This window comes from Microcystis sp. 49638_E5, from assembly GCF_021300285.1.
GTDB lineage: Bacteria > Cyanobacteriota > Cyanobacteriia > Cyanobacteriales > Microcystaceae > Microcystis > Microcystis aeruginosa_C.
On the sequence record NZ_JAJTDH010000014.1, the window covers coordinates 1 to 57671 of the forward strand.

General features: G+C 43.7%; 46 protein-coding genes and 6 pseudogenes (1 of these 52 running past the window's edge). 20 read left to right on the forward strand and 32 right to left on the reverse strand.

Going from position 1 to position 57671, the window contains the following annotated elements; all coding sequences use genetic code 11:
* Positions 1 to 384, reverse strand: a pseudogene (locus LW728_RS06355) (hypothetical protein); the annotation flags it as partial.
* 285 nt (positions 385 to 669) lie between these two features.
* Between LW728_RS06355 and LW728_RS06360 the strand changes: the two are divergent.
* Complete coding sequence (locus LW728_RS06360) at positions 670 to 2328, forward strand: ArnT family glycosyltransferase (protein ID WP_287670310.1); 1659 nt, start codon at positions 670 to 672, stop codon at positions 2326 to 2328.
* Positions 2325 to 3290: a glycosyltransferase family 2 protein gene (locus tag LW728_RS06365; RefSeq protein WP_002801758.1), complete on the forward strand. Its 966-nt coding sequence runs from the start codon at positions 2325 to 2327 to the stop codon at positions 3288 to 3290. The genes LW728_RS06360 and LW728_RS06365 overlap by 4 nt, the downstream gene beginning before the upstream one ends.
* Positions 3291 to 3334: 44 nt before the next feature.
* On the opposite strand, the gene LW728_RS06370 is transcribed toward LW728_RS06365, so the two are convergent.
* The 6 genes and pseudogenes from LW728_RS06370 to ribD all read right to left on the reverse strand — a co-directional run bounded on the left by LW728_RS06370 (position 3335) and on the right by ribD (position 10532).
* Entirely contained in the window at positions 3335 to 3700 is a 366-nt protein-coding gene (locus LW728_RS06370; RefSeq protein ID WP_002801757.1) for a DUF1815 family protein, read from the reverse strand.
* Positions 3701 to 4013: 313 nt separating this feature from the next.
* Positions 4014 to 4292: pseudogene (locus LW728_RS06375) on the reverse strand (zinc ribbon domain-containing protein); the annotation flags it as partial.
* Between the two features lie 466 nt (positions 4293 to 4758).
* On the reverse strand, positions 4759 to 5160 hold the full coding sequence (locus LW728_RS06380; RefSeq protein WP_002801753.1) for a 4a-hydroxytetrahydrobiopterin dehydratase: 402 nt from the start codon (positions 5158 to 5160) through the stop codon (positions 4759 to 4761).
* A 180-nt stretch (positions 5161 to 5340) separates the two neighbouring features.
* Positions 5341 to 6843: a DEAD/DEAH box helicase gene (locus LW728_RS06385; RefSeq protein ID WP_287667150.1), complete on the reverse strand. Its 1503-nt coding sequence runs from the start codon at positions 6841 to 6843 to the stop codon at positions 5341 to 5343.
* 379 nt (positions 6844 to 7222) lie between these two features.
* Complete coding sequence (gene htpG / locus LW728_RS06390) at positions 7223 to 9196, reverse strand: molecular chaperone HtpG (RefSeq protein ID WP_287667277.1); 1974 nt, start codon at positions 9194 to 9196, stop codon at positions 7223 to 7225.
* A gap of 238 nt (positions 9197 to 9434) precedes the next feature.
* Positions 9435 to 10532 carry a bifunctional diaminohydroxyphosphoribosylaminopyrimidine deaminase/5-amino-6-(5-phosphoribosylamino)uracil reductase RibD gene (ribD, locus tag LW728_RS06395; protein ID WP_287765783.1) on the reverse strand — a complete coding sequence of 366 codons (1098 nt, stop codon included), beginning with the start codon at positions 10530 to 10532 and terminating at the stop codon, positions 9435 to 9437.
* 489 nt (positions 10533 to 11021) lie between these two features.
* Here ribD and LW728_RS06400 point away from each other — a divergent pair, with 489 nt between their 5' ends.
* From LW728_RS06400 to LW728_RS06410, 3 genes are all read left to right on the forward strand, one after another.
* On the forward strand, positions 11022 to 12458 hold the full coding sequence (locus LW728_RS06400) for an ammonium transporter (RefSeq protein WP_287765786.1): 1437 nt from the start codon (positions 11022 to 11024) through the stop codon (positions 12456 to 12458).
* Positions 12459 to 12633: 175 nt separating this feature from the next.
* On the forward strand, positions 12634 to 14058 hold the full coding sequence (locus tag LW728_RS06405; RefSeq protein ID WP_287765788.1) for an ammonium transporter: 1425 nt from the start codon (positions 12634 to 12636) through the stop codon (positions 14056 to 14058).
* Between the two features lie 60 nt (positions 14059 to 14118).
* Positions 14119 to 14244 (forward strand): hypothetical protein, encoded by a 126-nt coding sequence (locus tag LW728_RS06410; RefSeq protein WP_287667160.1) that lies wholly within the window; start codon positions 14119 to 14121, stop codon positions 14242 to 14244.
* Positions 14245 to 14462: 218 nt separating this feature from the next.
* On the opposite strand, the pseudogene LW728_RS06415 reads toward LW728_RS06410, so the two are convergent.
* A pseudogene (locus tag LW728_RS06415) lies at positions 14463 to 15617 on the reverse strand (ISL3 family transposase).
* Between the two features lie 17 nt (positions 15618 to 15634).
* On the opposite strand from LW728_RS06415, the pseudogene LW728_RS06420 reads away from it, so the two are divergent.
* Positions 15635 to 15936 (forward strand): annotated as a pseudogene (locus tag LW728_RS06420) (hypothetical protein); the annotation flags it as partial.
* Between the two features lie 146 nt (positions 15937 to 16082).
* Here the strand turns inward: LW728_RS06420 and LW728_RS06425 are convergent.
* A complete protein-coding gene (locus LW728_RS06425) occupies positions 16083 to 17117 on the reverse strand; it encodes a hypothetical protein (RefSeq protein WP_002801733.1) in 1035 nt (344 codons plus the stop codon).
* A 467-nt stretch (positions 17118 to 17584) separates the two neighbouring features.
* Here LW728_RS06425 and LW728_RS06430 point away from each other — a divergent pair, with 467 nt between their 5' ends.
* Positions 17585 to 18451, forward strand: a complete 867-nt coding sequence (locus tag LW728_RS06430; protein WP_002801730.1) for a 6-pyruvoyl trahydropterin synthase family protein — start codon at positions 17585 to 17587, stop codon at positions 18449 to 18451.
* 61 nt (positions 18452 to 18512) lie between these two features.
* Here the strand turns inward: LW728_RS06430 and LW728_RS06435 are convergent, their stop codons facing one another.
* From LW728_RS06435 to cobW, 7 genes are all read right to left on the reverse strand, one after another.
* On the reverse strand, positions 18513 to 19322 hold the full coding sequence (locus tag LW728_RS06435; RefSeq protein ID WP_287765790.1) for an SDR family NAD(P)-dependent oxidoreductase: 810 nt from the start codon (positions 19320 to 19322) through the stop codon (positions 18513 to 18515).
* Between the two features lie 382 nt (positions 19323 to 19704).
* On the reverse strand, positions 19705 to 20880 hold the full coding sequence (locus tag LW728_RS06440; protein WP_002801724.1) for a hybrid sensor histidine kinase/response regulator: 1176 nt from the start codon (positions 20878 to 20880) through the stop codon (positions 19705 to 19707).
* Positions 20881 to 21174: 294 nt separating this feature from the next.
* Positions 21175 to 21621 carry a response regulator gene (locus tag LW728_RS06445; protein ID WP_002801723.1) on the reverse strand — a complete coding sequence of 149 codons (447 nt, stop codon included), beginning with the start codon at positions 21619 to 21621 and terminating at the stop codon, positions 21175 to 21177.
* Positions 21560 to 23866: a sensor histidine kinase gene (locus LW728_RS06450; protein ID WP_002801722.1), complete on the reverse strand. Its 2307-nt coding sequence runs from the start codon at positions 23864 to 23866 to the stop codon at positions 21560 to 21562. The genes LW728_RS06445 and LW728_RS06450 overlap by 62 nt, the downstream gene beginning before the upstream one ends.
* A gap of 345 nt (positions 23867 to 24211) precedes the next feature.
* Positions 24212 to 24985 carry a hypothetical protein gene (locus LW728_RS06455; RefSeq protein WP_002801717.1) on the reverse strand — a complete coding sequence of 258 codons (774 nt, stop codon included), beginning with the start codon at positions 24983 to 24985 and terminating at the stop codon, positions 24212 to 24214.
* 307 nt (positions 24986 to 25292) lie between these two features.
* Positions 25293 to 27344 (reverse strand): M3 family metallopeptidase, encoded by a 2052-nt coding sequence (locus LW728_RS06460; protein ID WP_287765793.1) that lies wholly within the window; start codon positions 27342 to 27344, stop codon positions 25293 to 25295.
* 1013 nt (positions 27345 to 28357) lie between these two features.
* A complete protein-coding gene (cobW, locus tag LW728_RS06465) occupies positions 28358 to 29392 on the reverse strand; it encodes a cobalamin biosynthesis protein CobW (protein ID WP_287765796.1) in 1035 nt (344 codons plus the stop codon).
* Positions 29393 to 29595: 203 nt separating this feature from the next.
* Between cobW and LW728_RS06470 the strand changes: the two genes are divergently transcribed.
* Positions 29596 to 29784, forward strand: coding sequence for a hypothetical protein (locus LW728_RS06470; RefSeq protein ID WP_002801713.1), 189 nt, complete (start codon positions 29596 to 29598; stop codon positions 29782 to 29784).
* 40 nt (positions 29785 to 29824) lie between these two features.
* On the opposite strand, the gene LW728_RS06475 is transcribed toward LW728_RS06470, so the two are convergent.
* Positions 29825 to 31729, reverse strand: a complete 1905-nt coding sequence (locus LW728_RS06475; protein ID WP_287765799.1) for a polysaccharide biosynthesis protein — start codon at positions 31727 to 31729, stop codon at positions 29825 to 29827.
* 103 nt (positions 31730 to 31832) lie between these two features.
* On the opposite strand from LW728_RS06475, the gene LW728_RS06480 reads away from it, so the two are divergent.
* The 3 genes from LW728_RS06480 (at position 31833) to LW728_RS06490 (ending at position 35546) form a co-directional block, all read left to right on the forward strand.
* On the forward strand, positions 31833 to 32054 hold the full coding sequence (locus LW728_RS06480; protein ID WP_287765801.1) for a hypothetical protein: 222 nt from the start codon (positions 31833 to 31835) through the stop codon (positions 32052 to 32054).
* 58 nt (positions 32055 to 32112) lie between these two features.
* Positions 32113 to 33624 carry a carotenoid isomerase gene (gene crtH / locus LW728_RS06485; protein ID WP_287765804.1) on the forward strand — a complete coding sequence of 504 codons (1512 nt, stop codon included), beginning with the start codon at positions 32113 to 32115 and terminating at the stop codon, positions 33622 to 33624.
* Positions 33625 to 33866: 242 nt separating this feature from the next.
* Complete coding sequence (locus tag LW728_RS06490) at positions 33867 to 35546, forward strand: ABC1 kinase family protein (protein ID WP_287765806.1); 1680 nt, start codon at positions 33867 to 33869, stop codon at positions 35544 to 35546.
* Positions 35547 to 35725: 179 nt separating this feature from the next.
* Here the strand turns inward: LW728_RS06490 and LW728_RS06495 are convergent, their stop codons facing one another.
* Positions 35726 to 36784, reverse strand: coding sequence for a tocopherol cyclase family protein (locus LW728_RS06495; RefSeq protein WP_287765809.1), 1059 nt, complete (start codon positions 36782 to 36784; stop codon positions 35726 to 35728).
* A 2-nt stretch (positions 36785 to 36786) separates the two neighbouring features.
* On the opposite strand from LW728_RS06495, the gene LW728_RS06500 reads away from it, so the two are divergent.
* Positions 36787 to 38037 (forward strand): FGGY-family carbohydrate kinase, encoded by a 1251-nt coding sequence (locus tag LW728_RS06500; protein ID WP_287765812.1) that lies wholly within the window; start codon positions 36787 to 36789, stop codon positions 38035 to 38037.
* Positions 38038 to 38183: 146 nt separating this feature from the next.
* Here the strand turns inward: LW728_RS06500 and LW728_RS06505 are convergent, their stop codons facing one another.
* Together LW728_RS06505 and glmU are read right to left on the reverse strand one after the other, a co-directional pair.
* A complete protein-coding gene (locus tag LW728_RS06505) occupies positions 38184 to 38765 on the reverse strand; it encodes a thioredoxin family protein (RefSeq protein ID WP_287765814.1) in 582 nt (193 codons plus the stop codon).
* Between the two features lie 160 nt (positions 38766 to 38925).
* Positions 38926 to 40278, reverse strand: a complete 1353-nt coding sequence (gene glmU, locus LW728_RS06510) for a bifunctional UDP-N-acetylglucosamine diphosphorylase/glucosamine-1-phosphate N-acetyltransferase GlmU (RefSeq protein ID WP_287667285.1) — start codon at positions 40276 to 40278, stop codon at positions 38926 to 38928.
* A gap of 191 nt (positions 40279 to 40469) precedes the next feature.
* Here glmU and LW728_RS06515 point away from each other — a divergent pair, with 191 nt between their 5' ends.
* From LW728_RS06515 to LW728_RS06530, 4 genes are all read left to right on the forward strand, one after another.
* Positions 40470 to 40637 (forward strand): hypothetical protein, encoded by a 168-nt coding sequence (locus tag LW728_RS06515; RefSeq protein WP_002801704.1) that lies wholly within the window; start codon positions 40470 to 40472, stop codon positions 40635 to 40637.
* A 92-nt stretch (positions 40638 to 40729) separates the two neighbouring features.
* Complete coding sequence (locus LW728_RS06520) at positions 40730 to 41473, forward strand: DUF561 domain-containing protein (protein ID WP_287700890.1); 744 nt, start codon at positions 40730 to 40732, stop codon at positions 41471 to 41473.
* Between the two features lie 277 nt (positions 41474 to 41750).
* Positions 41751 to 43010, forward strand: coding sequence for a dihydrolipoamide acetyltransferase family protein (locus tag LW728_RS06525; protein WP_002801702.1), 1260 nt, complete (start codon positions 41751 to 41753; stop codon positions 43008 to 43010).
* A gap of 264 nt (positions 43011 to 43274) precedes the next feature.
* Complete coding sequence (locus tag LW728_RS06530) at positions 43275 to 44222, forward strand: PRC-barrel domain-containing protein (protein ID WP_287765816.1); 948 nt, start codon at positions 43275 to 43277, stop codon at positions 44220 to 44222.
* A 148-nt stretch (positions 44223 to 44370) separates the two neighbouring features.
* Here LW728_RS06530 and LW728_RS06535 read toward each other — a convergent pair whose 3' ends face one another.
* The 6 genes and pseudogenes from LW728_RS06535 to acs all read right to left on the reverse strand — a co-directional run bounded on the left by LW728_RS06535 (position 44371) and on the right by acs (position 48611).
* Positions 44371 to 44598 (reverse strand): type II toxin-antitoxin system HicA family toxin, encoded by a 228-nt coding sequence (locus LW728_RS06535; RefSeq protein ID WP_150975481.1) that lies wholly within the window; start codon positions 44596 to 44598, stop codon positions 44371 to 44373.
* A complete protein-coding gene (locus LW728_RS06540; RefSeq protein WP_002734849.1) occupies positions 44591 to 44800 on the reverse strand; it encodes a type II toxin-antitoxin system HicB family antitoxin in 210 nt (69 codons plus the stop codon). The genes LW728_RS06535 and LW728_RS06540 overlap by 8 nt, the downstream gene beginning before the upstream one ends.
* Before the next feature lie 683 nt (positions 44801 to 45483).
* Positions 45484 to 45879: a hypothetical protein gene (locus LW728_RS06545; RefSeq protein WP_287667196.1), complete on the reverse strand. Its 396-nt coding sequence runs from the start codon at positions 45877 to 45879 to the stop codon at positions 45484 to 45486.
* Positions 45880 to 46229: 350 nt separating this feature from the next.
* Positions 46230 to 46352 (reverse strand): annotated as a pseudogene (locus LW728_RS23360) (DUF29 family protein); the annotation flags it as partial.
* A pseudogene (locus LW728_RS06555) lies at positions 46351 to 46509 on the reverse strand (ISAzo13-like element transposase-related protein); the annotation flags it as partial. The pseudogenes LW728_RS23360 and LW728_RS06555, both read right to left, overlap by 2 nt.
* Positions 46510 to 46640: 131 nt before the next feature.
* Positions 46641 to 48611 carry an acetate--CoA ligase gene (acs, locus tag LW728_RS06560; protein WP_002801695.1) on the reverse strand — a complete coding sequence of 657 codons (1971 nt, stop codon included), beginning with the start codon at positions 48609 to 48611 and terminating at the stop codon, positions 46641 to 46643.
* 251 nt (positions 48612 to 48862) lie between these two features.
* On the opposite strand from acs, the gene psaC reads away from it, so the two are divergent.
* Positions 48863 to 49108 (forward strand): photosystem I iron-sulfur center protein PsaC, encoded by a 246-nt coding sequence (psaC, locus tag LW728_RS06565; RefSeq protein WP_002734319.1) that lies wholly within the window; start codon positions 48863 to 48865, stop codon positions 49106 to 49108.
* A 324-nt stretch (positions 49109 to 49432) separates the two neighbouring features.
* Here the strand turns inward: psaC and LW728_RS06570 are convergent, their stop codons facing one another.
* On the reverse strand, positions 49433 to 50143 hold the full coding sequence (locus LW728_RS06570) for a Uma2 family endonuclease (RefSeq protein WP_287765830.1): 711 nt from the start codon (positions 50141 to 50143) through the stop codon (positions 49433 to 49435).
* A gap of 75 nt (positions 50144 to 50218) precedes the next feature.
* Between LW728_RS06570 and LW728_RS06575 the strand changes: the two genes are divergently transcribed.
* Positions 50219 to 50947 carry an ABC transporter ATP-binding protein gene (locus LW728_RS06575; RefSeq protein WP_287765832.1) on the forward strand — a complete coding sequence of 243 codons (729 nt, stop codon included), beginning with the start codon at positions 50219 to 50221 and terminating at the stop codon, positions 50945 to 50947.
* Positions 50948 to 50949: 2 nt separating this feature from the next.
* Here LW728_RS06575 and LW728_RS06580 read toward each other — a convergent pair whose 3' ends face one another.
* Positions 50950 to 51720, reverse strand: a complete 771-nt coding sequence (locus LW728_RS06580) for a class II glutamine amidotransferase (protein ID WP_287765834.1) — start codon at positions 51718 to 51720, stop codon at positions 50950 to 50952.
* A 492-nt stretch (positions 51721 to 52212) separates the two neighbouring features.
* On the opposite strand from LW728_RS06580, the gene thrC reads away from it, so the two are divergent.
* Complete coding sequence (gene thrC / locus LW728_RS06585; RefSeq protein WP_008203543.1) at positions 52213 to 53322, forward strand: threonine synthase; 1110 nt, start codon at positions 52213 to 52215, stop codon at positions 53320 to 53322.
* Between the two features lie 30 nt (positions 53323 to 53352).
* Here thrC and hisB read toward each other — a convergent pair whose 3' ends face one another.
* The 3 genes from hisB to LW728_RS06600 form a co-directional block, all read right to left on the reverse strand.
* On the reverse strand, positions 53353 to 53982 hold the full coding sequence (hisB, locus tag LW728_RS06590; RefSeq protein WP_104397039.1) for an imidazoleglycerol-phosphate dehydratase HisB: 630 nt from the start codon (positions 53980 to 53982) through the stop codon (positions 53353 to 53355).
* 245 nt (positions 53983 to 54227) lie between these two features.
* The gene (locus LW728_RS06595; protein WP_287765837.1) at positions 54228 to 55724 is read right to left on the reverse strand and encodes an energy transducer TonB; all 1497 of its coding nucleotides are present in this window, start codon (positions 55722 to 55724) and stop codon (positions 54228 to 54230) included.
* 165 nt (positions 55725 to 55889) lie between these two features.
* On the reverse strand, positions 55890 to 56573 hold the full coding sequence (locus LW728_RS06600) for a hypothetical protein (RefSeq protein ID WP_287765840.1): 684 nt from the start codon (positions 56571 to 56573) through the stop codon (positions 55890 to 55892).
* A 476-nt stretch (positions 56574 to 57049) separates the two neighbouring features.
* On the opposite strand from LW728_RS06600, the gene LW728_RS06605 reads away from it, so the two are divergent.
* A complete protein-coding gene (locus LW728_RS06605) occupies positions 57050 to 57262 on the forward strand; it encodes a CAB/ELIP/HLIP family chlorophyll-binding protein (protein ID WP_002801686.1) in 213 nt (70 codons plus the stop codon).
* Positions 57263 to 57320: 58 nt separating this feature from the next.
* On the opposite strand, the gene dapF is transcribed toward LW728_RS06605, so the two are convergent.
* Positions 57321 to 57671: the 3' end of a diaminopimelate epimerase gene (gene dapF / locus LW728_RS06610; RefSeq protein ID WP_287765842.1), read on the reverse strand. Its footprint extends 495 nt past the window's final position; the window shows 351 of its 846 coding nt (coding positions 496–846); the start codon falls outside the window, past its right edge — the gene reads right to left on this strand; it ends in the stop codon at positions 57321 to 57323.

Here is a 57671-nt window from a genome sequence, read left to right on the forward strand (position 1 = left end):
TGCTGCCGCTATGCTTAAAGTTATCTTGTATCTTTCGCAAACCTTATCGAAGGAGTGATAAGTGATTAAATGAACCAACCACTGATTTAAACCGTGAAATCCTCCCAAGAAAAAACCAACCACCACAGGAGGTAGTTTTAAGTAATAAATAGCAACGAAAAAAGGAACATCCATCAAAGGATTAAAGAAAGTTTGTATCTGTGCGGGTAGGACATCATACTTAAAACGTCCCGTTAATAACATATAGGGATTATAAAAATGATAATTGCGTAAATCCCAACTAACATCTTGACCTAAGATAACTGATAAAATCCCTAATCCGATAAAATAAACTACTGCCCAGAAGAGGGGATGAGTGAGGGTGAACCGTTTTAATAATGCCATAATTTAATCAATAATTTTGGTGACTTCGACGAGAAAACTAAACCCAATAGGACTGTTTACTTTCAGCAAAAGCCAATCAGTTATTAGTTTTTACTGTGCCATTAGACTAATTACTAGCTCTGGGATGAGTCGGCCTTTTAGCTGATAGCTTTTTACTTGATATACCATGTTTGGCTAACAAATACAAACGGAAACTTTTGACTCCAAAAAACGTCTTTGGGCAAGTTGACCAAATTTTGATATACTAAGGTGATAAAATTGCCCACCATACTGACTCGATCGCCCATGAAGTCCAGAAAAGGGTTAATCTCGGTCAAGCAAGCTTATCTAAAAATTCTATCGGTCATCCTAGTTCTGGCGATAATCGGTTTATCGGTTGTCGGAAACTATGGTATCACTTGGGACGAACCGATCGAAGTGGATATGGTCAATCATAATCTCGAATATATCCGAGAAAACAAGCCCATATCAGAAATGTCGCGTCATTACGGCTTTTATTTTAACTACATATCCCAACTTATCTATGAAACCAAAGAAAATTTTTTCCCTGCTACCCCCAATCTTCCCCCCAATCCCACCGATAAGGAGGAATGGCTATCGAGGATCTGGCAAATAACCCGGGTTAAGCACGTCGTCACCTTTCTTTTTTCCCTGATTACCTATCTATCGGTGGTGGGAATCGTCGCTATCCTAGCAGGAATCGAATCTGCTTGGTTAGGTGCGCTAATTTTAGCCCTATTTCCCGCTTTTTGGGGTCATAGCTTCTTTAATCCCAAAGATATTCCCTTTGCAGCCATGTTCACCCTCGGAACCTTCGCTGGTTCCCTATTGCTAGATAAATATTTTCGATCCGAAAATCAGGCTATTAAACTAGGATTTAACCGTTTAACCGTTTATTCTTGTCTCTACGGGGTTCTCGCTGGTTTAATCACCGGAATTCGCATCGGTGGCTTTTTTATCCTCTTTTATCTCATCTTCGCCCATCTGGTGGCCCGATGGGATATCAAAACCCTCCCCAAAACTCTCTGGCGTTTTCTGCCCCTATACGCAGTTATTATAATTTTTTGGGCAATAACAACCTATATAGTCCATCCTGCCGCTTGGAGAACCCCGATTACTTGGTTTATCGAAGCGATAACCCTCATGTCAAAGTATAACATCTGGGATAATACGGTTCTCTTTGACGGTCAAAATATCCCCGGTCGTTCCCTACCGTGGTACTATCTACCCCGGCTATTTTCCCTCACCACCCCCGTCCTCCTGCAAATCGCCGCCCTGGTCGGTGTAATTGGGATTTTGACAAAAATGACCAAATTAACGCCAACCCAGCGTGCTTGCGCCCTAATCACCGTACTCCAAGCGTTTTTACTGCCTACCGTTGCTATCCTGCGTCAATCTACTCTCTACGACGGCATCCGTCACTTTTTATTTGTCATTCCCGCCCTAGCAGCGATCGCAACTACGGCCATTATTTGGACATACCATAAACTCAAACAAAAGTCAATAAAAATCTTTCTCACTACCCTGCTAATCCTCAACTTTAGCCTCATTGTCCACGACATGATTAGCCTACATCCCTACGAATACACCTACTATAACCGCGCCTACGGAGGCTTAAAAGCGGCCCAAGGTCAACAGGAAACCGATTACTGGGGATTAAGTCTCAAAGAGGGGATGGAATGGCTTAATCAAAATGCCGCCGCTAACTCTACCATTGTCGTTGCCGGTCCGATGTTTGCGGCGGAAATGGTAGAGAATCACCAACGAAACCTGACAATGATCTATCGAGATGACTTTGCTTGGGGAAAGGCCGCCGACCCCGATTATTATCTAGCTATATCCCGATACGATTATTTCCAAGCTTTCCCCCATTGTCCCATTGTTCATGCCGTCCAACGTCAAGAAACACCCCTAACTATCATTAAACATTGTCGTCAGCCATGATCGAAATGACCGCTATTCCGCCGATTTCCCTGAAAAACTACCGTATCGCCGCCATCATTCCCTGTCACAATGAAGAACTAACGATCGCTAAAGTTGTCTCCCAATTTCAAACTTTTTTGCCAGAAGCGGCAATATATGTTTATAACAACCGCTCTACCGATGATACCGTGACCGAAGCACTGAAAGCGGGGGCGATCGTGCGTCAGGAAATCCAACCGGGAAAAGGCAATGTTGTCCGGCGGATGTTTGCCGATATCGAGGCCGATATCTATATTCTTATTGATGGTGATGATACCTACGAAATTGCGGCAGTACGTCGCTTAATTGAACGAATGTTGGGGGAACAATTGGATATGGTGGTCGGTGCGCGTCGGGAAGCGGTAAAATCCTCCCAGGCTTATCGCCGGGGTCATCGCGCTGGTAATCTGTTTTTAACAGGATTCGTTAAATTTCTGTTTGGAGCGCGTTTAATCGATATGCTCTCCGGTTATCGTGTCTTTTCCCGTCGTTTCGTCAAATCTTTTCCCGCTTTATCCAATGGTTTCGAGATTGAAACCGAGTTAACTATCCACGCTTTAGAATTAAAAATTCCCTTCGCTGAAGAACCAACCCTCTACGGGGAACGTCCCGAAGGTTCCCAAAGTAAGTTAAAAACCTTTCAAGATGGCTGGCGGGTATTGGGAACCGCTATCCTACTTTTTAAAGAAATTCGTCCTTTTCTCTTTTTTAGCCTTGTCTCGCTCATTTTGGCGGTTATTTCCCTCCTCTTAGCGATCCCCGTCCTGTTTGAATACCTCGAAACTGGCTTAGTACCACGTTTTCCCACCGCCATTTTATCGGCCTCGATCATGCTTTTAGCCTTTTTAAGTTTGACCTGTGGCATGATCCTCGATTCCGTCTCCCGGGGACGAAAAGAGATGAAACGAATGGCTTATCTAGCTAACAGTTGGCCAAAAGGTTAGGGAAAAAAGTTCACTAAACATACAGGTCTAGGTCATATATCGGGTTAAACCGTCTCTAACCGTTGCAGCACGGAGGAGGGTTTTTTGTCAATAAATTCCGCTGGCGAAATTTGATATTTAATCAGATTGGCTAATTCCTGTAGTTGGCTGATGGCTTCCGCGCCTTCGAGTTTCATTAACTCTCGATCATCGCGCATTTCTGTCCAAGTGATGCCGTAATCGGACACGAGAAACCGAATTAGATGGGTTTCCCCCAATCCCACCATAAAGGATGCGCTGTTCATTTGACCGCCACAGGTGTAGCAAGATGCTAGATAACCTTGATTTTCTAGTGCGATCGCTAAGGCCTGTAAATCCATGACTAAGTCTTTGACCAGTTGGCGATGCTGTTCTGCAAGTCGTTTAAACACAATTTTCCTCCTGATAACACTCCTCAATTATAAAACCTTAATACTTTTTTAAGATTCTTTTTTGAGAGAATAAGATATGTGAACCAGGTTTTTTTACGGATGTTAAGCAACAAAATGTAAAGAACCCGAGGCCTAGGGTAGCGTGAATTCCTGAGTTCGCCAAGTATATATAACTACAAAGCCACCAGTTTATCCATCTTTCCACCTCCTATATCCCAACTATTCCCATCATGCCTATTTTTAAAGTTTATGATCCAGTTTCGACAAAAAAGTTCGCAAATCTAGATTGACAATTACTTGACACTCCCGTTGCCTAAAGGCGTGGGGATTCTTCGTTCACGGGGAGATGCCTTGCAAAAGCATTGCCTTTACTTGGTCTTACTCTCCCTCCAGAAGCAGTAGCGGTATGCCCTACCGCCAAAATTCGTAAACCTTCATCTCGAATATTCTTAGCAGCATTGATGTCTCTATCGTGGGTTTCTCCACACTTAGGACATTGCCAACTACGAGTCTCTAAACTCAAGCTATCAACAGGATTTAAGCAGTTACTACAGGCCTTGGAACTGGGAAAAAATCTGTCAACTTCTATATAGGGGCTGCTGAAAAAGTTTGTTGGTGGGGGCAGGGTGTGGGGTGTGGGGTGTGGGGTGTAGGGTTTTACCGATTTTGAGGTAGTCAGTTACCTAATTTTCAGGGAAAAAGTACCTGAAGGCACTTTTTGAGGTCAAAAAAGTCTAAAAGCCTTATCCAACAAGGTTTTTAGATTTATTCAGCAAGCCCTAGTTAGATGCTAGACAGGTTTTGATGTCAGATTCATCTTTACTGCCATTTAACCCCGCTTTTCCCATTTTGATGACCGTTCTCCACAGGAAGGGGTTATGCTGTCACTCCATCATCTGGAGGGAAGGACTTTCACCTTCACGGTTATTGAGTTATCAAGGTTCTCAACCTTGTCCTACCCACGTCTGTTAGACTTTTGGTAGGAACGAGTCGCACGATAGATTCTGTACTTGAATGCTTTTAGCGTTTTGCTTACCAAACTACATCTACTATGTAAGCTATTTAGCTAGAAATGTCAAGCCGTCCTCCGCTACGCTAAAGGACGGGGTTTTAGACCCAAATTTTCGATAAATATCATCGGTACGGGCAGCCATGATAAAGTCATTTTGATGTAATCCGCCCACGTCATGGGTCCACCAAGAAACGGTAACTTTGCCCCATTCTGTCAATAAAGCGGGGTGATGGCCTTCTTTTTCCGCCGCTTCTCCCACGGCATTAGTAAAGGCGATTGCCCCTTGAAAATTGGCAAATTTATAGAGTTTTTGCAGACGGGGAATACCCTCGTATTCTAAGAGATTCCAATCGGGAATTTTAGCCTGTAAAGCGGTAATTTCCTCGGCAGTGATAGGAGAAGAACCCGATTGATAAGGTTGACATTTTTGTTGGGCAAGTTCGGTCATAGGGGTATTAATCTAGATTTTTTAAGTAAGTAGTTATAATTAAATTGAAGATAGATTTTGCCTCTGATCCCCCCTGCCCCCCTTGATAAGGGGGGTGCCGATAGGCGGGGGGATCCCCCCTGCCCCCCTTGACCTACCTACTTACCTTTATTATAGAGGAAAATCCCCCAGAGAAATTTTCTATTCTTCCTCTGACTCTGGAGAACTTACCCAAGGGGTAGAAGATTCGGCAGCTTTCGGGAAAGAAAAAGATTTTTTCGGAGGAGAAGGCAATAATTCCAATTGTCGATTACCGGTTTTATAGCTAGTTTTATTTTTCTGCTCTCCCCGTCGTCGTTGGGAGGTTTTTTCCTCCGTGGTATTTTCGGCTATCACTTCATACAAAATCGCCCGTTTATCCTCTTGTTGGCCTTTTCTTAAAACCCGTCCCAAACGCTGAATATATTCCCTAGTGGAACCGGTTCCCGATAAAATAATCGCGATGCCTGCTTCCGGCACATCAACCCCTTCATTAAGAACATGGGAAGTCACCAGAATTTTGTATTCTCCCTGACGAAAACGGGTCAGGATTTCATGGCGTTCTTTCACGGGAGTTTGATGGGTTATGGCAGGTATTAAAAAGCTCTCGGAAATGCGGTAAACTGTGGCATTATCGTTGGTAAAAATTAAAATTGGTTCCGGATAGTGTTCACAGATTAACTCGGCTAAAATCCGCAATTTTCCCTGGGTTCCGGAGGATATTTCCTTCGACTCCCGGTGCGCTAACATCGCCCGGCGCCCTTCGCTACTTCTGGCACTAATCATGACAAAATTTTGCCAACCATCTAAACCAGACAAACTGAGATTATTTCTTCTTAAAAAATCATTACGAATCTTAATTGCTTCTTGATATTTTTCCTGTTCTTTGGCGGATAGTTTCACTTTAATTTGAATTATTTCATGATCAGCTAGGGCTTTTCCTGACAAGTCTTGGGGACTTTTTTGATAAACAATTGTACCGATAAGATAATCTAAATCCTGATGACTACCATCACCGCGATCCGGTGTTGCTGTTAAGCCTAAACGATAGGGTGCGATCGAATCTTCCGCTATTTTCCGAAAGAAATCCGATGGTAAATGATGACATTCATCAAAAATCAAAAAAGCGTAACGATTGCCAAGAGTTTCTGAATAAATTGCCGCACTTTGATAGGTGGCGATTAAAATAGCACTATTATCCTTAGAACCTCCCCCTAATAATCCCACCTCGGCATCGGGAAAAGCCGCCAACATCTGGGCATACCACTGGTGCATTAAATCAATAGTCGGCACGATAATTAAGGTACTGCGGGGAGTCGATTGTAGAGCTAATTGGGCAAGATAGGTTTTACCAGCAGCGGTGGGAAGGACGATAACACCCCTTCTCTGGGATTTTTTCCAAGCGATTAACGCTTCCGTTTGGTGGGGGTAGGGTTCCCGTTCAAAACTGGCAATTAATTCTAAATTGTTAAAAGCTTTTGCTTCATCTTGGAAGTTAATACCCTCCTCCTGTAGAGTTTCCACGAGAGGACGATAATGAATGGCCAAAATGCGAAATCTTTCGATACGATCATCCCAAGTGGCAAAATCTAGCCATTTTTTCCCTTTTGGTGGTGGATGGAGAATTAAGGTTCCTCGCTCATATTTGAGGGTGGGTAAGCGCATTTTTCAGTTATCAGTTATCAGTTATCAGTTATCAGTAAACAGTAAACAGAACCTAGGTTGGGCTTCGTCCGTGAGCTTTTGCCGAACGGTTGAAGCATGAAACCCAACGCCCGCTCATGTTACGCTACCCCTAACCCATCCTACAAATAATTGTGCCTCCCTACTTATCAGTAAACAGTAAACAGTAAACAGTATAAGTGAACTGAAAACTTACATCTGATAACTGATAACTGATAACTGATAACTGATAACTGATAACTTATTCAAGGCTGACGGCGGCAAGATAGCTTATCGTTAGATCATATTGATCGGGTTAAAAAAATAGAGTGTGAATTAACACACTCTCAGCATATCGAAACAGCAAAAGTTTGGCAATAGATTAAATCTTTTCGGTTAGCTTAGTCAGAACGCGATTGGAACGTTCCACAAAAGCTTGCATTCCCTCGGCATCAAATCCTTTTTGAGCGATTAAAGCTAAATCATAAACGTGCTGACAGAGCATTTTCGCTAATTGCGCCGATGGAGATTCGCCGCTACCGGTAACAATACTTCCCTGACTAATCTGGACAATCTGTTGAATTAAGGGATGATTAGTATTAATCATCAGAATATGTTCTTCGGGGAAAGCCATGGCTTTTTGTTGCATCATTGCCGTCATTTCCTGTAAGCGTCGCATCGCTTCTGGAAGTAAGACAATTGCCGGGGGAGTACCTTGGGGATCATCGGATTTCAAGGCTTCAGTTTTGATATTGATGCGGGAATTATCGAGGGCTTTGGCGAAGATTTCTTTGATCAATTCAGCCCGGGTTTTATTACTACCGGGATCGATAATTTCACTAGCTTGATCCTGTTCGAGCAGCGTCGAGTCTAATTCAGAATCAACCCGGGTGAATTTCACATCGGAGTATTCTCTTTCTAGGAAAGGAATAAAGTAATTAGTATCGATGAAAGAATCAAAGAAGAGGATCTCTAACCCTTGATTTTTGTAGAGTTCAACGTAGGTGGATTGGCTACGAGGATCGGTACAGTAAAAAACTCGATTTTCGTGGCGTTCTTTATGGCGTTCTAGGTAGGCTTTGAGAGTAGTATAACCTTCCTGTTCGATCGCTTCTAGGGGAGTTTTCGCCGTTGCTTCTTGCCATGCGTCACCTTCGGCGGTTTGCACTTCCACTTGTACTGTGGTTTCTGGGGGTTTGTAGGTAGTGCGATAGATTAAAATATCTTCTACCTGCTGTTTAAATTTATCCTCTTTCAAGGAACCAAATTTAATAAAGGTTCCCACATCTTCCCAACAACGAATATATTCTTTTGCGTCTTCGTTGTAGAGAGATTTGAGGCGATCAGCAATTTTTTTGGCAATAAAATCGGCAATACGGCGAACGGTACGATCTTTGGTTAAAGCACTTCGAGACACATTTAAAGGAATATCTGGACTATCGATAACTCCTCGCAAGGGCATCAGGAAATCGGGAATAATTTCCTCGCAATGATCGCTGACAAAAACCTGATTACAGAATAACTTTAACTGTCCTTTTGAGACATCTACATCTGGTCTGAGTTTGGGAAAATAAAGAATGCCATTGAGCAAGAAAGGATAATCGGTATTCAGATGTACCCAGAGTAAAGGTTCTTCTTGGAAAGGATAGAGATAACGATAGAATTCTAGGTAGTCTTCTTTCGTCAGATTTTGAGGAGATTCTTTCCATAAAGCCCGTTGTTGATTAATCACTTCCCCATCAATTTTAATGGGAACGGGCATAAAATCCGAGTAGGTTTTGACTAACTGGCGAATGCGGGCAGCTTCTAAATATTCCCCTTCCTCATCCATTAAAGTTAGGGTGATAGTGGTGCCGATTTGGCTGCGGGAAGAAGCGGTTAGTTCAAACTCCGGAGAACCATCACAGCACCAATGGACTGGGGTGGCACCTTCTTGATAGGAAAGAGTATCAATTTCTACTTTTTTAGCCACCATAAAGGCCGAATAAAAACCCAGGCCAAAATGACCGATTAAATCGTTGGCTGATTTTTGGTATTTATTGATAAATTCTTCCGCACTGGAAAAGGCAACTTGGTTAATATATTTCTTGATTTCTTCCCCCGTCATCCCGATGCCATTATCGGTAATTGATAGGGTACGATTTTCTTTATCGATGGCGAGATTAATTTCTGGTTCGGGGACTTCTCCTCTCGCTTCTCCTGCTAAGGAAGCCATTTTTAATTTCGAGATGGCATCAACACTATTAGATATCAATTCCCGCAGAAAAATTTCATGGTCAGTGTAGAGGGATTTTTTGATAATAGGGAAGATATTCTCGGTATGAATCGTGATATTACCTTTTTCGAGTACCGTCATACGTTCAATCACTAAGGGTTTGACTATTCTAACTTTTTTATTTTGCTCGATAATGGCACCATTGATCACAGAGCGATTGCCCAACTTCCTCTAGGGTGATAACCGTACCGATAAAGGGATTTAACGGCAGCGGGGCGATTTCTAGAACTCGCTCGCAAAAATCGCGGTTATTGATGACTTTTTGACTTTTACAAGCGGTTGGTTGAGATTTGCCGATTGAGGGGGAATTGCAGTAGCTCTACTTTTTACTTGGCAGATATCCCTCAATCAAAATATCGGGATTGAGATAATTAACCGTGACATTTTCTAGCTGTAAAGCTTGACTCATTAACTGGAATCCTAAATCACCCACGGCAGTAGGTGCCTGGATTCCCCCGATGATTTTGGGCGCGATAAAAGCGATAATTTTTTGTACCATGCCCTCAGCGATTGCGGCTGCACTTAAACCGCCGCCGCACTCCCACAAAACCTGACAAAATCCCCTCTGATAAAGATTTTCCATCACTAAAGTGGGTGTCACCTCGGTGAGTTCGATCACTTCCACGCCTTTTGTTAATAATTGTTGCTTAAGCTTGACATTAGAATCAATTTGTGTATAGACAAGCGTGGGAAATTGACTGGTATCCCAAAGATGGGCCGAGGGAGGCAAATCGAGCGATCGAGTCATGACCACGCGCAGGGGATTATGATCAGAGAGGCCGTGAGTGGTGAGGTGGGGATTATCTTGACGGACAGTGCTACCGCCGACGATAATCGCATCACAAGCCGATCGCAATTGATGGACGATTTGGCGAGAAGCGGGGCTAGTAATCCAAGTGCTATGACCGCTAGTAGCGGCAATTTTGCCATCGAGAGTCATGGCATATTTGAGAATACCGAAGGGTTTTTTAGCGGTGATGCGATGGATAAAACCCTGATTGAGTTGACGACATTCGGACTCCTCCACCCCCACCAGCGTCTCGATCCCTGCCGATTCTAGTCTTTGAATGCCTTTCCCCGCCACTAGGGGATTAGGATCGATCATCCCTACCACCACTTTTTTAATGCCTGCTCGCACAATTGCCTCGCTACAGGGGGGAGTACGTCCATAGTGGTTACAGGGTTCAAGATTGACGTATAAAGTGGCACCACGCGCTTTTTCTGCTGCCTGTCTCAGGGCGAAAACTTCCGCATGGGGTTGTCCGGCCCCCGGGTGAAAACCTTCGCCGATAATTGTCCCCTCTTGAACGATCACAGAACCCACCAAAGGATTAGGAGAAGTCCGCCCCAAGGCTTGCCTAGCAAGGGTTAGACATCTTTGCATCATTGTGCGATCGAATTCCGTTGCCTGGGCCATGGTTTATTTCTCCATAATGAGGGGAGACTTTATCGGTGATCAGTGGGAATTATAAATTATGAATTATGAATTATGAATTGGGTGATGGGGAGATGGGGAGATGGGGAGCGGGAACTATAAATTATGAATTATGAATTGGGAGATGGCTGAGAGGGGAGCGCCGGAGAGGGGAGATAGGGAGCGGGGGAAAAAAGCTGACGGCTGATGGCTGATAGCTAAAAAGCTGATAACTGAATTATTGATCACTTCTCTACTACTATTATTTTAAAGTGAAACGTATCAGAGGATACAGAAATCTCAAATAAAAAAAAACAAAGATCAAAAAACATTGACTACTCACACATCAAGATAAATCCCTAGGTGTTTGGTCTTCTGAAATGATTGACCTCTGTTCCTAGGATTTAGCGGTTGAACGGACATAATTGCTCGGTGATTATTTTCAAAAGTAATGAATCGACCTACTAACTCAACAAAGTAAACGAATTAACGATGAAACGAATTGCTCGAAAATCTGGGGAACTTGTCGGTTTATTACCGAAAATTAACCCTGTCTGGTTAGCCTGTGTTCCTTTGTCCGCGATTATTTTCGTGGTTTGGAACACGGCCGTACAAGCCCAAGATGCGAAACCCCTAACCCCCGAAGATGTGCAAAACGCCCTCAATACAATCTGGGTTTTAATTGCCGCCATCCTCGTGATCTTTATGAACGCGGGTTTTGCGATGCTAGAAACGGGATTCTGTCGCCAGAAAAACGCCGTTAACGTTCTGGCCAAAAACCTGATCGTTTTCGCCCTCTCCACCATATCATTTTGGGCGATCGGTTTCTCCCTGATGTTTGGGTCTGTCAGTAACGAATTTTTCGGTACAGGAGGCTGGTTCCTTAGCAGTAGCGATCCCGCCACCTACGTTATGCCTGCCTCTTTGCCCACCTCAGTGTTCTTCCTGTTCCAAGTCGCTTTCGCGGGAACGGCGGCAACCATTGTATCTGGGGCAGTGGCAGAACGGATTAAATTCGTCGATTTCCTTGTTTTTAGCTTAATTATCGTCGGTATCATGTACCCGATCACCGGTCACTGGGTTTGGGGTGGCGGTTGGTTAGCTGACCTTGGTTTTAAAGACTTCGCCGGTTCGACGGTGGTTCACTCGGTCGGTGGCTGGTCTGCCTTAACCGGGGCGGCAATTCTCGGCCCGAGAATGGGTAAATACATCAACGGTCGCACCAGTGCCTTACCCGGCCATAACATGAGCATCGCGACCCTGGGTTGTTTAATTCTCTGGATTGGCTGGTTCGGTTTTAACCCCGGTTCTACTTTAGCGGTTAATGAAACTGTACCCTATATCGCTGTCACCACTAACCTCGCCGGGGCCGCCGGTGGCATTGCCGCTACCTTTACCGCTTGGGCGAAAGATGGTAAACCCGACCTTTCGATGATTATTAACGGTATTCTTGCCGGTTTAGTAGCCGTTACTGCCGGTTGTGATGGTGTTTCCTATTGGTCGGCGGCAATCATCGGTTTAATTGCCGGTGTAGTCGTGGTTTACTCGGTGTCTTTCTTCGATAACCTGAAAATTGATGACCCCGTGGGTGCCACTTCTGTTCACCTCGTCTGTGGTGTGTTTGGAACTTTAGCCGTCGGTATCTTCAACAAAGATGCCGGTTTAATCACCGGTCAATTCCAACTGTTTATTAACCAAATTATCGGGATTGTGGCAGTAGGGGCATTTACCCTGATTGTTAGTGGTATTGTTTGGACAATCCTCAAGGCTACCCTCGGTATTCGTGTTACTCCCGAAGAAGAAATGGAAGGTTTGGATGTGGGTGAACACGGAATGGAAGCCTATAGCGGTTTCGTCAAGGAGTCCGATATCGTTACCGGCGGCCATTATGCTTCCAGTGTTGACATGGAAACGCCTAGCACTCGTTAGGGTAAACCTTGTAAAGATAGATTAACCTATCCCCGACAAAGTTAAAGAGAAAAGGAAGAAGGCCTCGCCCCGATGCGATCGGTGGCTACAATTACCTTCTAAACCTTTTCTCTTTCGTTTTTTTGTCTATTTCCGGACAGAGAAAATTAATCTTGCTACTAGGCACCAACCGTCAATGAAAAAGATCGTAGGAATAACCATACTTTTGCTGGGACTGGGATTCAATTGCGGAGTTGCCCCAGTTTTTGCGGAAACCATCGCCGCCGCTCCCCCCAATCCGATTAGTGCTGGAGATACCGCTTGGATGCTGATCTCGTCGGCTTTAGTTTTATTAATGACCCCCGGACTGGCTTTTTTTTATGGGGGTTTAGTACGTTCGCGTAACGTCCTCAACACCATGATGATGAGTTTGGTAGCCATGGGCGTAATTGGTGTAACTTGGGTGCTTTGGGGTTATAGTCTCGCTTTTGATGTCACCCCGGGTAAAAGTGGTTTTGGCGAGGGAATTGAAGCTTTTATCGGTGGTCTGGATTGGATTTTTCTCAACGGAGTCACCGCCGCCGCACCTGACAATATCGGTTATGCACCCACCGTTCCCCATCAAGTGTTTATGGTCTATCAGATGATGTTCGCCATCATCACCCCGGCTTTAATTTCGGGGGCGATCGTAGAACGGGTCAACTTTAAAGCCTATTTTTGGTTTTTACTGCTTTGGTCCACCTTGATCTATTCTCCCCTAGCTCACTGGGTTTGGGGTAAGGGTTGGTTGGCTGCCACCGGGGCGCTGGATTTCGCCGGTGGAACCGTTGTTCACATTAGTTCTGGGATTTCCGCACTGGTGGCCGCCTGGATGATCGGTCCGCGGCGTAGTTTTGGTGTCCAAGCCTATGCACCCCATAATGTGCCGTTTGTTCTTCTGGGTATCGGTTTACTCTGGTTCGGTTGGTTTGGTTTTAATGGTGGTAGCGCGCTTTCCTCTAGTTCCCTAGCCACGACAGCTTTTGTTAATACCACGATCGCCGCTTCGGCCGGGGGTTTGACATGGATGTTTATAGAATGGATTTTACGCGGTAAACCGACAGCGATCGGTATTGCTAGTGGATTTTTAGGGGGATTAGTCGGTATAACTCCGGCTGCCGGTTATGTGCTGCCGATCGGTGCGATTCTCATCGGTTCGATCACTGCCCTTACCTGTTTTTTTGCGGTTAGTCTGCGGGCAAAATTGCGCTTTGATGATTCTTTGGATACCTATCCCGTCCATGGTGTCGGCGGGACAATAGGGGCGCTGCTTACGGGGCTTTTTGCCACAAAAGCGGTTAATTCAGCCGGAAATGATGGTTTATTTTTTGGGAATCCGGGGTTGCTGTGGACGCAATTTGTTGGCGTTGCTGCTACTTATATCTTTGCTGCCGTCGGTACTTTTGTCATCCTGAAAGTTCTCGGTTTATTTATGGATCTGCGAGTTAAACCGAATACGGAAGCAGAAGGGTTAGATGTTCCTCAACACGGAGAGGAAGCCTACGGACAGGAATTCGAGTTTGGTAGCAGCCTTTCCTACCAAGAAAATTCTCCGACCACAAATCCTCGAGAAAATTATTAGCGATTCAATCGGCTATCAGTCTGGCTAACAGAGGCGAAATTTCGTCTCTGTGAAACTGGGTTGAACAATTCCGTTTTTGGTCGTCTTGTCTCTGTCACCGGGGGTTGTGATCCTGTCCGTCACTGGCAAAGAATGCTCGCTCTTTACTATCCAGAGATTCTCGAAGACCCAAAAACTCTCCGCTAAGGCTTAATGATACCAAATCCGTTGAGTATAGGCTACTTATGAGGAGAAGTAAAAGGCAAGAGGCAAAATGGAAAAGGGTGAATAAATAATCAGTTTTTAATAACCAGATTTAGTATGATTCATTCTGCGAATCTAATTCTTTTTTTTGCTACCCTTAATCGCTGATGAGGTAAGCTAGGGAGCAGGGGGATCTTCTGGTTTTCTTGTGTTAATTTTTGTTATGAATTAAAGCAAGCAAACAGCTTAAGTCGAAGATGTTCAAAATTGGTAAATCCATAACTTATTCTTTTAATAAGCTTTATTTTGGTATTCATTCCCTCAATTAATCCGTTGGTTGTATGATTTTCAAAGTAATTACAGATACCCGACAAATGCTTCTGGATCATACTGGCACTACTTTGATATAATATTCCGCCTATTCTTATCCATTTTTCCAATTTTCTCTCAGCACCTTTGAACGTTCTACAACCTTGATAAATTTGTCTAATTTCTTCTTTCATTTCGTCCGCTATTCCCAAGCATGGATGTTCTTTCAAGATAACTTCTAGTTGTTGTTTTTGCTCGTCCTTTAAGTCCTCTTTATTCTTCCATAATAAATGAGGTAATCCTTTTTCATGCACCCCCATTAACTTTCTCAATTTATTAAGCTCGTCATTGATGATATCCATTACATGAAAACGGCATAGATGATTTTAGCATTGGGAAATAATTCCTTGATCACTGCTGTAAATCCTGACCACATATCGACGCTCACTTCTTTCACCTTCTCTCGAACCGCCTGGAGGCTGTGCTTTTAAGGCTTCCATTAATTCTTCTTGCTTATGTCCTTTAATCACATCTAGTAAAATTTTATTGTTCAGTTCTACGATCGTTGTTATGAAATCTTTATGTCCTTTTAAGTTACTAAATTCATCTAAGCTTATTCGTTCTGGTGCTTCCCACTCTTCCTTTTCTAGTTCTTTAGCAAAGTGATTAAATATTAATTCAACTTCTTCCCATGCCAACCCTTCTTCTCGACTCATTTCTTCGATACTAGAATTTTTTACTCTCTCATAAATCATCGATTCATAGCGGATTGTATGATGCTGTCTTAATCTCATCAAACTCAATCTTTCGCTAATATACTTTTGGCAATTTTGACAATGAAACTGGCGGCGTGGTACTTCTAAATATACCCGACTGCCTAATATTGATAAATCTCTGACTAGATTATACTCTGTCTGATTGATTCTGTCCAAGGTTTCATGGAAATTCGGACATTCAATTGTTTCATTTAAAAGAGCGAGCTTTAGGAAAATTGTCTGCTCAATTTTTTGATAATTGACCCCTGTTACATTTGGTAAATCGAGGGGTTGATCAAAATTTATCCAGATAACCCACCTCCTGTTCTGTGTTACTATTATACCATGCTCACACAGAACCTAGAAGAGCCGAAAACGTCACAGAAACTCCCCTTTTATCACCCAAAGGAACCTTCCCTGCCAAAGTTGTCAAAGTTATTGACGACTATAAATTAGTAATGAATAGAGGTGAAATTAGTGGAATTCGAAAAGGTCAAAGAATGATGGTTTATCCTATCGATGACGAAGAAATATTAGATGCGCATACTGGCGAATCTTTGGGTTATCTTGATTTAGTACAGGAAGGGTAATTTTCGTTCAAGATAAAATATCTATAATTGAAACCGATCAGAAAAAAACCTATAGAAAAAGTGTCAAGTCAATCTCAGTAACTACTCAACTACTCGCCATCTAAGAGAGATAAGTGAATACTACCCCAAAAACTGGGTAAAAAGAGGACTTCAAAGATTACTGTCCCCAATCACCGAGAACCATTGGCTATTGAGCAGTGATGATTTTCAGGGTTTTCATTTGCAGTTGATTCAATTTCAACAGGAGACGACGACGCAAAAAGAACTGTTCTTGTTGCCAGAGAGAAAGGGAACACCATTGATTATAGGCGGGAACACATTCATTCAAGATAAACTGATGCCAACATTGAAGAAGATGGCTAACAGTCACGGTTTTCGACCTTTCTTGATAATGAGATTTTATTTGCCGCCTTAAAAAATTGTTGTCCCGCAATTGTTTGAGATAATAAATAACATCATTCTCATTATTAGCAGTAAAGAAATCTAGCTCACTTTTGTACTCTGCTTGAAAAGCGGATTCATTTCCCAAAATAGCAGGAACACCTGCTAACCAGGCATTATACAGCTTAGTGGCGGGTTTCCAAGGATAAGTTTCCTTAGAGTCGAAACGACGAACAGCGACGATTGCATCTACTTGACGATAATCATGCCAAAACTGATCATTAGTTTGAATGCACCAGTTTAAACCTAAATTATCTACCTGCCGTTGCCATTCGGGTTTGCGTAAGGGGGGAGCTAAATTGGAGGTAAGGCCAAAATAAACTACATTTTCAAACTGATCGCCCCGTTGGGGATCGCGAGGAAATAAGCCTGGTTGAGTCCAATGGGGTAAAAAGTATCGCTTACCTGGTAAAAGATAGCGATCTTCGGCTATTGATTGTATATAAAGTTGAGAAGCAGTTAATTCCTGTCGATTCTGGACAATATGAATTTGAGCGTAGGGTTGAGGATTTTGATCCCCTTTAACACAAGCCAGTAATAACTTGGGATAGGGTTGAAAATCATAAGCTAACGATTCTCGATGACCAATTACAATGCCTTCTTTAGGGATAGTATCTACTAATTCACAGGGAAAGTTCGATTCGCGTAATCGCAAATAAGTTTGTAAAATCCAAGCCAATGAACCTCGACCCGTTCGTAATTGATCGGCGTGATCGGGCAAAGGGTCGGGTCGATGGGAAGCGGGAAGATGAAAATAAATAGGAGGTATTTGCTCGACCATAAATTATAGGACTTACCCATTGACAAAGTGCCGATTCAGAGCTGAAGTGCAAGGAAGTCTGAAGTATGTTTGTAGAATACTTGATCGGGAGTTTGATAGTCAAGGGATTTTCGGCCTTGCTGATTTGAGACTTGAATCTTCTTTTGTGGGATTTTTAAAACCTAGACCCAAACTAACTTTTGGATACGATGCACGGTTGGCATTAAGTAGGTGGGTGGAATTAAATATAAAATGAACGTAGGTTGGGTTGAAGCATGAAACCCAACGCCCGCATGGGTTACGCTACCGCTAACCCATCCTACAAATAATTGTGCCCAATTTTCTGACTAGAAGCTCACAGCGATCGCACCCTGCTGGAATTGAGGGATAACTTTCCCCGGTCCGCAAGCCAGAGGAGACAAAACTGGTTTATGCTAGAAGGGGTTACTCTTAACGTAACTTTACAAAGTCATTGATCGCCCACATTTATGGATTGCATCATCAATCGTCGAGCGCGGTTTTCAGCCAGCCATCGCTATTATTTGCCAGAATGGGACGAAGCCGAAAATCAAAGACTTTTTGGTCTTGGTAGCCGTTTTCCCGGTCATGGTCACAATTACGAATTATACGTCTCCCTATACAAAGAACTCAATCTTTATGGCATGGTGGAGAATCTCTCCACCGTTAAACAGGTAATTAAACGAGAGATAACCAGTCAATTAGACTACTCCTATCTCAATCAAGTCTGGCCGGAATTTCAGCAAACCCTACCCACCACAGAAAATATCGCTAGAGTTATCTGGCAAAGATTAGCACCCTATTTACCATTGGTCAAAATTCAACTATTTGAACACCCCGAATTGTGGGCAGAATATCAAGGAAAAGATATGGAAGCAACTTTAACCGTCAAAACCCATTTTAGTGCCGCTCATCGTTTGGCTTTACCGCAATTAACCCTCGAACAAAACTCGGAAATCTACGGCAAATGCGCCAGGGTAAACGGTCATGGCCATAATTATCACCTAGAAGTATCCGTGGCGGGAGAAATCGATCCCCGCACCGGTATGATCGTTGATCTAGGGGATTTACAAAAAGCGATCGATGAATTGGTAGTAGAACCCTTCGATCATGCTTTTTTAAATAAGGATATTCCCTACTTTGCCGAAGTGGTTCCCACTGCCGAAAATATTGCCTTACACATCGCTCAACTATTGGAGGAACGGATCCGCCAATTAGGAGCCGAATTAGATAAAGTTAAACTAATTGAAAGTCCCAATAATTCTGCGGAAATCCACTGTCGTGGTTCGGTTCAAGCTCCCCGACAACTTCTAGAAAAAACCCTGACAGCCGTTTAATTGCCTGTTGGTGAAGGTGATTAGGGTGAGCCATGCTCACCCTGATAGATTTAATCAAACCCTAGTTAAACACTTCTCGCCATCCTCGCTTTCCTTTGCCTTGGCGCAAGGGAGAGGCTAAATCGACAATTTTCTCGAGCAGTTTCGGGGCAAATTTTTGGCACCAAAGAGCTAGATGACTTTGCCAACCGACGACAATTTCCGTTTTTTCCCTATTTAACCCGGTAATTAGGGTTTGGGCGACTTCTTCGGCGCTCATCGGCTTTAACCATCGAAATAACTGCAATTCTCGCACCATATCCGTATCGGTTAAAGAGGGTAAGAGGGTGACAACTTTGATGTTGTGTTCCCGTAATTCCGACCTGAGAGCTTGACTAAAACCCAAAATGGCAAATTTGGTGGCCGAGTAGGTAGAGAAGCTAGGAGCGGCAATTTTACCCATCATGCTGGAAACATTGACGATGGTTCCCTGTCCCCGAATTGCCATCCGGCGGGCAATTAAGCGAGTAACTGTGTACATGGCCATCAGATTTAAAGATATTTCTGCTTGCACTTGCGAAAATTGCGAGCGTAGAAAGGGGGTTTGATGGGCAATACCGGCACAGTTAACAAGGATATCAATGCCACGGCATTCTTGCCAAACTCGGATAATTGAAGGACTAACAAGGTCATTTTCGGTTAAATCTAGGGCTAAAGGTGTGGCAATGACTCCTAGGGACTCAATTTCTTTGGCTAGTTTTTCTAATCGCTCTTGATCTCTGGCAACAATCACAATTCTGCTTAAACCTTGTCGGGCTAATTCTAAGGCGATCGCACGTCCGATACCCCGGGATGCCCCCGTGACTAGGGCTGTTTTTCCCTGTAATTTCATGATCAAACTCCTGTTTTAAGCAACAGTACGGGAATTTATTGGTTTTGCTTCTGAAATCTTTGATTTGTGCATCTATGCCCTACATAAGTAGCGAAGCAATCGGGGGATAGATGGATAGGTTAGGGTGCATGGGATTTTTCCTCCTTCAAAGCGCACTCTTGAACCCACGGTAACAGTTGTCTTTACAAACAGCAATCTTTTTTAACACTTTTCCGCAAAATCACTCGATCGGATGAACGCTCAGGGTGATCCTCAATCCTATGGAAGGGGAGCAGGGAGAGGGGAGAGGTAGGGTTGATTCATGAATCAACCCTACTATGAATCAACCCTAGGGCAGAGGGGCAGCAGAAAAAAAAATTGTGGTGCCACCCTATCGTTCATCTCAATTTAGGTGTTCAATGTCGGTAATAATCGGTAGAATCACCGTGATCTTTGTGCCTTTTCCTTCCTCACTTTCCAAGTGAATTTGTCCTTTGTGCGCTTCCACACAGCGTCCGACAATGGCTAATCCTAATCCCGTTCCTTGAATATTATCGACATTGCTACCGCGATAAAAAGGTTTAAATAAATGTTCTTGATCTTGGCTGGGAATACCAATCCCTCGATCGATAATTTTAAAGACTACCTGCTCGGATTCGACAATAATCTTAAATTCTACCTGGTTCCCTTGGGGTGAATATTTGAGAGCATTTCCCAGTAAATTTGTCAAGATATGTTTAATTAAATTTATATCCCAAAGTCCTCTTTCTAAGCTGCCCTCAACTTGGAAAATAATTGCTAATTGCGGCTCCGGCTTAACAATAAAAGATTCTACTAATTTTTGACAATAATCAAGCAAATCAACTGGATCAAATTGACAGTATAATCTCCCGGAATCGGCCCGGCCAATTAATAACACTTCTGTGAGCAATTGATCCATGTCTTTAATGGCCGATCGAATCATGCGAAAATAGCTAACTTGCTGATCTTTTGTCAACCGATCGCGACTTTCTTCTAATAATCCAGCCGAGAGTAAAATTTTATTTAAAGGATTGCGAAAATCGTGGGATAACATGGAAACAAATTCAGTTTTTAACTGATTTAATTCCTGAGCTTTTTCCAGTTGATTAGTGCGTTCAATCACGCTCATTTTTAAAGCTTCGTTCGATTCTCGTAAAGCTTCCTCCATCTGTTTTCGCTCGATCGCATAACATAGAGATCGAGTTAAAATTTCTAAACTTACTTCTCTTTTAATTAAATAATCCTGCGCTCCCTGACGTAGTGCTGCTAAAGCCAAATTATCATCATTAGTATTAGTTAAAACCACGATCGGCAATTTCGGAGCCGTAATTAAAAGGGGAGCTAAGGATTCCAAACCCTGACTATCTGGTAAAGTTAGATCTAATAAAATTACATCAAAATTTGTTTGTTGTAACAGAGAAATCGCTTCGGATAATCTTGACACATTAACCAGATGAAATTCTTTTTTTTCATTACCCTTAAGAATTTCCTTTAATAATCGAGCTTCGGCTAAATTATCCTCGATTAAAAGAACTTTTATATCCTGCGAGAGTCCCATTTTTTAATCAAGAGTTAAAGAGATTTGGGAGGTTAGGAAGTGGGGTGTGGGGTGTGGGGAGGGGGGTGTAGGGTGTAGGGTGTGGGGAGGGGGAATTATGAATTATGAATTATGAATTATGAAGTGGGGTGTGGGGTGTGGGGAGAATAAATAGAAATAATCTCCTGACTCCTGACTCCTGAATCCTATCTCCTGATCACTGATCCCTGACTCCTATCTCCTATCTCCTATCTCCTATCTCCTGACTCCTGACTCCTGATAACTGATAACTGATAACTGATAACTGATCATGATTCACTCACTGGGTAAAGTAGCGGTTTCTAACCAAAAAGCCTCGATATTTTTGACAATTTTGAACAAATCGTTGAGATTGCGTGACTTGGTTATATAACAATTAACGTGCAGTTCATAGCTATAAAAAATATCCTCCTCGTTGCGAGAAGTGGTTAAAACCACCACAGGAATTCTTTTTAAACTGGGATCGTTTTTTATTTCCGCTAATACCTCCCGTCCGTCTTTTCTTGGTAAATTCAGATCGAGAAGAATCAGATTAGGACGGGGAGAATCGAGATACTCCCCTTCTCGACGCAGATAATCCATGGCGTTGACACCATCCCTAACGATAACTAATTCGTGCGGGACGGTGCTAGTTTTTAATGCCTCTTGGATGAGGCGAATATCAGCTTTGCTGTCCTCCACTAATAAGATAATTTTGTGTGGCACGTCCTCGCCAGCGCTCACGCTCGTTACCTCCTAGGGGAATTGTAAAATAGAAAACCGCTCCTTTGCCTAATTGGGATTCTACCCAAATTCGTCCGCGATGACACTCGATAATTTTCTTACAAATCGCCAAACCCATACCTGTGCCGGGGTACTCGTCGCGGGTGTGCAGTCGTTGGAAAATCACGAAAATGCGTTCGGAAAATCGGGGATCGATACCAATTCCATTATCGGTGACAGAGAACAGCCATTCCTCCTCTTGACGTTGCGCGGAAATATGAATAGTGGGAGTCGCTTTTCCTCGGAATTTAATGGCATTACCGATGAGATTTTGGAACAATTGCATTAACTGGGTTTTATCTGCCATGACAATTGGCAAAGGATCAAAAGTGATCATAGCTTGACTTTCCTGAATTCTCCCTTTCAGGTTAGCGAGAGCTTTTTCCAGTGCCAGATTAGCATCGATGGTATTAAACTCTGCCGCCTGCATATCCACTTTCGAGTAAGCCAGCACATCATCTATTAATGTTTGCATCAAGCTGACACCTTCGACGGCAAAAGTAATAAATTCTTTAGCATCTTCGTCCAGTTCTTCGGTGTAGCGCATTTCTAGCAACTGCACATAGTTGGCGACTTGATTGAGGGGTTCCTGTAAATCGTGGGAAGCGACGTAGGCGAATTTTTTTAATTCGGCGTTCGATAGTTCCAAATCCCGCGCTAAACGTGCCAATTCATCGGCTTGTTTTAAGATGATATTGACGATCGCTTTTCGTAATTCTAGTGCGGCGTTAATTTCTACTGCTTTCCAGGGTAAAGATTTGAGGCGAACGGTTTCTTTCCAGAGGGAGAAAGATTTACGCGGACAGAGACGAATATCACCATCTATGGCAGTCGTTTCGATCGCTTTACCCGGATCACCACCCCAGTTCACGGTTTGAATTACTTCTGGACGAAACCAGAGGAGATAATTACGTTTAGAAATGGGAATTGCTAGTAAACCACTGGCAATATCTTTAAACTTACCCGCATCGGTATAAATTCGCGGTAAGGAATTAGTATAGTAAACATCTTCATGGACGTTTTTTTCTAGCCAAGTAATCAGATAATTTAGTTCTTCTTCGCTGGGTGTTACTCCAATTAAGGTATAATTGCCGCCTAAACAAATAGCGGCTCCTGTGGCTTTAGTTAGATCGAGCAGATTCGGTTTATGGGCAATTAATCCATCAATAAAGTTATTAGCTTCCGCCATATAATCGATTAATTGCGATTGCACAAAGCTTAATTTTACTCGATAGTCATAATCCTCGGTTTCTTCCCGTGCCGATATTTCCGAGAAAATTACTCTTCCTAAGAACTCACAAGCTTTACGGAGTTCGTAGGGTACATATTTAGGGGTGCGATGATGACAGGCAATAATGCCCCAGAGACGTTTATTTTCAATCAGAGAAATAGTTAGAGATGCTCCCACTCCCATGTTATGCAGATATTCTAAATGACAGGGAGAAGCACTTCTAAGACTGGACAGGGTTAAATTTAAGGGTTGTTGAGTTTCGGGGTGAAGAACAGGCACTAGATCGACGGGTTCAGAGGTAGCATCGGGAATCTGTCGAATCCAATTAGCGCTTAATAAATTTCGTGCCGGGAGAGGGATATCGGAAGCGGGATAACGTAAACCTAGATAGGGTTCTAGTTGCTCTATTTTGTCTTCTGCTATCACATCACCGTTATCTTCTTCGTCGAATTTGTATAACATAACTCGATCGAATCCTGTCATTTTTCGCACTTCTTTAACGATGATATTACAGAAATCTTTCAGGCTACGGGTGGCTTCAAGTTTATCGATCGAAGTTTTGGCTAGGTGATAGAATCTCAGGAAAGGAATGTTTTCATAGGAAATAGCTGGTTCTAACTCTAAAATCAGCATTTGTTCGGCGTTACGGTGGAAAATAGCATCAAAGACGGCAAAATCATCCCCTTTAACCCGCGCCCAAATTTTGGAGGGATTGATAGCATCAAAATCGTTATTTTTTATGGCTGATTTCAGAGGATCGATCTGAAAGGGATCGAAGATTTCCTCTAGGGTTTTACCGATAATTTCCCCCGGAGAAATACCCAATAAACTGCGGCTATTACTGCTAGTTTGGCTGACTTTTAGCTCCGGTTCGCTGAGAACTAAAAGCACCCCGTGCGGTTGAATTCGGTTATAGAGATGGATCGGTTCCCGTTCGATCGAAGTTGGGTTAATTGTCTCGGTTAGAACTTCCATGTGTATTGCCCCCAGAGGATTTTTGCCAAGTTGAAAACTCTTTGTTTATTAAAACTATTTCTTCTCACTTTCAGGGGGCGATCAAGAATAAATTTACTTATCTTAATACCAGGCCATCAAAAGTAATAAAACTTTAATTAATCAGTTATCTACTGATCGAGCAGTTCTGTTCATTTCCCTTTATTATAATCGGTTTTTCTCTGAGAATCTAGGGTAATTTGTTAAGAATTAAGATTTAATGTTACAAGGGACAGATAATTCTTAATAAAAATATACAGTAGGTTGTGTTAGCGAAGTGTAACACACCAAAATCTAAGATTTAAATATGATAGCAACCCTTTTTTGTTAATTACCTGGAGGCAAAGTATTATTATTGGTGATCATTTCTGCCAGCTTATAAACATTGACAGGGAGACTAATTAACGGATTAATCTTTTGTGCTTTTTCTGGAACTATTTTTGTTAAAAATTTCCATAACTTTTGGGATATATTGTTCTTGGTTTCCTTATCTTCACCTTCGACTTCATTAATTCCCACCTCGGTGAGGGTAGCCAAAATTTCCTTGCGAAGACCATTATAGCCAACGATGTAAAATTTGTTAAGAGCTTCTAGGACTTCATTTAATTTAATCAGCAGAAATTGTTTAAACTCTTGCGTAATTTTGCTATCTTCAATCATTTGAATTAAACCGAAGATTTCTTCCCTTAACCTGTTCAAATCCTCTTTGCTTAAATATATTTCCTCAAAATCTTCTACACAAGAAGGAAGCCAATGTAGAGCGTACCAGTCAGGAGAGTTTAATGGCTGTAAGAAAGAATTTGACCAAGACATTTCAAGTCTTGAAAATACACTAATTAATTCATCCTTAATTTGTTCCATAAGTTCTTTATAGGAAGACTGTTTTCTTGAAGGAAAATATTGTAGTTGATCTTCTATGTGATAAATAAGCTGTACTAATTGAATCAACCCTTTCTGAACAGAATCAGTGTCATTTTTCACTTCCATTGCTCTTGCTAAAACTGCTTGAACTGATTCGTTAGTTTCGTCTGGAGAACATCTTTGTAGGATAATTAATAAACGTTCGGCTGGATTATGAATCGGTAGAGTAGATGATTCCATAAATTTTATCAAAGGCTAGATTGGTGATGTATAGAACAATAGTATTGTAACTTATCATTTCTATTTTTACAGCAAGTTTGAGAGCCTATTTATGAAAGTAGGGTGCGTTAGGAAATCCCTTGTTTTTAGGGAAAAAATCAAGAGCTAAATATTACCGTAACGCACCACAAAGAAAGGTTTCAGCAGTTAAGTAGGGTGCGTTAGGCAATCCCTTGTTTTCAGGGAAAAAATCAAGAGCTAAATATCGCCGTAACGCACCACAAAGAAAAGTTTTTGGTGCGTTACGCTACGCTAACACACCCTACTTTTATAAGCCGCTATGACGGAGGAGAGGCTCGGTACTAGGTTCACGACCGCGGAAAGCTTTAAAAACATTCATAGGATGAGAACTTCCCCCGATAGCTAAGACAGTATCGCGAAAACGGCGGCCGATCGCTTTCACTGCTTCTTCGTTATCTAATCCCACTTCCTCGAAAGCGGCAAAAGCATCGGCGCTGAGAACTTCCGCCCATTTATAACTATAGTAACCCGCCGCATAACCGCCAGCGAAAATATGTCCAAAAGAACACAAGAAAGCATCTTCTGGTAGAGGAGGAATTATCGTCGTCGTTGCCGCTAAACGCTGTCTGACTTGTTTAGGAGTTTCGCCGCCATTGGGTTGATAACGATGGTGTAATTCCAAATCTACTAAAGACAAATGTAGCTGACGCAGCATAGCCGAACCGCTCATATAATTCTTAGCTAGGAGCAGTTTTTGATAGTAATGTTCGGGGAGAGTTTCACCCGTTTCGTAGTGTTTGGCCATACTCATTAAAGTAGGGCGATCATAACACCAATTTTCCATAAATTGACTGGGCAATTCCACCGCATCCCACTCAACGTTATTAATACCCGCCGCGCCGGAATAGTCCACAGTGGTTAACATATGCTGTAAACCGTGGCCAAATTCGTGAAATAGGGTATTTACCTCCTCAAAGGTCATTAAACTGGGGTTTCCGTCCACTGGAGGCGTTTGATTGCAGATTAAATAAGCCACAGGTAAACGCACCTCGGTGCCGGTTTTGGCCCGACCGATACAGACATCCATCCAAGCGCCGCCGCGTTTTTCGGCGGGACGACTGTAGGCATCGAGGTAGAAATAGGCAATTTTTTCGCCCTTTTCGTCATTAATCTGGAAATAACGCACATCGGGATGCCAGATAGGGGACTGACCGTCGGCAGCGATAATTTCTACCCCAAAAATCCGTTTAGCGAGGCTAAATATGCCTTCTAAAACCCGTGGTAGGGGGAAATAGGGGCGTAATTCCTCGGCACTAAAGTTAAACTTGGCCTGACGCTGTTTTTCTGACCAATAGGCTATATCCCAATGCTTGAGATCGTCGGTTCCCGCAAAAGTTTTTAAGGCCTCTAAATCCTGTTTTGCCGCTTCATAGCTGACTTGGCGCAAATTGTCAAGCAATTTCTCGATTTCATCCACAGAATTGGCCATTTTCCTGGCAAGACTGACCTCGGCGTAGGTACTATAACCTAAAAGATGGGCCTGTTCCTGACGAAGTTGCAAAATGCGATCAATTAAGGGATTATTATCCAATTCTCCCAGATCAGCCCGACTAACGTAGGCTTTATAGAGTTTTTCGCGCAATTCCCGATTATCGCTGTACTTCATAAAGGGGAAATAACTGGGAAAATCGAGGGTAATCACCCAGGGGCCGGTTTCGCTGCTGGCGTTAGTTTCTCCTTGGCCCCGGGCGGTTTGGGCGGCTAAACTAAGGAGACTAGGGGGTAAACCGGCGATATCTTCTGGGGTTGTTAGTTTCAGTTGAAAAGCTTTGGTGGCATCGAGGATGTTATTAGAAAATTTCGTGGTGATTTCCGCTAATTCCAGTTGAATCGCGTTAAATCTGTCTTTTTTCTCCCCTACTAATCCCACCCCGGCCAATTGAGCATCCCGCAGGGAAGCTTCGACAATGCGCTGTTGTGTCTCGTCTAATTGCCCCCAGCTTTCTCCTTGGCGCAGGGACAAAAATGCCTCATAAATGGGTTTACTTTGGCTTAAACGGCTAATAAACTCGACTACCTGCGGTTGTACAGTTTCGTAGGCTTGACGCAATTCTGGGCTATTTTTTACCCCCATCAGATGACCGATAATCCCCCAACTCCAGCTTAAACGTTCTTCGATCCGGGTGAGGGGTTCGACTAATTTTTCCCAAGTGGGGGCAATCTGTGCTTCTAGATCGGTTAATTCTCCAGCCAGTTCCTGCAAAAGTTGCGTCATGCCAGGGACAATCAGGCCGGGTTGGATTTGGTCAAAAGCCGGTAATCCTTGACCGGCAAGCAGCGGGTTACTGGTGTTCGTCATAATTGTTGGTCTGCAAGGGTGGGTAATCTGTATCTTTTACTACCCTAACCCAAATCCCCGACCATCTATCCGGGCGATCGATTGCCGGAGCTTTTTCAGTGGGGTGTAGGGTGTAGGGTGTGGGGTGTGGGGTGTAGGGTGTGGGGTGTGGGGAAAGAAACCTCTTTCATCTGTGGGGGTGAAAATTTTTTCATTGGGACTGCCTCTGTTGATCAAAGATAAGCAAACATTATCTATTGACTGCAAAAGATTGAGAATATTTAAATTAACATTCCGCAATATTTACAAATTCTTAAGAATTAATTGAGAAAGATTTTTATTTAATAACGATGTTACAAGGGTTACAGCGATTTGATAGAATTTCATAGTGGGTTATTCTGTGCTTTTTTGGGCAGCAATAGTTGAAACCCTTGCCACACCTAGAAGGTCTTCCTAATTAGGACGGTCAAATCAGTCAATTTCACCCATAACGATGATCTTTTTTTTGTGTAGTTTTATTGCAAAAAAAAAGTTTTTTTGACAAAAAGCACAAAGTATGATAGAGCCCAACGTATTTCTGGCTGCGAGTAATTATTGTAGAGGGAGAGAAGGGAGAAGGGAGAATAAATAGGGTCTGCTGAAAAAGTTTTTCCTGGGGGTAGGAGTCAGTACCCAGTCGTTTCAGGCTTTGTTGCCCTTGTTTTTTGTACCAAGCGATGTACTACAAGAAGGATAATGCAAGGTTTTTGAAAGTCCCAATCCTATTTTCTTGCACTAACATCGGACTTTAACAGGTCAAAAGCCTTATTTTAAAAGGGTTTTACCATTATTCAGCAAGCCCTAAATAGGGTTTGCGGCAAAAAGTTTGTTGGTGGGGTCAGGCAGGGGGCAGGGTTCGGCCGTGAGACTGATCTCACGCCGAAGTCTCACGGCCGAAGCCCACACCCCATCACCCCACTTCCCTATCTACCCCACTTCATAATTCATAATTCATAATTCCCACACCCTACACCCCACCCCCAGGAAAAACTTCTTCAGCAAACCCTAGTTAAGGCCTGCTCGATTTTCTGACTATCGAGGGAGCGGCCGATAAAGACCAAGCGAGTTTGCCGCATTTCTGTGGATTGCCAGGGTCGGTCGAAGAAAGAATCAAAGCGATCGCCGACTCCCTGTAACACCATACGCATCGGTTTATGGGCCACGTTAACAAATCCCTTGACCCGATAGATTTCTTCTCGGGACACCAATTCTTTAATCCGTTGGGTCAAAATTTGGGCATCTACGGGAGAATCGAGGCAAAACTGCACAGAATTGATATCCTCATCGTGATCGTGTTCTTCCTCGTGATCATGATGACTAGGACGACTAGCTAAATCATCCTCGACGGCGGCATTAAATCCCAATAGCACATCGGGGCTAATTTGTCCATCGGCACAAGTAACTATTTTTACCGTTGATCGCAGTTGCGTTTTCAGCCAATTAATAATTTTTTCTAATTCAATTTCGCTGATGAGATCGGTTTTAGTTAAGAGTACCAGGTCAGCGCAGGCTAACTGATCCTCAAATAACTCCTCAATGGGCGTTTCGTGTTCTAAATTGGGGTCTGCTTGCCTTTGTGCCGTTAAAGCGTCTAAATCCGCCACCAGACGACCCCTAGCGATAGCAAAACCATCCACCACCGTGATTACTCCGTCCACCGTGGCACCGTTGCGGATTTCCGGCCAGCGAAAAGCTTGAACCAGAGGTTTAGGTAAAGCTAATCCGGAAGTTTCGATCAGCATACAATCCAACTGTTGCCGTCGCTCCAGCAATTTCTGCATGGTGGGGAGAAATTCTTCCTGTACTGTACAGCACAGACAACCGTTGGTCAGTTCCACAATATTATCGTTGGGGTTGTCATCGCAGGTCTGACAACTTTTCAACAAATCACCATCAATTCCCACTTCTCCGAATTCATTGACCATAACGGCCACCCGTCGGCCTTGATTATTTTGCAGTAGATGACGGATGAGGGTAGTTTTTCCCGCACCCAGAAAACCCGTGATCACAGTAACTGGAATTTTGTGCATAGATAGGGCGATCGATCATGTTTCTAGATCAATGTATCAGAATCTCGGTCTAGGGTTGAGGGTTTCATCGCTAATTCTTTAGGATTGCCCCACCAATTGCCGGACTGTCACAAACTAGCTGAAATTTTCCTAGTTAGTCGTTATTCTGGTAAAAGTTTCAGCCGGCTAGAATAATCGCTGAAAAACTTTTGTGGGAGTGGATCATGTTACAACGTCTTTTTTTAGCCTTTACCCTCGCTTTTCCCCTTTATTTAAGCATTGCTATTCAACAAACTTCTCCTCTAGCTGATAGAGTAAATCGCCCTTCTTCTCGCGGGATCAATAAAATTGAGCAGACGGTAAAAACTATCCAAAAGCAATTAAAACAAAAGCATTCGGTTCAATTAGATTAATAAATTTTGGCAACAAGAGGAGAAGTAAAACTCCTCTTTTTTACTTTTTACTTGACAAACTACTGGCTATTTGCTGCGGGGGACGGTATTCGGGAACTAAATCTTGTAGGGACCTAACTAAGCCCTGACGGTCATTAACTTGAATAGAATTAAGCAATTGCTCTAATTTGATTTGTAATTTTTCCCAAGCAAGAAAGTGTTCATTAGCGCAAAAAATCTTTGGGTGAGCGGTGGGACGAGCTTTACCGGTATCGATTAATAATTCTTCGTAGAGTTTTTCCCCCGGTCTTAATCCCGTGATTTCAATATCGATATCTTGCCCTAATTCCAAGCCACTTAAACGAATCATCTGTAGGGCCAAATCGTAAATTCTTACCGGTTCACCCATATCTAACAGGAATACCTCACCCCCCTTAGCCATGGCTCCCGCTTGTATAACCAAACGCACCGCCTCTGGAATAGACATAAAATAGCGAATAATATCGCGATGGGTGAGGGTAATATTCTTACGTTGGGCGATTTGTTCCCGGAAACGCGGCACCACGGAACCGCTACTATCGAGAACATTGCCAAAGCGGACGATAGCGCAACAGGTGGAACTGTCGGGTAAAGCGGCCAAAGCTTGCACGACTAACTCAGCACAGCGTTTGCTGGCCCCCATAATGTTAGTCGGTCTGACGGCCTTATCGGTGGAAATAAGAACTAAATTACTAACTGAATTCTCGATCGCGATCTGAGCGACATTTAAAGTCCCCCAAACATTAGTGTAAACCCCCTGACTAGCATTGGCTTCCACAAGGGGAACGTGCTTATAGGCGGCAGTGTGATAAATTGTCTCAATCTGGTGTTGTTGGATGACCCGGTCTAGATGATTGCGGTCGAGAACATTGCCTAGATAGGCATACTTGCGTAAATCCCTATAATTTTCACTTAAATCGAGATCGATTTTGTAGAGGGAAAACTCGTTTAATTCGTAGATTACCAAGCATTTTGGCTTGAGGAAGGCGATTTGTCGGCATAATTCCGAACCGATGGAACCGCCACCCCCGGTGACTAACACCGCTTTACCAGTGACATTTTTTCCCAAAAGTTCGGGATGGGGTAGAATTTCTTCCCGTCCTAATAATTCCGAGACATCGACACTGCGAATCTGATTGATGGTCGCTTCTCCCGATAAAATTTTTGAGAGGGGAGGGACAGTTTTAATGACGATGGGTAAAGTTTCTAGACTTTCGATGATTTGCCGCTTTCTGGCCTTGTCTAGGTTCGGAATAGCGAGAACAACCCAGTCAAAGGCTGTTTTTTGGTGCAGTAGTGCCAATTGAGAGGGGGGATAAACCCTAAAGCCTTGGATCACTCGGTGCTGCAAATCGGGATTATCATCAACAAAGGCCAATAAACGATAGTGGGGGTCATTTTGTAGGGAACGTGCTAATTGACAACCCACAATCCCCGCACCATAGATAACAATTGTCGGTTCCCTATCCACACTACTGACGTAAATATTCAGACGGTGAAAGACAGAACGAATCAACAATCTGATCCCAATAACCAATACTAGGGTTAACAATGCGTCGATAATCAGGACTGAACGCGGCAAAAAGGCATCCCCTTGAAAGTAGGCAATACTGATTAAAACCCCTGAACTATAGAGGACTGCTTGCAGCACGGAGGAAAGAAACTCTAAGCCTGTATAACGTACTACGGGACTGTAAATGCCTTTGAGAGAGAAAACTAGAGTTTTAACGGCAATTAATCCCAATATTTGCCCTAAAAAAGGTCTAATTTGCTCATATTCGAGGCTAAGATTAAACCTGAGAGAGAAGGCTAGATAGATGGTCAGACAAAAAATCAGGCAATCGGTGACAATTAAAAGAGATCGCTTCGATGACCTAGATAGGGAATTAGCTAATTTAAGGATTTTGTTGGCCAGTTTTCTATACATTATCCAATTGATTAATTAATCTTACGGTAAATTTACTTAGCTCCTCTCGACTTTGTGCGATAATCAGTGCTTATTATTCGGACGAGTCTTGCTAGGCAGGGCTTTGAAGAATATATTTCTGGAAAATTCCCCCTATTCTTCTCCCTTCCACACAGAAACAAGAAGAGCCAATATTTTTTATAACAGTAGCGCTACCTGTCTTTCCGGAGATGATATCACCCAAACCCAATTATGTCAAGTGGCGGGATTTGTCAAGACTTTTTTTCCTTTTACCAACTTTTCATCTCTCCCCAAAAATTTTCTGCTCCCGCAAACTAGCCGATAAATCACCGCTAGTCAAGGTTACAATCAAGAATTGACACAAAAATTTATCAACTAAAGTTATGAGTAATCAGTACGATGCGATCGTGATTGGGTCGGGAATCGGGGGATTGGTGACAGCGACGCAATTAGCGGCAAAAGGGGCAAAAGTCTTAGTTTTAGAGAGTTATCTGATTCCGGGGGGCAGCGCGGGTTATTTTGAACGAGAGGGTTATCGTTTTGATGTGGGTGCTTCGATGATTTTTGGTTTTGGCAAAAAGGGGACGACTAACCTCTTAACCAAGGCTTTGGCAGCGGTGGATATGAGTATCGAAACCATTGCCGATCCCGTCCAGATCCATTATCATCTCCCGGACGGATTAGACCTAAAAGTTCATCGCGACTACGAACAATTTTTACAGGAATTAATTAGCCATTTTCCCGCAGAAAAAACCGGTATCCGGCGCTTTTACGATGAATGCTGGCAGGTGTTTAATTGCCTCAATAGTATGGATTTACTATCGTTGGAAGAACCCCGCTATCTGACTAGGGTTTTTTTCCAGCATCCTTTATCCTGTTTGGGATTGGTCAAGTATTTAGCCCAAAATGCGGGAGATCTGGCCAGAAAATATATTAAAGACCCGAAATTATTGAAATTTATCGATATGGAATGTTATTGTTGGTCGGTAGTACCCGCCGATCGCACTCCGATGATTAATGCGGGAATGGTCTTTAGCGATCGCCATTACGGCGGAATTAACTATCCCCGAGGGGGAGTGGGACAGATTGCCCTGAAATTAGTCGAAGGATTGGAAAAAGCCGGTGGTGAAATCCAGTATCAAGCGAGAGTGAATAAGATTATTTTAGATGCAGGACGGGCGATCGGGGTAAGATTGACCAATGGTAAGGAATATTACGCGAAAAAGATTGTTTCTAATGCCACCCGTTGGGATACCTTCGAGAAACTACTCCCCCCGGAATCTCTCCCAGGTAGCGAAAAAAAATGGCAAAAACGCTATCAAAAATCCCCCAGTTTCCTGAGTTTGCATCTGGGAGTTAAGGCCGATGTATTACCATCAGGAAGCGAATGTCACCATATTTTACTAGAAGATTGGGAAAATATGGAAGCAGAACAGGGAACTATCTTTGTTTCTATTCCTACCTTACTCGATCCCTCCCTCGCACCCCCGGACCATCATATCATTCATACTTTCACCCCTAGCTGGATTGATCAATGGCAAAAACTGCCCCCCCAAGAATATCAACAGAAAAAAGAGGCCGCTGCTAATCGTCTCATCGAGCGCCTGAAAAAACTCTTTCCTAAACTAGATACAGGATTAGATTATATCGAAATTGGCACGGCCCGCACCCATCGCCGCTTTTTGAATAGAATCGATGGCAGTTACGGCCCAATACCGCGAAGAAAACTGTTAGGCTTGTTAGGAATGCCCTTTAATCGCACAGCTATTCCTAATCTCTATTGTGTAGGAGATAGTACCTTCCCCGGTCAAGGATTAAACGCGGTGGCCTTTTCTGGTTTTGCTTGCAGTCATCGTCTAGCGGTAGATCTCGGTTTACCTAGTCGCAAAGATTAAAAGCTGAAAATCAGGCTTTTTACCGGCGAATTCGGAAACGGTTCGAGAATACTTGACAGCGTTTCTCAGATGGATGAAGCGCATTTTCGCGACTGGAATTTTTACTTCGGCAAGGTTTAATCTATACTTCACCTTGATGAGAAACGCTGTAGATCGGTTTTGCTGAAGACTGAAGACTGATAACTAATAACTGATAACTGATAACTGATAACTGAAGACTGAAGACTGATAACTAATAACTGATGCTTACTCCTTTTGATTCCCCCAAATCTTTACATTGGCAGCAAAGCTTACGATCGCCAATTATTCGTCAATTGGAGATATTTAGCTTTACAATGCAGTTTTTGACTTTTTTGCTCTGGGATCGTTTAACGGGGGCTAATAGGGGCAAAAAACGGCAAAGGAGAGCGAAATGGTTAGTTGATCGCCTCATTAATTTGGGACCAACTTTTATTAAAATTGGACAATCTTTATCGACGCGAGCAGATTTAATTCCGCTCGAATATATCGAACAATTAACCCAATTACAGGATCGAGTTCCCGAATTTAATAGTCAAGAAGCGATCCGAGTTATTGAAACAGAATTAGGACAACCCCTAGATAATTTATTTGCAAGTTTTAGCGTTTCTCCCCTCGCTTGTGCCAGTTTAGGACAAGTGCATAGAGCGCGGTTATTAAGTGGGGAAGAGGTCGTTATTAAGGTACAAAGACCAAATCTAGAAGGACTATTTAATCTCGATTTTGAAGTGTTGCATCGTCTCACCCGTTGGTTAAATATTTTCTCCGTGGTGAAAAAATATAATTTAGAAGCTATTTACCAAGAATTCTTTGAACTACTCTTTCAAGAAATCGATTATATTCATGAGGGCAAAAATGCTGATCGCTTTCGGGAAAATTTTAAGAATTATCCCCAAGTAAAAGTTCCTTTAGTTTACTGGCAATATACCACCCGCAAGGTATTAACTTTGGAGTATGTACCGGGGATTAAAGTCGATGATCGAGAGACTTTAATAGCTAATGGTATTAACGTCGATGGTATTATTCAACTGGGAATCTGTTCCTATCTCAAACAACTATTACAGGATGGTTTTTTCCAATCGGATCCCCATCCGGGTAATATGGCAGTTAGTCAGGAAGGGGAGTTAATTTTCTACGATTTCGGCACGATGTTCGAGTTAAAGTCCGTCGCTAAAGATCAAATGATTGAAACCTTTTTTGCTATCTTAAGAAAGGATACGGAAACAGTCTTAAAAACTCTCGTGTATATGGGGTTAATTGAACCCGTTAGAGATCTGCAACCTGTGCGAAATATCTTGCAGTTTCTTTTAGATGAATTTCGCGATAAACCGGTAGATGTGAGGGTCTTTGAACAAATTAGCGATCAAGTGTATTTAATGTTTAAACAGCAACCTTTTCGCTTACCTCCCCAAATGACTTTTATTATTAAATCTGTCACCACTTTGGATGGGATTGCCCGCTCTTTAGATCCCCAGTATAATTTATTAGCAGCTAGTCAACCTTTTGTGAAAAGTCTAGCGGTATCAGGAGGAACTACCAACACCATGCTGACCCTAGCTAATCAAGCGCGCACTTTTCTTAAACAACAATGGCAAAAAGGTAATAAAAATGAGAGAATGATCCGTCAATTAGAGGAAAAAATCGAGCGAGGAAATTTAGTTTTTCAAGTTAAGTCACGCGAAAATGAACGACTTCTGAAAAGAATTTATCTGGGAATTAAATTATTAATTAATGTCTGTTTATTGGGATTTAGCATTATCTCAGCCATATTTTTATTAGACACAAACTATAGCAAACTAGCTATTATTCCCTTCAGTTTAGCTGGGTTATTTGCTTTATTTTTTCTGCGTTCTTCCCTGGCTTTATTGATTCAGGAAAGATTAGATAAAATGCTAGACAAGTAAATAATTATCATCTTTATTAAGTAAGTGGTTATAATTAAATATCTAATTGCCAGTGTGGTGACAAGTTCCCCGGCTCTCTTATTCTTTGTGTGATAAGTTTGACTTATATAGTAGCGATCAATCTTTGTGTCCTTTGTGTCTCTGTGGTTCGTTCCACATTCTCCCGTCGCCATGGTGATTTAATGTTTAATCCAAGCTGATGGCCAAATACCGCCAATTTCGAGACCAGCTAGACGACTAGAGGCATTTATAAGGGTTTTACCACGACTATCAGCCAATTTTATCGATAATTTACCTTTGAGGGTATCTTGACAAGCAAAAGAGAGACCTTTTTCCGTGGGTACACGCACGCGATCGGGAGGATGATCACTGATCCCGATCAAGACAATGGTATAATTCTCGTTGGTTGCCCTCATTTCCCAGTATCCCCAGGGTTGCACTGTCCAAGTTAGTTGAGAATTCCAGATATCAAACTTATAAAAGCGATTTTGCCAGTGAATACCGATAATTCCCACCGATTCCGTCCAGTTGAGAACTTTTCGGGTAGAACCCACTGCGGTTAAGGTTAAATCGGGATTTTCAGGGAAAGCATTACAATTAATCCAAAACCACTTTTCGGGGAAAGAATAACCCCAATTTTTCTCGCTATAAAAAGGTACATTCTCAAATTGATAATTTTTTCCCCGATGGGTAATCATTCCCGTTGCTAAACCATGAGCAGTTAAAATCTGCCAACCCGGGTCAAAAATCGGTAAATAAGATAATATTCCTGCTGTTGCTTGGGGTGGACGCTTTTTATCTCCCCAACTGTACCTAGTTTCAATGCGATAATCCCATTGACAGATTTCTCCAGTGACGGGATCATAAATTCGTCCTTGCTGCTGGTTTGCCGTTGCTTGATAACCCTCTTGAACAGACTCAAAAAAAGCCGACGGGGAAAGGAGACAGGGACGGATTTTTAAGTTAGTTTTTCCCCAATGGATAATGGCTAATTCCTGACGACTTGCCCAAAATTTATCCGTATCGGGAAAAGTGCGACAAAGATAATTAGATTCTATGGCTAAAATTTGTACCGCTCCGCCGCTATTGACTTGACCGCCGCTTGGGTCTTGAATAGAATACATAAAGGCGAATCCGTCGGCTAATTGCGGAATCATGACTCGGAAGTACCAACCTTCAAAGAATCGGGGAGTGATACCATCCCAATGGTAGCCAGAATGAGGGGGTTGTGAAGACATCTATGGGTTTATCTTTAGGTATTGATTTTGGCACATCGGGAGCGCGAGCGATTGCTATTGATTCTAGCAAAAATATCGTCGCTGAGGTTCATTATCCTTTCACTAATGCCAATTTTCAGGATTGGCAAAAGGCCCTATTTTATTTATTGGATAATCTAGGGGATTCGGTGCGTTCAGAACTTAAATCGATCGCTATTAATGGTACTTCCTCGACGGTGTTATTATGTGATAATTGGGGTAATTCTCTTTCTGAGGCCATATTATACAATGACGGGCGAGGAATTGCCTTTTTAGAAGCAATTAAAGCTATAGCACCCCCTCACCATCCCGTGATTAGTGCTACCTCCAGTTTAGCTAAATTATTTTGGTGGAGTCAGCAAGAAATTTTTTCGCAAGCGCGTTATTTTCTCTCGCAAGCGGATTGGTTAGCATTTCTCCTGCACGGTAAACTGGGAATTAGTGATTATCACAATGCCTTAAAGTTAGGTTATGATCTCGAAAATCTCTGTTATCCCCATTGGTTAGAGAATTTACCGATGTTTAATTTATTACCGCAAATTTTTGCCCCGGGTACAGCGATCGATACTATTAAACCAGATTTAGTGACTCGTTTTGCTATCCCGAAAGATTGTTTAATTTATACGGGAACCACCGACAGCATAGCGGCATTTTTAGCCAGTGGTGCTAATTCTTTAGGGGATGCAGTGACATCTTTAGGTTCAACTTTAGTCTTAAAATTATTAAGTAGCCAGAAAGTTGATGATAGTAACTATGGCATCTATAGTCATCGTTTAGGAAATTTGTGGTTAACTGGTGGGGCATCCAATACGGGAGGAGCAGTGTTAAAGAAGTTTTTTTCTCATGAAGAATTGAGAAATTATAGTTTAGCAATAGATGGACAAAAAGAAAGTAATTTAGATTATTATCCCCTCCTAAAAGCGGGCGAGCGTTTTCCCATTAATGATCCTTTTTTACCCGCAAAACTGACTCCCCGGCCCGATAATCCTCGAGAATTTTTGCGTGGTTTACTAGAAAGTATTGCCCGCATTGAAGCTTTAGGTTATCAGCGTTTACAGGAATTGGGGGCCAATAAATTACAGCGAGTTTATAGTGCGGGTGGTGGGGCAAAAAATCCGACTTGGAGGATAATTCGTCAGCGTCATTTAGGAGTTCCTGTGCTTTTATCTAAACAGGAGCAAGCGGCCTATGGTACTGCCCTATTAGCACAGCAATCGGTTACGCTCTTGAAATAGTCTCATAAGTAGGATTTGCGGCAAAAAGCTTGTTGGTGGGGTTAGGAGTTAGGAGTCGGTCGTCAGGAGTCAGGAGATAGGAGTCAGGAGATTATTTTATTTATTCTCCCCACACCCCACACCCTACACCCTACACCCTTCGTTAATTAACCATAATAGGGTGGCTCATTACCCGGTTTCCATTTGATATTACAGCCTAAACTCGGTTTTTGGTCCGTCGGCACCGGTTGACCGGTTAAAACCTTGTCAATAGCGGCCCGGAGATCTTTGCCTGTCACCGGTATTCCATTACTAGGACGACTATCATCTAATTGACCGCGATAGACTAGAATCCGCTGACTATCAAAGAGGAAAAAATCGGGAGTACAGGCTGCCGTGTAAGCTTTCGCCACTTCTTGGCTTTCGTCATAGCATAAATTGAATTTAAAGTCAAGAGTTATCGCCATTTTTTTCAAATTTTCTGGCGAATCATCGGGATATTTCTCCACGTCATTAGAACTAATTGCGAGGATGCCCAGATTGGTATTAGCATAATCGCGACCTAGACGGGTAAGTTCTTCTTGAATGTGTTTAACAAAGGGACAATGTTCACAGAGGAAGATGACTAACAGAGCGGTTTTAGCCGCAAAGCTGTCCAGAGAGATAGTTTCACCCGAAACCACATCGGGTAAGGCAAAACTGGGAGCTTTTGTCCCCAGATCTAACATTGTGGACTCGGTGCGTGCCATAAGGTTTCTACTCTTTTCTATAGGGAGGACTGAGATTTTTATAGCATTTCATGCTTCATCGCGCAAATTTAACGCCTTAATCAGCATCAGTGAACAGTAAACAGTAAACTGAAAACTCACGTCTGATAACTGATAACTGATAACTGATAACTGCTATAACCTACTGAAACTGATCTGCCCAATTTTCGATCACACGCTGACTTTGGCGAGCAATAACTAAAGCATTATCGGGGACATTTTTAGTGATAGTTGAACCGGCAGCCACGGTGACATTTTTTCCTAATTCTAGAGGAGCTACTAGAACACTATTTGCTCCAGTTTTTGTGCCACTGCCGATCATAGTTTGGTGTTTTTTCACCCCATCGTAATTAGCAGTAATTGTTCCCGCACCAACGTTCACTTTTTCCCCTAAAGTGGCATCTCCCAAATAGGATAAATGGGCAATATTGGTTTTATTGCCGATGTCACTTTTTTTAATTTCAACAAAATTACCGACTCGACAATTAGCCCCAATTTTCGCTTCTCCGCGCAAATGAGCATAGGGACCGATGCGACAACCAGAATCCACCTGACTATCAGAAATAACCGAAAATAAGACCGTCACATCGCTGCCTATGCGACTATTTTCGATTAAACTCCCCGGACCTATACGACAACCAGAAGCGATTATCGTCTCACCGCGCAGATGGGTTTGGGGTTCAATAATCACATCGGCACTGAGAGTGACAGTATCCTCAATGGTGACACTATCGGGGTCAATAATGGTGACTCCGGCGGCCATCCAATCATCTTTGACTCTAGTTTGCAGGATATCATAGGCGGCGGCCAATTGTTTGCGATCGTTAATGCCGCTAATTTCTAAACAGTCCTCCACATCCACAGCCATGACAGGATCGAGAAAATTGACCACATCGGTGAGGTAATATTCACCTTGATCGTTATTGGGCGTTAAATTAGGCAGTATCGCCGCTAATTTTGACCAATTAAAGCAGTATATACCCCCATTAACCCGGTGGTTTTGTCGTTGGGCATCGGTACAGTCTCTTTCTTCCACAATCTGCTTAACGAGATTATTGCCATCACAAAAAACTCGACCGTAACCTTTCGGGTTAGGGAGGTTAGCAGTTAAGAGGGTGGCAGCGTTACCATGGTTTTTATGAATCTGGAGAAGATTTTGCAAGGTTTCGGGACGCAACAGGGGAACATCACCATTTAAGACCAACAAATCCCCCTGAAAGTCCTCTAAATGGGGGATTAACTGCTGAATAGCATGGCCAGTGCCTAACTGTTCCTTTTGTTCAACAAATTCGATATCCTCGAGATGCTGTAGCGTATTTCGCACCTGTTCTCCCTGATAACCGATAATCACCAGTTTTCGCCTGGGATGTAAGGATTCGCTGACATTAAGGACCCGTTCCACTAGCGATCGACTGCCGAGGGGATGTAAAACTTTTGGAAGGCTGGACTTCATTCGGGTTCCCTTACCCGCCGCTAAAATTGCTACCGCTACCATGGTCATGCTTGCCAATATCGTTCGCGACTGAGTATATCGCACTCCGATCCCTTTGGTTGCAAGAATTTTTCCCCTCTTTCATCCTGTGCCAGTTGAGAAACTACCATAAAAAGGTTTTCTTTAAGACATTGTTAAGGTAGTATATACAAATTGAAACAATTGAACATAATTAGCCCTCTATAGATACCACTATGACAACTGTGCTAACTAAGGAATCCTCCGCCATGAAACAGATTCGCACCACCTACCAAGCTGACCAACAGGTTAAATATCTCCATTTAGAAGCGGAAATCGAGGTACTGCTGCAACAACTGCAAAACCTCAAGCGCAAAAACCAAGAGAATCAAAACCTAAATTAAAGAAAATTTCCCTAAGAATTCTCAAATCCCACCCTCTGATCAGCGAGAAGGTGGGAAAATGTTTTTTGAGAATTCCAGATAGGTGTAGATTAATGATCAATTTTGCCTTACAGCAAGCCTTCGCCCGTCGTCATGCCCTGAAAGTGATCAGTGGGTTAAATAATTTCGATCGCTCGCAGGTTCTCTCAGTAGTTAAAGCCGCTACAGCCGGAGGAGCAACTTTTGTCGATATTGCCGCTAATGCTGACCTAATTCGGGCGGTAAAAGCCTTGACAAATTTACCCGTGTGTGTATCGGCCGTCGAGCCAGAATTGTTGGTGATGGCAGTGGCGGCCGGGGCCGATTTAATTGAGATCGGTAATTTCGATAGTTTTTATGCCCAAGGACGCATTTTTGAAGCGGCGGAAGTTTTAGCCCTAACCCGTCAAACTCGCGACCTACTGCCCGAAATTACCCTGTCTGTGACAGTTCCCCATCTCCTACCCCTCGATGAACAGGTAAGACTAGCAGAAGCTCTAGTTAGTCAGGGTGCCGATATTATTCAAACCGAAGGCGGCACTAGCAGTCAACCCCGTCACGCCGGTATTTTGGGACTGATTGAAAAAGCCGCCCCGACTTTAGCGGCAGCCCACGCTATTTCCCATGCGGTTAAAGTTCCCGTCCTCTGCGCTTCCGGTTTATCCAGCGTTACCGCCCCTATGGCGATCGCTGCTGGAGCGGCTGGTATCGGTGTTGGTTCGGCGATCAATCAATTGGATAATGAAGTAGCCATGGTGGCAGCCGTGCGCGGTTTAGTTGAATCTCTGCAAGCACAACCGGTCCATATTGGCAACTAGAACAATTTTTGTCTAGATACGACGGAGAAGGGGCCGTTTTCCCTTCTCTTTTTCCCTTTGTCACCAGTTATTTTAGCTGTCAGGAGGCGGTCGTCAGGAGTCAGAAGTCAGGAGATAGGAGATTATTTTATTTATTCTCCCCACACCCCACACCCCAATTCATAATTCATAATTCATAATTTATAATTCCCACACCCCACTTCCCCACACCCCCAACCCCATCAACTGTGGTAAAATGCGCTATGGCTCAAAACATTAGAGATAGAAGCACTCCACCATGATTCGAGATATCTTCATGCCCGCGCTCAGTTCCACCATGACCGAAGGAAAAATAGTTTCTTGGGTGAAGTCCCCCGGGGAAAAAGTCAGCAAAGGGGAAACGGTGTTAGTGGTCGAATCCGACAAGGCCGACATGGACGTGGAATCGTTTTATGATGGCTATCTCGCTGTAATTTTAGTCGAAGCTGGCCAAGAAGCGCCCGTGGGGGAAGCGATCGCCTATATTGCCGAAACTGAAGCGGAAATTGAACTGGCAAAAGCTCAGGGAAAAACCGCCGCAGTCGCCCCTAGCAAGCCCGTAGAGACCCCAGAAATCGCTCCGCCTCCCGTTTCGATCCCCGTCGCCGTCGTTAAAGATAATGGCCGTTTAGTCGCCTCTCCCAGGGCCAAAAAACTGGCTAAAGAATTAAAGGTGGATCTGAAAACCCTAGTGGGTAGCGGTCCCCACGGACGAATTACCGCCGAAGACGTAGAAAAATCGACAGGAAAAGTCAGCACCGCCCCCGCTCCTGTCATTACTCCCCCGCAACCCGTCAGCGTCCCTGTAGCGGCTCCTAAAGCCCCGATTCCAACCAGCGCCCCAGTCGGCCGGACTGTTCCCCTCACCACTCTACAAAAAGCCGTCGCCCAGAATATGTCGGTTAGCCTACAGGTTCCCACCTTCCAAGTGGGCTACACTATCACCACCGACCCACTGGATCAACTCTATCAACAGCTAAAATCCAAGGGTGTCACCATGACGGCCCTGTTAGCAAAAGCGGTGGCCAACACCCTCGCTAAACATCCGATCGTTAATGCCTGCTATAGCGACGCAGGAATTCAATACCACGGGGCGATTAACGTGGCCGTAGCCGTAGCTATGCCCGATGGGGGCTTAATTACGCCGGTTTTGCGCTCTGCTAACCAGATGGATATCTATTCCCTCTCCCGCAGTTGGAAAGATTTAGTCGATCGCGCCCGCAGTAAACAACTGCAACCGGAAGAATATAATAGCGGTACTTTTACCATTTCTAATCTGGGAATGTTCGGAGTCGATCGCTTTACCGCTATCTTACCCCCCAACCAAGGCGCGATCCTAGCCGTGGGTGCTTCCCGTCCCCAAATCGTCGTCAATAAAGATGGTTTATTCGGAGTGCAAAAACAGATGACGGTTAATCTCACCAGTGACCACCGAGTCATCTACGGGGCCGATGCAGCCTCCTTCCTGCAAGACTTGGCTAAACTGATCGAAACTGAGGTGCAGTCCTTAACTATGTAATCAGAATCTAGACAGCAGGAGCCAAGGGAGTTTCTCTCTAGCTCCTGCTTTGTTGTTACTAAAAAAATGTAAAGAATTAGCTAAAATGGGTTTAACCCTATCTATCACCCGAAACTATCGCCCAAACAAGGTCAAAAAAAGTGTTAATCTCAGGGAACTTTAAGATCTAAGCTAATATCGGTAAATTAACACTCAATTTCGCCCTATATATTAAGCCTACAATAATTCGTATTCCCACGCCCTAACGCCTACCCATAGGAAAAAATGATCACAGAGAATAGTCGCTTACGTTCAGAATTTTTAAATACACAGGTTATCACTCGCAATACAGGCAAAAAACTCGGCGTTGTTAAAGATATCCTAGTAGATATCGATCAACGAGAAGTGGTTGCCCTGGGACTCCGCGATAATATCCTCTCCCTGTCGGGAATGCCTCAATATATGTATTTATCGAGCATCAGTCAGACGGGAGACGTGGTTCTCGTTGAAGATGATAACGTCTTGGAATCCGTCGATATCGATGCTTATACTCCCTTAATCGGTAGTGACGTGATCACGGAAACCGGCGAACCTTTAGGCAAAGTCCGCGATTATCAATTTGATCCCCTTAGTGGTCAATTACATTCCATTATCATTGCTTCCCTGGGATTTCCTCTGATCCCCGAACAATTGATCAGTACCTACGAAATTTCTATCGAAGAAGTGGTTAGCAGCGGTCCGAATCGCTTAATTGTCTTTGAAGGGGCCGAGGAACGTCTCACGCAGGTTAGTGTGGGGGTTTTGGAACGTTTGGGTATTGGTCGTCCCCCCTGGGAAAGAGAAGAGGAAGAAGCTTATTATACCCCCGCTGCTCGTCCAGAAAATCAGTTAGGTACGGGCATTCCCCTCCGCACCCCCGTGGAGGCCGCTAAACCCGTTGAAGAACGCTGGAGTGAGGATGAATGGGAAAAAGAACCCCTGCGTGCCACTCCCCCACCGCAAAAACGGGCCGAAGCTCGTTATTATGAGGAAGAATACGAGGAAGAAGAAGATAACTGGGGAGAAGCTCGCTCAGAACGCACAGAAAGCTTTTCTCGTCCTCAGTACGACGATTACGAAGATAAGGCCGAGGATGATATGTGGGATGATGACGTGGAACCAGATTACAATCCCCCCCGCATCAATATCACCGAGAAGAAAAAGGAAAGAATCCCCGAATACGAAGACGGTTAATCTTTGGTCATCCCCCTATCCATTAGTTACATCTTTCTTAACATAAAATTTGACAAAAAAAGAAAAGTGTGGTATGTGGCTCAAGGGGAGTTCTCTGGGGGGACTAAATACTTTTGGTATCACGTCGAGTGCAGTGATTTGTCAGACTTTACAGATGTTCAATGAACTCTTCAACTGTGACTTGGGCTTGTTTCAGAATTCCACTTAATGTACCAACCTTCAATTCCTGATGTACAGGGACAACACAACCAATTTTGCCATCTTCGGTTTCTTTCTTCATCACAACATGGCTACCTGTTTGACGAACTTGCTTGAAGCCTAAGCGTTCAAGAGAGCCAATTGCCTCCCGACTAGAGATTCGTGGCAGCTTAGGCATAACTAACCTCAATACTGGTCACAAATCTAGGGGATGTTTCTGGTAAGGTAAATTCCTCTAGATAAAGCCGTGTGGCTTCTTTCAATCCAGCAATCGCCTGCTCAATTGTTTCTCCTTGATCTACTGTGCCAACTTCTGGACATTCAGCAATGTACATATTATCTTCTTTGTACAAAATAACAGTAAAGATGCGATTTTTCATGGTGTCTTATCATCTCCGGCTTACTCTGAAAATCATAACATAACTGTTTCCTAATCGTTTGGTTAGAAAATAGTTAGGTTTCCTGATCATTGACCCAACTCAGGCTTTTTGAAAAACTCTATAAGATATTAAGTTATTAGTACTTAATCTAATATTGTCCCACCTTCCTAGAATTGAGTGAGAAGATTGTGCAAAAACAAGCGTAGAGTTGATATAAAGAATGGAAAATATTAAAGCAAAATCAAGTTTTTCTATCTTGAACTTTAACTTTGATGGTCTAATTAGGGTTTGCGGCAAAAAGTTTTTCGTGGGGGTAGGGTGTGGGGTGTGGGGTGTAGGGTGTGGGGTTTTACCCATTTTCAGGTGGTCAATTACCTAATTTTCAGAGAAAAAGTAACTGAATTTTTCCCCGATCACTCCAATGGTCGGCACTTTTTGGGGGGAAAAAAGTCTAAAAACCTTATCCAACAAAGTTTTTAGATTTATTCAGCAGAACCTAATTAACATCTTTTATCCTCAATTTGTCCGAAAATTCCGTCTAACGGTTGAACTCACCCACCGTCATTAACTTTGGATGTTAGAGGTAGCCTAGCATATGATCGGGCGCAGTGATTTGTTAGACGGGCTTAGATTTAGACAGGTGAAAGATGCGTGGGACTCACCCACAAGATCGGCGATCACACTTAACATCTTCTGAATGCGAATTCAACAGAGCTTCCCACTTCGGCTAATTCATATTTCGAGACTACCTTCAGTGTTACTGTATTTCCATCCTTCCATTGAATCACAACGTATCCGTCATCAATAATCCATTCACCAGAGGAGTAATGTGGTTCTGGTTCTATCCGTACTAAACCGGAGGTAATCGTTACATTACTCTCTCTACTAAAACTACCTCCTGGTTCCAGTTTGTACGTTTCTTTCCAATAGCCTGAAGAAGCACCGTCAGCATTAAATTTGCTTCTTTCCCAACAACCGGATATATCAGACTTGACTACACCCGTATTGTTAAATGAACAGCCCACTAACAACAGTAAACTTATCGCCATTAACTGTGAAACCTTGATGAACATAATCATCGTTGGATTACCTCCAAAATTCTGCCTAACTACACATTATACAGAAACTTTCTGCATAACAATCTCCAGAGCAACGATAGGGGTCAACTTTCTGCATATCACCCCGTTTTATAACATAAAATACTCATTTGTCAATAGTTAGCAATATTTAATCTGCTTATACTTCGAGTTTTGGTCTGAAAATGGGCGATCAATAGTCAAGCGATCGAGAGATGGGGAACAACTTATACTAAATCCGTTGAGTATAGGCTACATATCAAGACAGACAAAAGGCACTCATGCAAAAGGGAGAATAAATAATCAGTCTTTAATAACCAGATTTAGGATTATTTAACCTTCAATCCGGGCTATCACCGGGGCCACCAATCTTCGATCACCTGCGCGATAGTATAGGGACAAAACTCTGGAAAAATGCTAAGGATTAAACCTGTTTGTCTGGCGGCTTCTCGACGCGCTCTGGTATATTCCTTTGCCTACATTTACCCATCCCGCGTTTTGGCTCAGATCGTAAATTCCATAGGGAATGATTCTTCCCTTATCTTGGTCAGGAAAATCATGAACCAATACTTGTACTGGCTCTCCCTTTTTTAGCCATTCAGCACCGCTATTTTTATAATTTCCAATTAATTCTGGTTCTAACGAAGAACCGTTATAGATTTGATGCTTGAGCAAATATGTTCACCGAGAATCACTCCCGTTAGAGTGAGATAAGATTAACTCTTATTCCTCACCCTAACTACTAGGAAAAACCGGCAATTAAATTAGGCACCTTGCCGTAATTTATCCAAAACCGATCGATCCTCTAGAGTAGAAGTATCACCGGAAATCTCTTGACCTGATGCTAAAGTTCGCAAGAGACGACGCATAATTTTACCCGATCGCGTTTTTGGCAGCACATCGGTAAAACGGATTTCTCCCGGTCGGGCAATAATGCCAATTTCCTTGACAACGTGGTCTTTTAATGCTTGCGCTAACTCCGGACTCGCTTCATAATGCCCCTCAAGAGTCACAAAAGCATAGACTTCTTCCCCTTTAATTTCATCTGGTCGTCCCACCACAGCCGCCTCTGCTACCGCAGGATGGGATACTAAAGCTGATTCGATCTCCATTGTCCCTAAACGGTGGCCAGAAACGCTCATCACGTCATCAACGCGCCCCATTACCCAGAAATAACCGTCTTCGTCCTGACGGCTACCATCCCCAGCAAAATAGAGATATTGGCCATCTTTGGGGGCGATATGTTCCCAGTAGGTATTGCGGAAGCGATCGGGATTTTTATAAACTGTTCGCATCATACCGGGCCAGGGATGTTTGACCACCAGATAACCCCCCTCATTCGCTTGGGCGGGATTACCGTCTAAGTCCACCACTTCGGCCATAATACCGGGGAAAGGTAGGGTTGCTGACCCCGGTTTGGTGGCAATTGCCCCGGGTAGGGGAGTAATCATAATCCCCCCGGTTTCCGTTTGCCACCAAGTATCGACAATCGGACATTTTTCTTTACCGATAACCCGGTGATACCACATCCACGCTTCCGGGTTAATCGGTTCTCCCACGGTTCCCAGTAAGCGCAAAGAGGATAAATCCCGGCTATTGGGGATGTCTTCACCCATTTTGATAAAAGCGCGGATAGCAGTGGGGGCAGTATAAAAGATATTAACGCGATATTTCTCAATTACATCCCAAAAACAGCCTAAATTAGAGGGACGGGGAACCCCTTCATACATTACCGTGGTGGCACCATTGGAAAGCGGTCCGTAAACGATATAACTATGGCCGGTAATCCAACCCACATCGGCAGTACACCAGTAAACATCGGTGTCTTTCAGGTCAAAAATCCATTTGCAGGTGACATGGGTGTAGAGATTATAACCGCCGGTGGTGTGGACGACTCCTTTCGGTTTGCCGGTGGAACCACTGGTGTAGAGGATAAATAACATATCTTCGCTATCCATCGGTTCGGCCGGACAATTAGCAGATACCTGTTTTTGTAGATCATGCCACCAGTAATCGCGATCGGCAACCATATTGATGGGTTCCTTGCTGCGCTGGACAACGAGGACTTTTTCCACACTGGGGGCGCTATTATCGGCTAGAGCCAGATCTACCTGTTCCTTGAGGGCAACTACTTTATCCTTGCGGAAACCACCATCGGCAGTGATTACCACCTTAGCGGCCGCATCATTAAGACGATCGCGCAAAGCATCGGCACTAAATCCCCCAAAAACTACACTGTGGGGCGCACCAATTCTGGCACAGGCTAACATAGCGATGGCCGCTTCGGGAATCATCGGCATATAAATTCCGACCACATCGCCTTTTTTCACGCCTAATTCCTTTAAAGCGTTGGCAAATTGGCACACTTCTCGGTGTAGCTGTTCGTAGGTAATGGTGCGGCTGTCTCCCGGTTCTCCTTCCCAGATGATGGCAGCTTTATTGCGCCTCCATGTCGTGAGATGTCTGTCAATACAGTTGTAACAAATATTAATCTTGCCGTTGACGAACCATTTAGCAAAGGGGGGCTGCCACTCAAGAACCTCTGACCATTTTTCAAACCAATGTAATTCTTTTTCGGCTAATTGGGCCCAAAAAGCCGGGGGATCGGCCTTGGCTTTGGCGTAGAGTTGCTGATATTCTTCAAAGCTTTTAATGGTGGCATTCTGGGCAAATTCGGCACTGGGGGGAAACAGCCGATTTTCCTGTAGGATCGATTCGATCGCTATTTCTGTCATACTGGCAAACGAAATAAATTATCTTGCGATCCAGATTACCTTTTTCGGTTCCCCGCGTAACCCCGGCAAGCAATTCTTTAAGGCTATTTTAGGATTGCCCGATCCCTGACTAGCGATCGCCATTTGGCCCCAAGTGTTACAGAGTTTAAAGTTATGTCACCGATCGAGCGATGAACAGATCGCTGTAAGGTAAACTAACCGATAAACCCGAAATTTAACATGGAGAACACTCGGTAAGGAGTCATAATTCAATGTCTCATAGCGTTAAAATTTACGATACCTGTATCGGTTGCACCCAATGCGTTCGGGCTTGTCCCCTCGACGTGCTGGAAATGGTTCCCTGGGATGGCTGTAAAGCTGCCCAAATTGCCTCCTCCCCCCGCACGGAAGACTGTATTGGTTGCAAACGTTGCGAAACCGCTTGTCCGACGGATTTCCTAAGCATTCGGGTTTATCTCGGAGCAGAAACCACCCGCAGTATGGGTCTAGCCTACTAGGCCTGGCAATCATTCTGTGTTTAACATTTAGCGAAAACTAATCTTGTTAAGAGGACTAACCAGTCCTCTTTTTTTTTGTTATACTCCCGTCGCTAGTGAAGATTTTAGTTAGGGTTTGCGGCAAAAAGTACGGGCGAAGCATTCGGATAGAAAATCTACGGTTTCACCGATAAGTTATTGCCCGAATGCTTCGCCCCTACAGGACGCAATCGCCGATCAAGATGCAAGGTTTTTGAGCCACTAGCTTTAAAATCTTGCACCTGCCTCGCCAAACAGGCCCCAAACCCCTTACCTCGTCTATATTTCACATTTATTCAGCAGACCCTAGTTAGGTAATTCCCCAAAAAGTTGACGATATTTTTGCAGTTTTGCCTCCATTTCTACTAACTGCTGATTAGCCTGTTCTGCCCGTTGGCGTTCATTTTCAGCCCGTTGGCGTTCATTTTCAGCCCGTTGCTTTTCCTGCTCCAGTAGTTGATTAATTTCGCTGTAGGACAAAAATTGAGTACCATCAGGACGATAAATTTTTAACTCGTCGGTTAAGTCAAAACGAATGCCTAAACGGGGACTCACCCAATTATTAACCTCACTAACACTGTCTAAACTGTCACCAATTCGCTGCCAAGCTTCTAGACTATTATCATCGGGATCATAGACGTAGTATTCTTGGACTCCATAGCGATCATAAAATAGCAATTTTTTGGCCATTTCGATGGAGGTATTACTGGGAGAAAGAATCTCAAAGACGACTTGAGGAGCAAGATTATCTTCTTGCCATTGTTTGTAGGAACCTCGATCGCCTTTCGGTCTGCCAAATACTACCATCGTATCAGGAGCGGCAGCAATTTTCGGCTGGCCTTCCACGGGATACCACAACAGATCCCCCGCTACAAATACCTGGGGATCATCGATATATAACCAGTCGAGATTCTGCTTAATCGTCACTATCCAGTTAAATTGTTTAGTATTATCTGCCATCGGTTTACCGTCGCTCTCAGGATAGATAATCTCGGTTTTGTTAACTTGACTAACCATGGGGAATACCTGCCGAACTCATTGGGCTATTTTTATTATATAATAAACTTGAACTAAGTAAGGAAAAGACCGCTCTTGATTTTAGAACTACAGCAAGTAAATTTAGCTATCCGACGGGGTAGTGCTTATCTGTTAGAAGATATTACTTTTAGCATCAAGCAAGGAGAAAAGTTAGCTATTGTCGGAGCATCTGGGGCAGGAAAAACGACTATTTTACGATTGTTAAATCGTTTGCAGGAACCAAGCACGGGAAATATTTATTTTCAAGGTAAATCGATTAGGGAAATACCGGTTATTTCCCTGCGACAACAGATAGTTTTATTGCCACAAGAGTCTAAATTATTAGGGATGACTGTTCGAGATGCTCTCGCTTATCCTCTGCAATTAAAAAAACTTAACCCTGCTGAAATTAATCAGAGAATTGACCATTGGACATCCCTATTAAAAATTCCTCAACAGTGGTTTGAGCGCGGAGAGTTAGAATTATCTTTAGGACAAAGACAATTAGTAGCAATTACCAGAGCTTTGCTGTTAGAACCGAGCATACTGTTATTAGATGAACCCACCTCTGCTCTAGATACAGGCACGGCCAGCAGGTTATTAGAAGTATTAAATAATCAAAGTTCAATGACGATAATTATGGTCAATCATCAACTGGATTTTTTAGAGGAATTTGCCGAGCGAGTCATTTATCTAGAAGCGGGAAAAATTGGATCAGATTGCCTCGCCAATCAATTAGATTGGTTAGGGCTAAAAACTCAGTTAATTGATTTAGAAAAATCTCGACAAAGTGACAATTGGTAAGATTAACTTAAAATTGCTGCGCCCTCCTGAAAAACTAATAATTCTCCTGCATTAATCGCTGTCCAAACTTCATTATCAGTTAAGGGTGTAGTGGCAATAATTGCCACTTGATCGCCCAGACGAGCTAAAGCTTGAAAGTCAACGCTCACATCTTCATCAATTAAATGAGCAGCGGCAAAAGGATATTGCCGGATTATATAGCTTAATTTAGTTGAACAATGGGCAAAAAAGTGTTCACCATCGCATAAAAGATAATTAAAAATACCTTGACAAGCGATAGAGTTTGTGATAGTTTTTAGGACTGGATAGAGTTGTTCTAGGGAAGGTTTGCCCTGGGGAAAAGTCTCTCGCAGGGTATTAAGAATTAAACAAAAAGCTTTTTCCGAATCCGTCTCCCCAACCGGTTGATAAAAATCTCCCGCAGCAGGTGAGAAATTTTCTAAATTACCATTATGGGCAAAAACCCAATATTTTCCCCACAATTCCCGCCGAAAAGGATGACAGTTTTCTAGTTTAATTTCTCCTTGGGTGGCTTTGCGAATATGGGCGATAACATTGGTAGAATGGATGGGATAGTTTTTAATTAATTCCGCAATCGGAGAAGCGATCGAGGGTTGAACATCAATAAAAGTTCGGCAGCCTAAACCCTCAAAAAAAGCGATTCCCCAACCGTCTCGATGTTCGTCGGTTTTTCCTCCCCGCGCACAAAATCCCTCAAAGGAAAAACAGATATCCGTGGGGACATTACAATTCATGCCTAGAAGTTGACACATAGTTGCTTGAGTTTGAACTGAACATCAGATGCTGGCAAAATTACTTACTGCCAGCAGTCGTGACAGGAGACAGGAGAATTTTTTTCAGCTGCCTCTTGCCTATCCTAGCTAAGAAATTAATCTGGCACTGAGTAGGTAGGTGTTAAAAACTGTCAGACACCCCCCTTATCAAGGTAGGGTTGATTCATGAATCAACCCTACTATGAATCAACCCTAGGGATTAAAGGGGGAACCATCTTCAATTTAATTATAACCAGCTAATTAAATCAACCTCTGAAAGACAAAAAGGGCAAAAAATCAGATTTATAGCGATATAATAGCTATTTTTTTGACCAAAAAGGTCATTTATTTGCTGTTATTGCCTTTTATCTTCCCGCATCCCTGTTTTAACTCCCATGAATCTGAATCGGGCGATCGAGATTAATTTTTTGGACTGCTTATTGGATAAAATAGGAAATCAGGCCATCTAATCAAATCTGTATCCTTAAGGCTATGACAATTATTTCTCGATCGATCCCCCAATCACCCACTAAATCCTCGTCTATCGGCGGCTGGCGCGGTTTGATCGAAGAATATCGCCAATTTCTGCCCGTAAGCAGTAAAACCCCTGTAATTACCCTCCTAGAAGGCAATACACCCCTGATCCCCGCCCCCTATCTCTCAGCACAAATCGGGCGCGATGTCAAGGTTTTTGTCAAATATGATGGCTTAAATCCCACCGGCAGCTTTAAAGACCGGGGCATGACCATGGCCATCTCGAAAGCTAAAGAAGAAGGGGCAAAAGCGGTGATTTGTGCCAGTACTGGGAACACCTCGGCGGCGGCGGCAGCCTATGCAAGACGTGCGGGGATGCGGGCCTTTGTGATTATCCCCGATGGTTATGTAGCCTTAGGAAAATTAGCCCAAGCTTTATTGTACGGAGCGGAAGTCATCGCTATTAATGGCAACTTCGATGATGCCCTCAAGATTGTCCGCCAACTATCAGAAAATTATCCCGTAACTTTAGTCAATTCCGTCAATCCCTACCGTTTAGAGGGTCAAAAAACCGCCGCTTTCGAGATTGTCGATGTCTTGGGTAATGCCCCCGACTGGTTATGTATTCCCGTGGGCAATGCGGGCAATATTAGCGCCTATTGGATGGGATTCTGTCAGTATCACCAGATAGGCAAATGTGACCGACTGCCGAAGATGATGGGTTTTCAGGCCGCCGGGGCTGCCCCTTTTATCTCTAAACAACCGGTTGACCATCCCGAAACCCTAGCCACGGCTATCCGTATCGGCAACCCCGCTAACTGGGAAAAAGCCTGGGCCGCTAGTCACGCTAGTCAAGGGCAATTTCACGCGGTCAGCGATGAGGAAATATTGGCAGCCTATCGGATTTTAGGGGGCCAAGAGGGGGTTTTCTGTGAACCAGCCAGCGCCGCTTCTGTGGCAGGATTATTAAAAGTGCATCAACAGGTTCCCGATGGGGCCACCGTAGTGTGTGTTTTAACGGGAAATGGCCTAAAAGACCCAGATTCGGCGGTAAAATACAGCAATAACCAACTAAAATCTGGGATTGCTCCCGAATTAACCCAAGTGGCTCAAATTATGGGCTTCTAAGCTAACGTTAATTCGGGTTAAGTAGTGCTTCTATAAAACTCCCTTAGAACTGGGAATTATACCGGCGCGACGGGGATCGATCGCTATGGCCCCACTCATCGCCCGGGCAAAAGCTTTAAAAGTAGCCTCAATAATATGATGGGAATTAATCCCGTCTAATTGGCGAATATGTAGGGTCATTTGACTGTGATTGACCAAAGCAACGAAAAATTCCCGCACTAGCTGAGTATCGTAGGTTCCCACTCTTTGGGTAGGAATTTCTAGACCATAACTGAGGTGGGGGCGACCGGAAAAATCGAGGGCAACTTGCACTAAAGCTTCATCGAGAGGGGCGACAAAATGCCCGAAACGGACGATCCCTTTTTTGTCCCCCAAAGCTTGCAGTAAAGCTTGTCCGAGGGTGATTCCCACGTCTTCATTGGTGTGATGGTCATCAATTTCTAGATCTCCGGTGGCAAGCACATCGAGATCGATTGCGGCGTGGGAGGCGATTTGCTGCAACATATGATCAAGAAAGGGAATTCCTGTCTGGGCGCGACAATTGCCGCTACCATCAAGATCGATCGTCACCTGGACATCGGTTTCTTTGGTAGTACGACTAACCGAGGCGCGACGGCAAGGTGAGACAAAAGAATCGGGTATCTGGGAAGTGGAAATCATTGAAGTAAAAATAAGTAGGTAGCCGTTAAAAATTATCAGATGCCCCCCTTATTAAGGGGGGATTAAGGGGGGATCGGCACCCCCTTATTAAGGGGGGATTAAGGGGGGATCGGCACCCCCTTATTAAGGGGGGATTAAGGGGGGATCGAATCATTGACTAGGGAGATGAGAGTTTTTTTCAGTGATCAGTAAACCTAAAACTCATATCTGATAACTGATAACTGATCACTGATCACTGAAAAGGCCTAACTTTCTGGTTCAGTTTTAGCTTCCGCCGGCGGACCCGGGGGCAAGGCTTCCTCGCTCAGGGGTTGAGGATTTTGGCTAGTGGGGGGACTAGCGGGGGAAACCTCCGGCTGATTGAGAGCGGGGGTTTGGGGGGGAGCTTCTGGAGCTTTTTCTTCGATTATCGCTTCTTTGGGCGGTTCTGGCTGGGTTGGGGCTGGATTTGGCCCTGTGGTTGCGGGTGGCTTGACGTTATCCGGTTGGGGACTAACGACGGGCTGCGGGGTTTGATTGGGACGAAGCGGGGTTTCAATTGCCGGCGTTACGGGGGGGGAGTTACGCGTATTGAGGTTACTACCCTCCGGTTTTGGGGGATTAGCGATCGCACCTCGGCACACTTCCGGGTTAGGGGCAAAACTGACTCGCACCTGATAGATTCTCGACTCACCACTGGGATTATTAAAACGAGTTGATCTCACTTCCCCAGCCGCCTGTTGATTGAAAATCGGGAAGCCAGCACTTTTAATTAACTGGGGTTCACTGCTGAGGCGGCCTTGACCATCCACCGTCACCCCATAAACCGCCGTCCCCGCTAATTGACGGGAACAAGCCGTGGCGGGATAATTACCAGTCAAATTGACGGTAGTTATACCTCTGCTGCCCTGATTGGGCTGATTTAGTTCATTTAAGGCGTTAGGATTAGTTTTTTGGACTCTGGCCAGCCAATCCACCTGATTTCTCATGGCCTCTTCGTTACTGGTATTGCTTTTGTCCGCCTCCAGGGAGCGCAAACGTTCCCGCATTTCCCACATTAATTGTTGACGACGCTGTTCATCGAGGGGAGATTGACCATTCGGCTCCGACGTGCGGGCCAAGGAATTGTTTAATTGTTCCTGCGCCTGTTGCGATGCACTACGGGGCGAATTTCGCAATTCATCTGGAGTTAGATTATCTCGGTAGGGATCGAAGTAAGGCTGGAGCTGCTGGTTATTAGTCCCCCTAGGCCGATTATTATTCTCTGACAGGGTGGGAACAGAAGGAGGACTAGGTAAACTGGGGGTAGAAGTGGGAAAATTGCGAGGAATCGGTAATCTACCCGAGGAGGAGATAGATGCCACGGGAGGAGAATAGATATTGACGGAGGGTAAGGAGGAGAGGGGAGGTAAAGGGGGAAGGGAAGAAACCGAGGGTAAAGGAGGTAAGGTGCTGTTATGGATGCCATCCATGGCGGGGAGAGGAGGCAAAGAGGAAGAAGACGAATTGAGGTTAGGCAGTCCGGGTAAGCTGGACAGGGAGGAGTCAAGACTGGGAAGACGTGACTGCTCTAGAGGATTCAATTCAATCAGATTGACGTTGCGTAATTCCTTTTTTGGCTCCTGCGCTGGATTATTGAGGAAATTAGGTAAGATAATCGCTAAAATTAGGGCATGAATACCAAGAGAAGCGGCGAACGAGAGATTATTAGAGTTAATTAGTTTATTTTCTTCGGTTTCTAGACCAAAATAGGAGGATGTCATAATCTAGTTAATTGAGCAGCGCCTGGAGGGGGAAAGTTAACTCTATTCTAATCGTCAAGGCGATTTTTTTTTCTTGAGGGCGGGGAATTAATTGGTGTCAGTACCCCACCACCCCACACCCCACACCCCACACCCTGCCCCTAGGAAAAACTTTTTCAGCCAACCCTACTTATACTGCGATCGAGCCACAGCTTTTAATTTGGGATATAATTCCGAAGGGTCTAACAAAGGGATAAACTCATCGATTACCGGTTTAAAATTAGCCGAAAAATTCTCCCTAGTTCCATGACCGTTAGGCGATTTAGGCAATGATTCTAATTCAGGGAATTTGGGCGTTTCTGGGGTTAACTGTGAGAATAATTCCTCCACATCACTCATCCCTTTGCGAGGATCATCAAAAAGAGAAGTTTCTAAGTTGAATAAAGAATCTTTACCCATGGCTACTGTGCCATTATTATCGGTTTTTCCCGCTTGTGGCTCTGGATAAGGCCGCTCAAGGGTGGTAGAAAGTATATTGACCTTTTCCTGTTTAGGGACAACTGCTGTTTTTTTGCCATTTAACTGGGAATCTGGCAAGTTTTTACAAACCAAGCGCTCGAATTCCCCCGTAAAATGAAAGGTAGGATGGCCGCGACGGTGCCAAATTTTGAGAATTTCCTCCACCGAAATGACTTTGTAACGTCCCTGATAGAGTGCCTCTAAAATCGCCATGCGAATCCAATTTAGCGAATAGGTGGGCAACCAGCGCTCGATTAATTCTTGCGCTTTATATCCTCTCATTTCAAATCGATATTGGTTGAGTATAGTCGCTATCTGCATGAGGTTGATCTCTGGGCTAATCTCTGCCATAGAATTTACAAAAACAGTGAGCGCAATCGTTACGGCTACTAGGCACTCCGTATCTTAAGATTTTATTCGGGTTTTTCCTAGCGGTTTTCCCCTATTCTCCCCACACTTACCCTTTCTAGTATCTTCACTCAAGGTCAGTTGACTCCCTAAAATCTGGTTCGCTTTTGACGGCAATTTATCCCCCGCTAACTCCTGTACGGTTTAACGGGACTTCTCTGGCGACCTTAAGATAGTTTTTGTCTTTTCCCTGATTAGGCGATCGAGTTTATACCTCTTTGGTACCACAATCTGACTAATTTGTCAAGAAAAAGGCAAAATTTCATCGATAAACCCAGAGGAGATAGAACTATAGCACTACCCTGACAGCCTACCCGATCGAGGTTTTCTGAGTCCCCAAAAATTTTTTGTTAAAATTTGCAACATAACTTAACAATGTGTTACACTTCTTAACACAAGCATACAAAAGGAGCCTCCCCATGACTGCCCGCGGCTACACCACCGAAGAACAAGGAAGACTGAATAATTTTGCTGTCGAACCGAAAATGTACGTTGATAGTTCCAGCGGTCTCGGTTTTACCAAAAAAGCTGAAAAATTGAATGGCAGACTAGCTATGATTGGCTTTGTCTCTCTTTTGGCCATTGAAGTGTTAACCGGTAAAGGAATTATTGCTTGGATTACCAGTCTCTAAGAATTAACAATCCCGTCGCGCTGTTCGGGGAGTTCAGTCCCCGTCCAGACGGGGTGATTCAGATAGCATAAATGCCCTCAAAAACAGCTTTAGCAGGACCTGTCATGTAAACCCGGTTATCGGTTTGAGACCAGTGAATCTGAAGACAACCACCGGGGAGTTCCACGGTACAGATGCGATCGCATTTCCCCGTTAACAGGGCCGCCACTACCACAGCACAAGCACCAGTACCGCAAGCGAGAGTAATTCCCGCTCCTCTTTCCCAGACACGCATCTTCATATAATCCGGCGCGATTACCTCCACGAACTCCACATTAGTCCGTTGGGGAAAAACCGGGTGATGCTCAAATTTTGGCCCGATAGTTTCTAGGGGAATAGAGGCCAGATCATCCACAAAAGTGACACAGTG

Coding starts and splice junctions, on each gene's coding strand:
- ribD (WP_287765783.1), bottom strand. CDS start 10,532: ATGGCCCAGGCAACGGAATTCGATCGCACAATGATGCAAAGATGTCTA.
- LW728_RS06385 (WP_287667150.1), bottom strand. CDS start 6,843: ATGCGCTTACCCACCCTCAAATATGAGCGAGGAACCTTAATTCTCCAT.
- cobW (WP_287765796.1), bottom strand. CDS start 29,392: ATGCACAAAATTCCAGTTACTGTGATCACGGGTTTTCTGGGTGCGGGA.
- LW728_RS06380 (WP_002801753.1), bottom strand. CDS start 5,160: ATGACCGAACTTGCCCAACAAAAATGTCAACCTTATCAATCGGGTTCT.
- glmU (WP_287667285.1), bottom strand. CDS start 40,278: ATGGTAGCGGTAGCAATTTTAGCGGCGGGTAAGGGAACCCGAATGAAG.
- LW728_RS06545 (WP_287667196.1), bottom strand. CDS start 45,879: ATGATTATGTTCATCAAGGTTTCACAGTTAATGGCGATAAGTTTACTG.
- LW728_RS06360 (WP_287670310.1), top strand. CDS start 670: ATGAAGTCCAGAAAAGGGTTAATCTCGGTCAAGCAAGCTTATCTAAAA.
- LW728_RS06580 (WP_287765834.1), bottom strand. CDS start 51,720: ATGTGTCAACTTCTAGGCATGAATTGTAATGTCCCCACGGATATCTGT.
- LW728_RS06515 (WP_002801704.1), top strand. CDS start 40,470: ATGACAACTGTGCTAACTAAGGAATCCTCCGCCATGAAACAGATTCGC.
- crtH (WP_287765804.1), top strand. CDS start 32,113: ATGAGTAATCAGTACGATGCGATCGTGATTGGGTCGGGAATCGGGGGA.
- LW728_RS06425 (WP_002801733.1), bottom strand. CDS start 17,117: ATGGTCGAGCAAATACCTCCTATTTATTTTCATCTTCCCGCTTCCCAT.
- LW728_RS06430 (WP_002801730.1), top strand. CDS start 17,585: ATGGATTGCATCATCAATCGTCGAGCGCGGTTTTCAGCCAGCCATCGC.
- LW728_RS06435 (WP_287765790.1), bottom strand. CDS start 19,322: ATGAAATTACAGGGAAAAACAGCCCTAGTCACGGGGGCATCCCGGGGT.
- LW728_RS06530 (WP_287765816.1), top strand. CDS start 43,275: ATGATCACAGAGAATAGTCGCTTACGTTCAGAATTTTTAAATACACAG.
- LW728_RS06605 (WP_002801686.1), top strand. CDS start 57,050: ATGACTGCCCGCGGCTACACCACCGAAGAACAAGGAAGACTGAATAAT.
- LW728_RS06600 (WP_287765840.1), bottom strand. CDS start 56,573: ATGGCAGAGATTAGCCCAGAGATCAACCTCATGCAGATAGCGACTATA.
- hisB (WP_104397039.1), bottom strand. CDS start 53,982: ATGATTTCCACTTCCCAGATACCCGATTCTTTTGTCTCACCTTGCCGT.
- LW728_RS06540 (WP_002734849.1), bottom strand. CDS start 44,800: ATGAAAAATCGCATCTTTACTGTTATTTTGTACAAAGAAGATAATATG.
- LW728_RS06460 (WP_287765793.1), bottom strand. CDS start 27,344: ATGACGAACACCAGTAACCCGCTGCTTGCCGGTCAAGGATTACCGGCT.
- LW728_RS06520 (WP_287700890.1), top strand. CDS start 40,730: ATGATCAATTTTGCCTTACAGCAAGCCTTCGCCCGTCGTCATGCCCTG.
- thrC (WP_008203543.1), top strand. CDS start 52,213: ATGACAATTATTTCTCGATCGATCCCCCAATCACCCACTAAATCCTCG.
- LW728_RS06455 (WP_002801717.1), bottom strand. CDS start 24,985: ATGGAATCATCTACTCTACCGATTCATAATCCAGCCGAACGTTTATTA.
- LW728_RS06475 (WP_287765799.1), bottom strand. CDS start 31,729: ATGTATAGAAAACTGGCCAACAAAATCCTTAAATTAGCTAATTCCCTA.
- LW728_RS06595 (WP_287765837.1), bottom strand. CDS start 55,724: ATGACATCCTCCTATTTTGGTCTAGAAACCGAAGAAAATAAACTAATT.
- LW728_RS06450 (WP_002801722.1), bottom strand. CDS start 23,866: ATGGAAGTTCTAACCGAGACAATTAACCCAACTTCGATCGAACGGGAA.
- LW728_RS06495 (WP_287765809.1), bottom strand. CDS start 36,784: ATGTCTTCACAACCCCCTCATTCTGGCTACCATTGGGATGGTATCACT.
- LW728_RS06365 (WP_002801758.1), top strand. CDS start 2,325: ATGATCGAAATGACCGCTATTCCGCCGATTTCCCTGAAAAACTACCGT.
- LW728_RS06535 (WP_150975481.1), bottom strand. CDS start 44,598: ATGCCTAAGCTGCCACGAATCTCTAGTCGGGAGGCAATTGGCTCTCTT.
- LW728_RS06440 (WP_002801724.1), bottom strand. CDS start 20,880: ATGGGACTCTCGCAGGATATAAAAGTTCTTTTAATCGAGGATAATTTA.
- LW728_RS06490 (WP_287765806.1), top strand. CDS start 33,867: ATGCTTACTCCTTTTGATTCCCCCAAATCTTTACATTGGCAGCAAAGC.
- LW728_RS06500 (WP_287765812.1), top strand. CDS start 36,787: ATGGGTTTATCTTTAGGTATTGATTTTGGCACATCGGGAGCGCGAGCG.
- LW728_RS06505 (WP_287765814.1), bottom strand. CDS start 38,765: ATGGCACGCACCGAGTCCACAATGTTAGATCTGGGGACAAAAGCTCCC.
- psaC (WP_002734319.1), top strand. CDS start 48,863: ATGTCTCATAGCGTTAAAATTTACGATACCTGTATCGGTTGCACCCAA.
- LW728_RS06525 (WP_002801702.1), top strand. CDS start 41,751: ATGATTCGAGATATCTTCATGCCCGCGCTCAGTTCCACCATGACCGAA.
- LW728_RS06400 (WP_287765786.1), top strand. CDS start 11,022: ATGAAACGAATTGCTCGAAAATCTGGGGAACTTGTCGGTTTATTACCG.
- acs (WP_002801695.1), bottom strand. CDS start 48,611: ATGACAGAAATAGCGATCGAATCGATCCTACAGGAAAATCGGCTGTTT.
- LW728_RS06405 (WP_287765788.1), top strand. CDS start 12,634: ATGAAAAAGATCGTAGGAATAACCATACTTTTGCTGGGACTGGGATTC.
- LW728_RS06470 (WP_002801713.1), top strand. CDS start 29,596: ATGTTACAACGTCTTTTTTTAGCCTTTACCCTCGCTTTTCCCCTTTAT.
- htpG (WP_287667277.1), bottom strand. CDS start 9,196: ATGACGGTACTCGAAAAAGGTAATATCACGATTCATACCGAGAATATC.
- LW728_RS06570 (WP_287765830.1), bottom strand. CDS start 50,143: ATGGTTAGTCAAGTTAACAAAACCGAGATTATCTATCCTGAGAGCGAC.